Source organism: Rhizobium sp. CFBP 8752 (assembly GCF_014842035.1).
Lineage (GTDB): Bacteria > Pseudomonadota > Alphaproteobacteria > Rhizobiales > Rhizobiaceae > Neorhizobium > Neorhizobium soli.
The window spans coordinates 341217-397422 of the sequence record NZ_JACYUZ010000004.1; the positions used below are offsets into that span (position 1 = coordinate 341217).

Genomic DNA, 56206 nt, shown 5'->3' on the forward strand with positions numbered 1-56206 from the left:
GGATGTCTGGCACTGGACGAGCCTTGTCGTGCTCCTCTGCTATGCCGGTCTCGTGTCGATCCCGGATGCCTACTATCAGGCCGCGAAAATCGATGGCGCGTCGCGCTGGTCGGTGTTCCGATTTATCCAGCTTCCGAAGATGAAGCGGGTGCTGCTGATCGCCGTGCTCCTGCGCTTCATGGATAGTTTCATGATTTATACCGAACCCTTCGTCGTCACCGGCGGCGGGCCCGGCAACTCGACAACCTTCCTGTCGATCGATCTCGTCAAGATGGCGGTCGGGCAGTTCGACCTCGGGCCGGCCGCGGCGATGTCGATCATCTACTTCCTCATCATCCTGCTGATGTCGTGGATCTTCTACACGGTCATGACCAGCAGCGACAAAGACGCGTGAGGAGGACCGTTACGATGGCTCAAGTCAACACATTCAAGCCGGCGCGCAGCTACTCCTGGCTCGTCTCGACAATCTACATCATCTTCCTGCTGCTGCCGATCTACTGGCTGGTCAATATGAGCTTCAAGGAGAATGCCGAGATCACCGGTACCTTCTCCCTCTTCCCGCATAACCCAACGCTTCGGAATTACACGGTGATCTTCACCGATCCGTCCTGGTACAACGGCTATATCAACTCGATTATCTATGTGGGTCTGAACACGCTGATCTCGGTGGCGGCGGCACTTCCCGCGGCCTACGCCTTCTCGCGCTACCGGTTTCTCGGCGACAAGCACCTGTTCTTCTGGCTGCTGACCAACCGGATGGCGCCACCGGCGGTCTTTGCGCTGCCATTCTTCCAGCTCTATTCCGCCTTCGGACTGATCGACACGCATATCGCCGTGGCACTCGCCCACTGCCTGTTCAACGTCCCGCTGGCCGTCTGGATTCTCGAAGGCTTCATGTCCGGCGTGCCGAAGGAAATCGACGAAACCGCTTATATCGACGGCTATTCCTTCCCGCGCTTCTTCGTGAAGATCTTCATGCCGTTGATCGCGTCCGGCATCGGCGTTGCAGCCTTCTTCTGCTTCATGTTCTCGTGGGTCGAACTGCTGCTTGCCCGCACGCTGACGACGACTGCCGCCAAGCCGATCTCGGCCATCATGACCCGCACCGTTTCGGCGTCCGGCATGGACTGGGGCGTTCTGGCAGCCGCCGGCGTGCTGACGATCGTGCCGGGCGCGCTCGTGATCTACTTTGTCCGCAACTACATCGCCAAGGGCTTTGCCCTGGGTCGGGTCTAGAGGGAGAACGCACATGAGTTTTTCATGGATGGCCTGGACGCTGCCGACGACGCTTTTCTTCGTGACCATCTTCGCCTTGATTGCAGCGATGGGCATCTGGGAGTATTTTTCTCCGGGGGGAGCGCCACGGGTTGGGATCCTGCGCTTCGAGACAACGCGGGGGGACCGGCTCTTCATTTCGCTGCTTGGTGCAGCATTCATCAATCTCGCATGGTTGGGGCTGATCGGCCCCAATCTGTGGTGGGCTCTTGCCCTCGCTGTGGTCTACGCCGTCGGCGTTTTCCGCTTCGTCTGAAGGCAAGTTTGATACGGCGCGCGGGAGGACTGGCGCCGAAACGAAATCGCAATCGCAACTCTGGGAGGACATTATGCGACGGCATCTTTTGACAACGACAGCAGGCGTATTGCTGGCACTGGCAGGCACGGCTCACGCCGGCATGAACGAGGCGAAGCAGTTCCTTGACAAGGAAATCAAGGACCTTTCTTCCCTCTCGCGCGCCGAGCAGGAAAAGGAGCTGCAATGGTTCATCGATGCGGCGAAGCCCTTCTCCGGTCTCGACATCAAGGTCGTCTCGGAAACGCTGACCACGCATGAATACGAGTCGAAAGTGCTGGCGCCAGCCTTCACGGCGATCACCGGCATCAAGATCACCCACGACCTGATCGGCGAAGGCGATGTCGTCGAAAAGCTGCAGACGCAGATGCAGTCGGGCGAGAACATCTATGACGCCTATGTCAACGATAGCGACCTGATCGGCACGCATTGGCGTTACCAGCAGGCCCGTTCTCTGACGGACTTCATGGCGAAGGAAGGTAAGGACGTTACCAATCCCGGCCTCGATCTCGACGACTTCATCGGCCTGAAGTTCACCACCGCGCCCGACAAGAAGCTCTACCAGCTTCCGGACCAGCAGTTCGCCAACCTTTACTGGTTCAGGTACGACTGGTTCAACGACGCCAAGAACAAGGCTGATTTCAAGGCGAAATACGGCTACGACCTCGGTGTTCCCGTCAACTGGTCCGCTTACGAAGACATCGCGGAATTCTTCACCGGCCGTGATATCGGCGGAAAGAAGGTCTTCGGTCACATGGACTACGGCAAGAAGGACCCGTCGCTCGGCTGGCGCTTCACCGATGCGTGGCTTTCGATGGCTGGCAACGGCGACAAGGGTCTACCGAACGGTCTGCCGGTCGACGAATGGGGTATCAAGGTCAACGAAAAGTCACAGCCGGTCGGCTCCTGCGTCGCGCGCGGCGGTGACACCAATGGTCCTGCCTCCGTCTATTCGATCCAGAAATATCTCGACTGGATGAAGGCCTATGCACCGCCAGCTGCCCAGGGCATGAACTTTTCGGAATCCGGTCCTGTCCCCGCGGGCGGCGAAATCGCTCAGCAGATGTTCATGTACACGGCCTTCACCGCCGATATGGTGAAGCCAGGCCTGCCTGTCATGAACGAGGACGGCACGCCGAAATGGCGTTTCGCGCCAAGCCCCCACGGCGTTTACTGGAAAGACGGCATGAAGCTTGGCTATCAGGACGTCGGTTCCTGGACGCTGATGAAGTCCACGCCCGATGACCGCGCAAAGGCGGCCTGGCTCTACGCCCAGTTCGTCACGTCCAAGACCGTCGACCTGAAGAAGAGCCATGTGGGCCTGACGCTGATCCGCGAAAGCTCGATCCGCCATCAGAGCTTTACCGATCGCGCACCGAAACTCGGCGGCCTGATCGAGTTCTACCGCTCGCCGGCGCGTGTTCAGTGGTCGCCGACCGGCACCAACGTTCCTGATTATCCGAAGCTCGCACAGCTTTGGTGGCAGGCGATCGGGGATGCTGCATCGGGTGCCAAGACGCCACAGTTGGCAATGGACTCGCTTTGCGCCGAGCAGGAAAAGGTGCTCCAGCGTCTGGAACGCGCTGGCGTCCAGAAGGACATGGGTCCCAAGCTCGCAGAAGAGCATGACCTGGCCTACTGGAACAAGGATGCGGTGGCCAAGGGCAATCTGGCTCCGCAGCTGAAGATCGAGAACGAAAAGGAAAAGCCGATCACCGTCAACTACGACGACCTGGTGAAGAGCTGGGCTGACGCAAAGAAGTGATCTGACCGATCAAGGCTCCCGAAGGGGAAGCGGCGGCAAGAGACGACCGCGCCGAACATCATCGGCGCGGTCGTTTCGCGTTCGTCACTGTTGCGGACACACGGCAGAGCCTCCCAACCTGCCTTGATCCGGTCCTATGCCTTGTTCAGCTTGGCATCGACACTGATCGGTCCGGCTCCGGACGTGACGAAATAGAGGAACACGAAGCAGAGCACGGCAGCGGCCATTCCGCCGTTTTCGGGCGGGAAAATGCTTTTGGGAAAGTGGCTGATGAAGTAAGCCGCGGCCATTAGTCCGGACAGGAGGAATGCCGCTATCCGTGTCTGGAAACCGACCAGGAAGAGGAAGCCGCAGACAAGCTCAAAGAGACCCGCGATCCAGGGCAACGAGCCCGTGGGCGGCATGAAGGTACCGGCGTGGAAATGAAAGATTTTTGCCATGCCGAAGGAGAAGATGACGAGGCCGACGGCAATACGCAGGATGCTGAGAAGAACAGGCTGGTAAGCCTGGATTTTGTTGACCATTGGGAAGCTCCGTTAAATGTCGATGCTCTTCTGACATCGACCAAACGAAGGTCAACTGCACGTCTTCGTGAAACAGTTATGGAATGCGCGAGACCTCTAGAGCGCCGAAGCGTCTTCTCAAATGGTGACCGCGTTGACGATCATCAAAACGGGGACACAGCCCAAGGCAATTGCCCCAATCCAGGCCATCAGTATCTTTATGAAATACCGCTGCTGCATAAAGATCTCGTTGTATTCGTGAAGCATTAAGCACCCCTACGCCGTTGAAGGGAATGAACCACCTCTTCAGAAGCGAGTCGAGTGCAGCCTTGCAACAGACTGAATCAGACGTATACGCGGACCACGTCCTCCAACGATAAAGTCAATTCACTGCAGGTTGAGAGGCAGTTGAATCCCCTTGGGAACATGCGGCTTGCGAAGGTTGGCGATTTCGATCCGTCCATAGATCTCCTTGCGTTCCTTGTCATGACGTTCCCTGAGCGCCTTCGACTGAGCCACGAGGGCAAGAGCACGGGCGACGACCTCTTCAGTTCTCTGCATGGCGTTCTCCTCAATGTTCTTCCTTTGTTCTCATTTTCGCCGAAGGTTGTCAACAGTATTTTCTTCCCGTGCCTAGGCTGGCGGTTTCGGCGCATCTGCTGTGCATGTCTGCAGGTGTCAATTTCTGAACGAACTGATATGCCTCATCTCAGTCGGGCCTGATGGTTCGGACCCACAACATGGTTTTTCGGAAGGGAAACGGAATGCAGATCGGAATGATAGGCCTCGGCCGTATGGGCGCCAATATGGTGCGACGGCTCCTGCGTGATGGCCATGAATGTGTGGTATTCGATGTCAGTCAGGCCAATGTCGAGGCTCTGGAGCGGGAAGGGGCCGTGGGCGCCACCTCGCTGGAAGATATGGTTGCCAAGCTCGCGAAACCGGCCACCGTTTGGCTGATGCTGCCTGCAGCGATCACCGACCAGACGATCGAGAAGCTCTCGGGTGTCATGGCGGCGGGCGACGTGCTGATCGACGGCGGAAACTCCAACTACCAGGACGATATCGATCGCGCAGGGCGTCTTTCGGGCATCGGCCTCGACTATATCGATGTCGGCACGAGCGGTGGCGTCTGGGGTCTGGAACGCGGCTATTGCCTGATGATCGGCGGACCGGATGAAGCGGTGAAGCGCCTCGATCCGATCTTCCTGTCGCTGTCCCCGGGAGCCGGCAAGGAGGCACAGCGGACCTCGGAACTTGGCTATATCCATTGCGGCCCGGCAGGATCAGGTCACTTCGTGAAGATGGTCCACAACGGCATCGAATACGGCATGATGGCGGCCTATGCCGAAGGCCTCAACCTGATGAAGTCTGCCAATATCGGCAAGGTGGCACGTAGCGCCGATGCGGAAACCAGCCCGCTCGCCAATCCGCACTACTATCACTACGATCTGGACGTGGCCGAAATCACCGAAGTCTGGCGTCACGGCAGCGTCGTTTCGTCGTGGCTGCTCGATCTTCTCGCCGGCTCTCTGCACAACGATCCGACGCTTGACGCCTTCAGTGGTCGAGTTTCGGATTCCGGCGAGGGACGGTGGATGATGAAGGCCGGTATCGATACCGGCGTGCCGCTTCCGGTCCTGTCGTCCGCTCTCTTCCAGCGCTTTTCGTCGCAGGGTCACGAGCAGTATTCGAACCAGGTTCTGTCGGCGCTTCGGGCAGCCTTCGGCGGCCACTCCGAAAAGAAATAGGCTGTGTTATATCCCATACGAAATCCGGCACCCCTGGGGTGCCGGACTCTTTTGAAAAGCTCGATAGACCGGGCTTATTCCTATTCTACCGTCTTTGTCTCGTAGAACGCTTTCGCATCGCTCAGGAATGCCGCCCTCGACGACGGGTTGGTATAGAACATGTGGCCGCCGCTATAGGTCTTCAGTTCTGCCCGGCCGGCTGCCAACTGTGTCGGCAGATGATCAATCACGTAGCGGCTCACACCATAGGGTGTCAGCGCATCGCTGTGACCATGCGCGACCAGCAGGCGGAAGGATGGGATGACCGACAGCAGGTCGCGGATATCCGTCGACGCGCTGGCGAGCGCGCGAGCATCGCCGCCCCGGCTGCCATTCCATTCCCACCGGCGGTTCACATCCTCGTTCAAAAGCGAGTAGGTCATGTCGCTCGAAAACTTCAGCTCGCCTTTCGCATAGGAGGCAAAGGCTGCACTGTAGGCGCGGGTGTATCCTTCCAGAATGGGATCGTCATTGCGCCCATACGCGTCCTCGGGATAGGCGTCCGGCACGGCGTAGGATGCATCATAGGGGCTGACGACCCGACCCGGTCCGCCCATCTGCTTCCCGTAGACATCGCCGACGAGGCCTCGCGTTCTGGAAACCACATCTTTCGAGATACCCGTGAGACCAGCAAGCTTTCCATAGAAAGCCTCGGCTTCTTCGCCCGTCGGAGCAGCACCCGCCACTGTCGGAAGATAATCGCGCAACGCGAAACGTTCGGCTTCCGCGAGCTTCTCAGGCGTGAAGCTTTTGGTCCGCTCCATCTCGGCGGCCGCAAGCGAGGGCAGTTGCAGCGCAGCGCTCAGCGGATCGTCGGAATTTGCGAGGAACCGCCCTTCGATAAACGGCGAGAGCATGATGATGCCGGAGGGGATGATGCCCTGGCTATTCTTCATCGCGATCGCGACTTTCGCCGCGCGGAACCCGCCATAGCTTTCGCCGACCAGATATTTTGGTGCATTCAGCCGGTCGTTCTTCTGGACGTAGAGCGAGATCACCTTGGCAAGGCTGTCGGCATCCTGATTTACGCCGTAGAAATTCTTGGCAACATCGTCGCTGGCGGCGCGGCTCCATCCGGTGCCGACGGGATCGATCATGACAAGATCGGTAAATGCCAGCCAGCTTTGCGGATTGTCGCTTAGCTGCGGTGCCGTGCCGTCGTTGCCGTTCTTGCCGAATTCGATGATCCGGGGGCCCAGCAGCCCGAGATGCAGATAGGCCGACGCTGCGCCCGGGCCGCCGTTGAAGGCGAAGGTGAGCGGACGACCCGGCGTCCGATCCTTGGTGACATAGGCCGTGTAGAAGATCTTGGCCGTTCGATTGCCGTCCTGGCCGAACAGGTCAAGCGTCCCGGCGGTCGCTGTATAGGGCAGATCTGCGCTGCCCTCGGTTTTTAGAACATGCTCGGTCGTGCTGTCACTGGGGATGAGCGAGAAAATGCCGGGGGGCTGTTGCGCCCCGGCTGGGGCGGAAAGCGCAAGAAGCACCAGGATGGATGCAAGGATCCGGTAAAGACGCAAAGCTGTTTTCTCCGTGACGGCTATGTCAGTCATGTAGGGCGGCAAGACCCATCCGGGAAACTCAATTCCGCTTGAGGCTCAAGTCAGCCCGCCAGTCGTCCGCCCTGCAGAGGCCTTGGCGCACCTGTCGTCGTCGGAAAGCTGATCGGCAGACCGCGTAGCACGCGTACGGCGAGGAATGCGAACAGTTCCGCCTCGACGGCATCGCCCCGCCAGCCGAACTCGTCGGCGGACACGGCCTCGACGCCGGCGCGCTGTTCGAGCATCGCCATGATCGTCGGGTTGCGACGTCCGCCACCGGCAACGATCAGCCGTTTCGGCCGTCTCGGCAAAAGGTCGAGCGCCTTGCCGACCGTCGATGCGGTGAAGGCCGAAAGTGTAGCCGCGCCGTCTTCGGGCGAAAGCCCGTCGGCCATTGCCGCGGTAAACGAATAGCGGTCGAGCGATTTCGGGTAGGGCGCCGTCATGTACGGATGCTGAAGCAGGCGGGCCAGGCGCTCCTCATCGACCTTGCCCGAAGCACCAAGCGCTCCGTCCCGGTCCATCTCGCCAAGACCGAGCGACTTGATGAAATCGTTGAGCGGGGCGTTGGCCGGGCCGGTATCAAAGGCGATCACCAGATCCTCGCCATCCCACCAGCTGATATTGCCGACACCGCCGAGATTGAGAACGGCGCTATCGCCCGATCGATCGACGCCACGCAGAAGCGCCGCGTGAAAGACCGCGGCAAGCGGTGCGCCCTGGCCACCGGCGCGAACATCCGCGGTTCTGAAATCATAGGCGACCCTGCAGCCCAGGATCGAGGCCATCAACTCGCCATCGCCGAGCTGCCGCGTGTCGCCGAGACGTCCAGAGGTCGGTGCACGGTGGAGAACGGTCTGGCCGTGGAAGCCGACAATGCCGATATCGGCCATCGTCAGGCCGGCACTCTCGACAAGATCCTGCACTGCGCGCGATTGCGCCCGCGTCAATGCCTCCTCGGCCACGGCGAAGATCGCGGGCTCCGGTCCTTCGAATTCCCAGACGCGCGCTTGGGCGAGCGTTTCCTCGAGAAGAGACCGGATCTCGGGCGGATAGGGCGCCAACGTATAGGCGCCTGCTGTCTCCACCGTTTCGCCGTCGGTCTTCAAGAGCGCAACGTCGATATTGCCGTCGAGGACGGTCCCGGTCATCAGGCCGACGGCCCAGATTGGCTCCATTGGAGATCCCCTCAAGTTCAAGCGATGCAATCACCCGGGAGTAACAGAGACCGCCGGCGCCCTCAACGTCCGAAGCGGAATTCCTCCAGCGTCCCGGCCTTCATCTCGATCGAGAAGCCCGGCATTTTTGGCGGCATATAGGCGGCGTTTTCGATGACGCAGGGTTCGAGGAAATGTTCGTGCAGGTGATCGACATATTCGATGACGCGGCCTTCCATCGTGCCGGACACCGCAACGTAGTCGATCATCGAGAGATGCTGGACATATTCGCAAAGGCCGACGCCGCCGGCATGCGGCCAGACCGGGAGGCCATACTTGGCGGCGATCAGCAGGACGGAGAGAACCTCGTTCAGCCCGCCCATGCGGCAGCTGTCGATCTGCACGATATCGATCGCACCCTCGGCGATGAACTGCTTGAACATGATACGGTTCTGGCACATCTCGCCGGTCGCAACCTTCACCGACCCGATCGCCTGGCGGATCTTGCGGTGACCGGCAATGTCATCCGGGCTGGTCGGCTCCTCGATGAAGAAGGGCTTGGAGAACGCGAGCTTGTTGACCCAGTCGATCGCCTGGTCGACCTCCCACACTTGATTGGCATCGATCATCAGGTAACGGTCAGGGCCGATCACTTCGCGTGCGATGGTCAGGCGGCGAATGTCGTCTTCCAGGTCGCGTCCGACCTTCATCTTGATATGATCGAAACCGGCGTCGATCGCTTCCTGGCAAAGCCTGCGCAGCTTCTCGTCATCATAGCCGAGCCAGCCGGCGGAGGTCGTGTAGCAGGGATAACCCTTGCTTTCCAGGATGGCGATCCGCTCCGGCTTCCCGGCCTCGGCTTTTCTGAGAATGGCAAGAGCCTCTTCGCGTGTGAGGACGTCGGTCAGATAGCGATAGTCGATGATATCGGCGATCTCTTCCGGCGACATGTCCGCCACCAGCCGCCACACCGGCTTGCCTTCTTCCTTCGCAAGCAGATCCCAGAAAGCGTTGACGACGGCGCCGGTCGCAAGATGCATGGCGCCCTTGTCGGGGCCGATCCATCGCAACTGGCTGTCGCCGGTTAGGTGCCGCCAGAATTTACCCGGATTGGCCTTCATCATCTGCGTGTCGGCGCCGACGACAAGGTGGCGCATCGCCTCGATCGCCATGCAGCAGATGTCGTTGCCGCGGCCGATCGTGAAGGTCAGGCCATGACCCTTAAGCGCTGGATCGTCGGTTTCGAGGATCACATAGGCGGCCGAATAATCCGGATCCGGGTTCATGGCATCGGACCCGTCGAGACTCTGCGAGGTCGGAAAGCGCAGGTCGACAACCCGCATATCGATAACTTTGGCCATAACTATTCCTTCCGCTGGTCGGCGGTTCAAGATGATCGGGTTGTGCGCCGTAAACGACGGCAGAGGATTGAAAGGCTCAGATGGTCCAGCCGCCGTCGATGGCGAAGGCCTGTCCGCTCGTATAGGTGGCCGTGGCAAGGTAGACGGCGAGATCGGCGATTTCTTCCGGCGATCCAAGACGGCCCATCGGCTGGCGGGCGATGAAGGCGGCACGGGCGGCATCATAATCGCCCTGGGCGCGCATGCGGTCCTGAAGCGACGGGCTTTCCACTGTGCCCGGGCAGATCGCATTGCAGCGGATGCCTTGCGTCACGTAGTCGGCCGCGACCGATTTGGTCAGTCCGATCACAGCCGCCTTGGTCACGCCATAGGCGAAGCGGTTCGGCACGCCCTTCACGCTGGACGCGACCGATGCCATGTTGATGATCGCGCCATCCTTGCGCTCCAGCATGCCCGGCAGCACGGCACGGATCGTGCGGATCATGGCGCGCACGTTGAGATCGAATGCGAAATCGAGATCGCTATCCGGCATCTCTAGCACCGAACCGCTATGCACAACGCCAGCGCAGTTGAAGAGCACGTCGATTTGACCGATGCCCGAGACGCAGGCCTTGACCGCGTCCTCGTTCAGCACGTCGAGCTTTGCCGTCGTCAGATTGTCGTGCTTCGGCAACTCGGAAAGAGCCGTCTCGTTGATATCGGTGGCATGAACCTTCGCACCTGCGGCGAGGAAGGCAAGCGCACTGGCGCGGCCGATCCCCTGACCCGCCGCGGTGATCAGAACTGTCTTGCCATTCAGACTTGCCATCGATTTCAACTCTCCCGTTTGCGCATCAATCATGATGGAAAACCTCTTCCATCATCGCCCACCATTCGCCCTCGGCCCTCGTTTCCAAAGGCTTCTGGCAGGGAATGGTGAAGGCCCACCATTCCTGGTTCTTCTCGTCGGCCGCCATCCGCGCCATGTCTGCCGCGAAATCGGTGCCGTGATATTCCCATGTGCCGAACAGGAGGTTTTCCGGTTCGCGCAGGAAGATCGTATAGTTCCTGATGTTGCAGCGGGAAATCAAGTCGAGGATTTCCGGCCATACCGCCGCGTGCAGTTCCCGATACTTTGCGAGCATCTCCGGCTTCACGCCGATCATCATTCCCATGCGCTGCATGACTTACTCCTCAGGCGACTTCAATGAGCGCCTTGACCACCGCCTGCGCGGGGTCTGTCAGTTTGGAAAACCGGCCCGGCACATCTGAGAGGTGCATGCGGTGCGTAATCAAGGCATCCGGTACCTGGCCGGCGCGCAACGCGTCCATCACCCGCTCGAAGTCCGTGATCGTCGCGTTGCGACTGCCGAGAAGCGTCGTTTCGCGCTTGTGAAACTCGGGATCCGAAAAGCCGATCGTGCTGGAGACGATCGACACCAGGACATAGGTGCCGCCATGCCCGACAAAGGAGAAGCCGCGCTCCATCGCCTTCGGGTTCCCGGTCGCGTCGAACACCGCGTCGAAGAAATCGCCGTTGGTGATGGCGGAAAGCTGGTCGGCGTCGTCAGCGGAAAGCGTGACCGTGGACGCAATGCCCAACTGGCTCTTGGCAAAATCCAGCCTGTCCGCGCGACCGTCGATGACAGTTACTTCGGCACCTTCGAGCTGGGCGAAAATCGCGACCGACAGCCCGATCGGGCCGGCGCCGACGACGAGAACCTTCTGACCCTTTTCGACCCGTGCCCGGGCGACCGCGTGTGCGCCGATCGCGAGAAACTCCACCATGGCCGCCTGATCAAGTGTCAGTCCGTCTGCCTTCACGGCAAACTGCTCGGGAATGCTGAGATATTCCGTCATGCCGCCATCGCGATGGACGCCGAGCACGCCAATATTGCGGCAGCAGTTGGTCTTGCCCTTCAGGCAAGCGTTGCAGTGGCCGCAGGAAATGTAGGGGATTATCGAGACGATATCGCCCACCTGAAGCGAGCTTCCCTCGGGCACTTCCTCGACGGTTGCCGCGAGCTCGTGACCCATCACGCGCGGATAGGAAAGATAGGGCTGGTTGCCGGTGAAAATGTGCAGGTCGGTGCCGCAGACGCCGATACGGCGGACCTTCAGAAGCACCTCGCCTTCGCCTCGTGCGGGCTTGTCTCGCTCAATCGCCGAAAGTTTGCCCGGTTCATCGCATATGATTGTCAGCATCCTAGATCTCTCTCAATCGATAGAAGCGTTTGGCATTTCCGCCGAAGACGGCCGAATGGATCTCTTCCGGGACGATGTCCAGGCATTGCCGAAGCCAGGCGCCGTATTCCCCGGCAAGCCGCAACACCGGCCAGTCGCTGCCCCAGATGACGCGTTCCGGTCCGAACAGGTCGAAGATCGTTTCCGCGTAGGGGCGCACGGATTGCGGCTTCTGGTCTCCCGCTTCGGTCAGAAGGCCCGATAGCTTGCAATGGACGTTCGGCAGGGCTGCCAGCGCCTTCATGCGGGCGTACCAGTCGATAAACCGTCCCTCCGCGATCGGCGGCTTGGCGCCGTGATCGATGACGATCTGAAGTTCCTGATGGCGCCGAGAAAAGTTGCAAAGCGGTGCCAGATGCCTTGGAAGCACAAGCGCATCGAAGACGAGGTCGTGTTCGATCATCGTCGCGATACCGGCGTCCAGCGCGGGATCATCGATCCACCGGTCGTCGGCCAAGTCCTGCAGCATCGGGCGGAAACCCTTCAGCTTACTGTGGCTTGCCAGCTGTCCAATATTCTCCTGCACATCCGATGCTTTCAAATCCGTCCAGCCGACCACACCCAGGATGAAAGGGTGGTTGTCGGCGAGATCCAGAATGAACTTCGTATCGGCCTGCGTCTCCATCGTCTGCACCAGCACGGTGCCATCGACGCCGGCGTCTTCCACCAACGGCCGCAGGTCGTCCGGCAGGAAATCACGGTGGATGGCAGCGAGCTCGGGCCCCGGCCATTGGCCTGCCCGGTCGGCGATCCGCCAGAAATGCTGGTGGGCATCGATCCGCATCGATCAGGCTCCGATGCCGGGTAGAGGGGTACCTTCGGTCAGAAGCCCGCTTTCCCTCAGGCGCGACCAGAAGGATGCAGGGATTTCCTCGGCAAACCAGTCGACATTCGAGGTGATCTGTTCGGCATTGCGGGCGCCGGAGACGATCGTCGCGACCGCCGGATGCGCCAGCGGGAACTGGAGTGCCGCAGCCTGAAGGGTCACGCCTTCTTCCTCGCAGACCGCGCGCAACTGATCGACGCGGGCGAGGATTTCGGCGGGCGCTTCGGTATAGTTGAACTTCTTGTTTCCGGCGAGAAGCCCTGAATTGAACGGTCCCGCTGCAACGATCGCAACGCCTTGCCTTGCGCATTCATCCATGAAGGCAAGACTGTCCTGTTCAAGCAGCGTGTAGCGACCGGCCAGCATCGTGCAATCGATGTCGAAAACCTTCATCGCGTCGGCGACGACTTCCCATTCGTTGACGCCGAGGCCGACAGCCTTGGTCGACCCTTCATCCCGCAATTTGCCCAGCGCCTTGAAACCGCCGCCATCGGTCAGTTGCTGCCAGTAGTGATCGTGGCGGTCGCCGTGCGTCATGCGACCGATATCGTGAATGTAGAGGATGTCGGGCTTCAGGATTCCAAGGCGCTGCTGGCTCGCCTCGAAGGACTGCAGAATGCCGTCATAGCTGTAGTCGTAGACAGGACGGAAGGGCAGGGGTTCGGCGTAGCCGTCCTCTTCCGGACCAACCGTCTCATCCGGCGTCATGACGCGCCCGACCTTGGTGCTCAGAACATAGTCTTCGCGGGGAAGATCGGTCAGCATCGTGCCAAGGCGGCGTTCGGAGCGGGTGAAGCCGTAGAAGGGTGCGGTATCAAAATAGCGGATACCGGCATCCCACGCGGCACTGAAAGCGCCGGCGGATTCCGCATAGGGCGTGACGCGATAAAGGTTGCCCATCTGGGCGCAGCCGAGGCCGATCAGCGTCACATCCAAATCGACACGCGGGAATTTGCGGGTATCACTGGCGTTCATCGGGCAACCTTCATTTTATCACTGCAGAGAAAGACGATACGCGCCATTCGCGACGCGTATCGAGGCGGGGAGGCTTAGTAGAGAACGTTCTTGGCTTCCGGCTTGTCGATGTTGTCCTTGGTGACGACGACGACACCCGTATCGACAAACTTCTCGACCTTTTCCTTTTTCAGGAGCTTGGAGATCGTCTTGACGCCGAGATCGCCCATCTGGAACGAGCCCTGGACTGCGATCGCCTGAAGCGTGCCGTCCTTGACGAATTCCTGCAGGTCCTGGTTACCGTCGAAACCGATCGCGACAAGCTTGCCCGACTTGCCGGACTGCTTGATGGCGCGGCCCATGCCGATCGCCGTCGGCTCATTGGCGCCGAAGATGGCCTTGAGGTCGGAATTGGCGGCCAGAACGTCCGTGGTCTGGTTCAGCGCCGTCGCCATCTGCGACTGCGAGTAGAACGGGCCGACGATCTGAAGCTTCGAGTTTGCCTTGATATAATCGGTGAAACCACCGACACGGCCGATTTCGGAACCGGCGCCTGCCACATAGGACATGACGGCGATCTTGCCTTCCTTGCCGACCTTCTCGATCAACGCCTTGGCAGCCAGTTCGCCGGCGGTCTTGTTGTCGGTCGCAAGGAACGACTGGTAATACTGTTCCGAGCCTTTGCTCAGCATCGAGTCGACGATTACGACCGGAATACGGGCTTCCCAGGCCTTCTTGACGGCGGGGATCAGCGCGTCCGGATCGGACGGCGCAAGTACGATGCCGGCGACGCCGCGGTTGACGGCGTTTTCGACCATGTTGACCTGGTCGGCAATGGCCGATTCCGATGCCGGACCCTGGAAGGTCATCGTGTTCCCGGCGCCGACTTCCTTCATGGCGGCATCAGCGCCCTTCTGGACGTTCTGCCAGAAGGTCGAGTTGACGGTCTTGACGATGACAGCGATCTCGGCTGCCTGTGCGGAGGCCGCACCCAAGATCATCGCCGAGGCAAGCAACGCGGTTGCTAGTTTCTTCATGTTCAATCCTCCTCAAATGGACGGCTTTGGCCGCCCCGGGGAACTCCCACCCCCATTATCGCGGAAAGGGTCCGCACCCTTCTTCACCGGCGGTTGCGCAGTTGATCGATCCAGACGGTGATCAGGATGACGAGGCCGATGATGATCTGTTGTGTGAAGGCGGAAACGCCGTTCATGTTGAGCCCGTTGCGCAGGATGCCGATGACGAAGGCGCCGATTGCCGTTCCGGAAATCGTGCCGACACCGCCAATCAGCGAGGTGCCGCCGATGACGGCGCTGGCGATGGCATCGAGTTCGTACATCACGCCTTCGTTCGGCTGCGCCGTCACGAGGCGGGACATCAGCACGCAACCGGTCAAACCAGCCAGCGTGCCTGACAAAATGTAGGTGAAATTGGTGACGCGGGCGACATTGACGCCGGAGAGCCTTGCAGCGTCCGCATTCGAACCGACCGCATAGATATGCCGGCCGAGCACGGAGCGGTTCAGCATGAAGGACACGGCAATCGCGATCACGATCATCAGGATGACCGGATAGGGAATGCCAGGGAAAACTACTGTCGGGAAGCCGTCGTCGCCGATGGTGACGACGCGGAACAACGAGCCGTTGCCGAGCACGCCGAAGGATTCGCCGAGGCCGGAAACGGCGCGCGCGCCGGTGATCTGAAGTGCCACGCCGCGGGCGATCAGCATCATGCCGAGCGTCGCGATAAAGGGCGGCAGTTTCATCTGGGTCACCAGAATGCCGTTAATCAGGCCACAAAGGCTGCCGACCAGAATGCCGACGAACATGCCGAGCGGAACCGGCAGGCCGAGCTCTTTCACGCAGAGAGCCGCGACGACGCCCGCGAGCGCAAGCACCGAGCCGACGGACAAATCGATGCCGCCGGTAATGATGACGCAGGTGGCGCCGATACCGAGAAGAGCAATTGAGGTGACCTGCAAGGCGATTGTCATCGCATTGTTGACGGTGAAGAAGGCGTTGCTGCTGAAGGAGAACACCAGCACGAGAACGAACAGGCTGCCGAGTGCGGCAAACTTCTGGATGATGTCCTTTTGCCGGTCGCTCAGCGAAACACTGCGCGACTTCGAGGGTTCGGTAATATCAGCCATGCTTGCTCCTTGCGCCAGCGTCCGCACCTGATGTCCGGCTGTATCCGGAGGCGTAGCGCATAATTTCTTCCTGGTTGGTCTTTGCCGTTTCCAGCACGCCGGTGATCCGGCCATGATGAAAGACCGCAACCCGGTCCGTCATGCCCATGATTTCGGGCAGTTCCGAACTGATCAGCACAACGCCGATGCCGTTTGCGGCCAGTTCGTCCATGATCTTGTAGATCGCGAGCTTTGCGCCCACGTCGATGCCGCGGGTCGGCTCGTCGAAGAACAGGACCTTCGACTTGCGGAAAAGCCATTTGCCGATGATGATCTTCTGCTGGTTGCCGCCCGAAAGAAGCCGCACCTGCTGCCGGATCGACGGCGTGCGGATGTTGAGGAGGTCGACATACTCGTTGGCGACCTTGTCTTGCGCCTTGAAATCGATCAGTCCGAAGCGATCCGACAGCGCTTCCATGTTGGCAAGCGTCATGTTTGCATCAACAGGCATCTTGATCGCCAGTCCCTGCGCCTTGCGGTCTTCCGAGAGGTAGGCAATGCCCGCATCGATCGCGTCCCGCGGGGAGGAGATCGACAGCGTCTGACCATGCAGGGTTATTGTCCCGGCATCGATCGCATCGGCGCCGAAGATTGCGCGTGCGACTTCCGTGCGCCCGGCACCCATCAGGCCTGCAAAGCCCAGAATTTCGCCGCGTCGAAGCGTGAACGAGATGTCGCTGAAGACACCGGTGCGATTGAGACCTTGCACGCCGAGAATGACGTCGTCACTCGGCGTCGAGGTCCTGTCAGGAAACTTTTCTTCCAGCGAGCGGCCGACCATTTTGGCGACGATGTCATCGACGGTCGTCGCGGCAAAATCGTCTGTGGCGATGTAACGACCATCGCGCAGCACCGTCACGCGATCGACGATCTCGGCCATCTCGTCAAGCCGGTGGGAAATGTAGACGACCCCGACGCCGGATGCCTTGAGATCACGGATGACCTTGAACAGAAGCCGCGTTTCCTGCTCGGTCAAGGACGAGGTCGGCTCGTCCATGATAAGCACCTCGGCATCCAGCGACAATGCCTTGGCGATCTCCACCATCTGGCACTGCGCGACGGAAAGCCCACGGACGGAGACATCGGGGCTGATATCGACGCCGAGCCGGTCGAGGCAGCGTTTGGCATCCGCCCGAAGCTTCTTGCGATCGACCAGAAAGCCGCGGCGGGGCTCGCGGGCCAGATAGATGTTTTCGGCGACGGTCAGATGCGGAACGAGATTGAGTTCCTGGTGGATGATGGCGATGCCAGCGGATTCGGACTGCCGCGTCGACGAGAAATTCCGCTCTTCGCCCTTGTAGGTGATGGTTCCGGATGTGGGCTGATAAACGCCGCTGATGATCTTCATCAGCGTTGATTTGCCCGCGCCGTTTTCGCCGCACACGGCATGCACTTCGCCGCGACGAAGGTCGAAGCTGACGTCGGCCAGAGCTTTGACGCCCGGAAATTCCTTTGAGATGTTGTCGAGCCGCAGAAGTGCGTCAGCTGCTGGCACGCCAACGGCCGGGCGCAAACGCGCCTCGAGTACCGAATGATCGGTCTGCATCCTCCACATCCTCCTCTTGTCGCAAGCTTGCGACTGCCGGTCAGCTCCACCCATCCGGTCTGGCCAATATTGCTAGGCGGCCTTACCAAAATGGTCAAGCCAGTTTCGTGGCGAAGGGCGAAATTTGTGTTTTCGCAGCGTTACGGGACATGTAGCTGTCGTCATTGGCCTTGCCAGTTCAACGGTCACGCAATATGGTAAGGCCAGTTTTGGAGCGCTTATGAACGGAATTCGGATCCCGGAACGCCGGCTTTATCAACAGATCGCAGACCAGATCCGCGGCTTGGTGCAGAATGGGCAGTTTCGTTTCGGCCAGCGCCTGCCGGCGGAACGGGAGCTTGCGCAGCAGCTTGGTGTGTCGCGCCCCTCGCTACGCGAGGCGTTGATCGCACTTGAACTGGACGGCACTGTCGAGATCCGCATGGGGTCTGGCGTCTATGTCGTTCCGGCCGCCGAGCGGCGCGCTGCATGGTCGGGGTCCATGGGAGAGAGCCCGGCCGAGCTGATGCAGGCGCGTGCGACAATCGAGGGTGCCGCCATCGTTCTTGCCTGCGCGCGCATCACGCCGGAGGCGCTTGCTACGCTTCGTCAAACGCTCGACGCGATGGCGATCGAGATAGAGGAAGGCCGCAAACCGGTCGACCAGGATCGCCAGTTCCACCTGACGATCGCCACCCAGTCGGGAAACAGTGTCATTGGCCGCATCATCGGCGATCTGTTTGACGATCGGCACAGCCCTCTTTCCGCCCAGCTTCGGGAGCATTTCGAAACACCGGAAACATGGAGTTGCGCCCTCGCGGAGCATGAGGAAATCCTGACCGCGCTGGAGGCGCGTGACGGGCTGCTAGCCCAAGCAATGATGCGTATGCATCTGGAGGAATCGAAACGCCGCTGGCTTGACCACTAGCAGCGGCAAACTAAAACCAACCCCGATTTTGATACCTCCAGGGAGGAGGTCCATTATGAATGACATGACATCCCCGGTCATCGTGCTCAATACCGCCGATGACGTTGCCGTTGCCCGCCGGTCGATCCAGCAGGGTTCGCCGGTTGGAATCGAAGCTCTGCTGGCGCGCGATCTGATCGGGCGAGGCCACAAGGTTGCGCTCAGGGCGATTGCGGCAGGGCAGGAAGTCAAGAAATACGGTCAGGTGATCGGTCTTGCGACGCAGGATATCGCTCCCGGCAATCACGTGCACCTGCACAATCTGGCGATGCTTCCATCGACGCACGAGCACCAGTTTTGCGTCGATGGTGGCGAGCGCGCCCTTTTGCCGCTCGAGCAGCGCCGGACATTCATGGGTTTCGATCGCGGCCTCGGCGGCGCCGGAACGCGCAACTACATCGGCATCATCTCCTCTGTGAACTGTTCCGCCACCGTCTCCCGTTACATTGCCGATTACTTCAACCGCATGGGCGGGTTGGACGGGTTCGGCAATATCGATGGCGTCGTGGCGCTGACGCATAGCAGCGGCTGTGCAATCAACAACAAGTCGGAAGGCTATCGCCTGCTGATCCGCACCATCCAGGGCTACGCCCGGCATCCCAATTTCGGTGGGATCCTGATGATCGGCCTCGGCTGCGAAACCAACCAGATCGCACCGATCCTCGAACACTACAGGATGGAAGAGGGTGAGCGGCTGCGGACGATGACGATCCAGCAGCATGGCGGTACCAAGAAGACGATCGACGCCGCGATCGCCATCATCAAGGAAATGCTGCCCATGGTGAACTCCGCCGTGCGTACCGAGCAGCCGCTGTCCAAACTGAAGCTTGCGCTCGAATGCGGCGGCTCGGATGGCTATTCGGGCATTTCCGCAAACCCGGCACTTGGCCATGCTTCGGATCTGATCGTCCGCAATGGTGGCACGACTGTTCTTGCCGAAACACCTGAGATCTACGGTGCCGAACATCTCCTGACGCGTCGCGCGTCGACACCTGAGGTCGCGCAGAAACTTCTGTCGCGCATCGACTGGTGGCGCGACTATACGGCGCGCAACGGCGACGAGCTGAACAACAATCCCTCCTACGGCAACAAGCTCGGCGGTCTCACGACCATTCTCGAAAAGTCGCTCGGTGCCGTCGCCAAGGGTGGCTCCATGCCGCTGAAGGCAGTTTATGAGTTTGCCGAGACGGTGACGGAGCAGGGCTTCGTCTTCATGGACACGCCCGGCTATGATCCGGTCGCCGTGACCGGCCAGGTCGCCGGCGGCTGCAACGTCATCTGCTTCACGACAGGACGCGGCTCGGTGTCCGGCTTCAAGCCGGCCCCTTGCGTCAAGATTGCCACCAATTCCGAAATGTACGAGCACATGAAGGAAGACATGGACATCAACTGCGGTGGGATCGTCACCGGCGACGAGACGATCGAGCAGTCCGGCGAGCGTATTTTCGAGCATGTGATCGCCGTCGCGTCAGGCGAAAAGACCGTGAGCGAGATCTACGACTATGGCGACAACGAATTCGTGCCATGGCAGGTCGGAGCCGTGACCTGACGGAAAACGGATATTGCCCGTGCTGAAAACCGTGCTTACACCTGAGGGATAAGCCAAGCATGGGGAATCGCAGCGCATGACGACCAGCCGTTACTACTCGAATATGGGTGGCCTGCCGCCCCAGACGGACCTTCTCAGCAGCAAGGCGGTGTTCACCACCGCCTATGCGGTCATCCCGCGTACTGTCATGAGCGACATCGTCACCAGCATGCTGCCGCATTGGGAGAATGCGCGGGCCTGGATCATTTCCCGGCCGCTCTCCGGTTTCGCCGAAACCTTTGCGCAATACATCATGGAAGTCGCTCCGCAGGGAGGTAGCGCTCGTCCCGAGCCCGACCCGCGCGCCTCGGCCGCCATCTTCGTCGTGGATGGGGAAATGACGATCGAGATGGACGGCCAGCAAAACCAGTTGCGGACCGGATCGTTTGCCTATCTGCCGGCAGGCTCGGAATGGCAGATCTGGAACCGCAGTGACGCTCCGGTGCGGTTCCACTGGGTTCGCAAGGCGTTCCAGGTGGTCGATGGTCTGGACATGCCGCCGGCGATCTTTACCCATGAAGACGACTGCGTGCTCGACCCTATGCCCGATACGGACGGCAAATGGGCGACGACCCGCTTCATCGATCCCTCAGACATCCGCTATGACATGCACCTCAACATCGTCACCTTCGAGCCGGGTGCGGTGATCCCGTTCATGGAAACCCACATCATGGAACACGGGCTCTATGTTCTCGAAGGCAAGGCCGTCTACCGCCTGAACCAGGATTGGGTCGAGGTGGAAGCCGGCGACTATATGTGGCTGCGCTCCTACTGCCCGCAGGCCTGCTATGCCGGTGGTCCCGGTCGCTTCCGCTACCTGCTCTACAAGGACGTCAACCGGCATCCCGCACTGTAACGGGACCTGCCGAAGCCGTTGCTGCACACGGCTTCGGCAGATCTCCCACCGAAAAATTTATCAAATGGTCAAAAATTTATCAGCCGATAAAATATCTTTGAGGCTCCGTCTGGCAAGTCATTGAAACTTATGAGAGGCTACAACTGGCACGTAGCTTGCGTCCGTTCTGTTTATCGCATTGTCTGGAAATCCAGCATGGAAGGATCGGAATATGGAAGTCGGAGTCTTCATCCCAATCGGCAACAACGGTTGGCTGCTTTCGGAAAACGCACCGCAGTACAAGCCGTCGTTCGAGCTGAACAAGGAAATCACGCTCAAGGCCGAAAAATACGGGTTTGATTTCGCGCTGTCGATGATCAAGCTGCGCGGCTTCGGCGGCAAGACGGAATTCTGGGACTACAATCTGGAATCCTTCACGCTGATGGCAGGCCTTGCCGCCGTCACGTCCAAGATCAAACTGTTCGGCACGGCCGCAACCCTGATCATGCCACCGGCAATCGTTGCGCGCATGGCAACGACGATCGACAGCATTTCCGGCGGACGCTTCGGCATCAATCTGATCACCGGCTGGCAGCGCCCCGAATACAGCCAGATGGGGCTCTGGCCCGGCGACGACTATTTCGCCGATCGCTATGCCTATCTCGGCGAATATACGACCGTTCTGAAGGAACTCCTGACCACCGGCCAGTCGGATCTCAAGGGCAAGTATTTCCAGATGGACGACTGCCGCATGAAGCCGATCCCGGAAGGGGATGTGAAGGTGATCTGCGCGGGCTCATCCAATGCCGGCATGGCCTTCTCGGCGGAATATGCCGATTACAGCTTTTGCTTCGGCGTCGGCGTCAACACACCGAAGGCCTTTGCGCCGACCAACGAACGCCTGCTGGCAGCGACCGAAAAGACCGGCCGCGACGTGCGCTCGTTCGTGCTGACCATGGTTCTTGCCGAGGAAAAATCCGAAGACGCCTGGGCCAAGTGGGAGCACTACAAGGCCGGTGCCGATCAGGACGCGATCAAGTGGCTCGGTCTGCAGAGCGCTGTCGATACCAAGTCCGGCTCCGATACCAATGTTCGCCACATGGCAAACCCGGTTTCTGCGGTCAATATCAACATGGGCACGCTCATCGGCTCCTATGCCGAAGTCGCAGCGATGCTGGACGAGATGGCGGAAGTGCCGGGCACCGGTGGCGTGATGCTGACCTTCGACGATTTTCTCGAAGGCATCGAAAAATTCGGACAGTTCGTGCAGCCGCTGATGAAGAGCCGCCAGCACATCAAGATGGAACTGGAGGCTGCGGAATGACGGTTGTCGCAGGATATCAGGCACCGGCAAGCCGTCTGGAAAGCGTGACGCTTCCCGCACGACCGGAACCGATCTCGATGAAGCCATCGGAAACCGCCGTCGTCGTCGTCGACATGCAGAACGCCTATTCGACAGAAGGCGGCTATGTCGATCTTGCCGGCTTCGACATCGCCGGCGCCAAGGGCACGATCGCCAATATCAAGAAGACGCTGGATGCCGCCCGTGAGAACGGCGTGCAGGTGATCTATTTCCAGAATGGCTGGGACAAGGACTATGTGGAAGCCGGCGGTCCCGGGTCCCCCAACTGGCACAAGTCGAATGCGCTGAAGACCATGCGGGCGCGGCCGGAACTGCAGGGCCAGCTTCTTGCCAAGGGCACCTGGGATTACGCGATCGTTGACGAGTTGCAGCCGAAGCCTGGCGACATCCTCGTGCCGAAGACCCGCTACTCGGGCTTCTTCAACACCAATATGGACAGCGTGCTGCGCGCACACGGCATCCGCAATCTCGTCTTTGTCGGCATTGCCACCAATGTCTGCGTCGAAAGCTCGCTGAGAGACGCGTTTCACCTCGAATATTTCGGCGTGATGCTGGAGGATGCCACGCATCACCTGGGGCCGGACTTCATTCAGCAGGCGACCGTCTACAACGTGGAGAAATTCTTCGGCTGGGTCGCGACCGTCAATGATTTCTGCGGTGCCATCAGTCAGGCCGCTCCCACCGGATATGTGAATTTGAAAAACAAAGAGGAGAACGGAATGCCAAAGTCGATCATCGTTCCGGAAGGAACCCAGAAGCCGATCGCGCCCTATTCGCCGGGAACGCTGGCAGACGGCATTGTCTACGTCTCGGGGACCTTGCCCTTCGACAAGAACAACGACGTCGTCCATGTGGGTGATGCCGGAGCACAGACCCGTCACGTCCTGGAGGTCATCAAATCCGTCATCGAGACCGCCGGCGGCACGATGGAGGACGTCACGATGAACCATATCTTCATCACCGACTGGGCGAATTATCAGGCCGTGAACAAGGTCTACGCGGAGTATTTCCCGGGCGACAAGCCGGCCAGGTATTGCGTTCAGTGCGGCCTGGTGAAGCCGGACGCTCTCGTTGAGATCGCCACAGTCGCCCACATCGGCAAGTAACGGCATGGTTCATTACGATATTTTTGGCGCGTCGGGAGAGGACGCGTTGACCATCATTCTGTCCTCCGGCCTCGGCGGCAGCGGCACCTACTGGACGCCGCAGATCGAGGCGCTTTCCGAGCATTTCCGGGTGATCACCTACGATCACTTGGGAACTGGCCGTTCCCCTGGCGAGGTGCCCGAGCAAGGCGGCATCGCGGCCATGGCGGATGACGTCATGAAGCTCGCGGAAGAGCTCGGCCTCAAGACATTCAGCTTCATGGGCCATGCGCTTGGTGGTCTAATCGGGCTCGAAATCGCCGCACGACAGCCGGAGATGATCGACAGGCTTGTGCTCATCAATGCATGGGACAAGGCCGATCCGCATTCCGGCCGCTGTTTCGACGTGCGGATTGCGCTTCTCAAAAACTCCGGCGTCCCGGCCTTCGTGAAGGCGCAACCGCTGTTTCTCTATCCGGCCGTCTGGATGTCTGAAAACGCCGAACGCATGAATGCCGAGGAGGCGCATGCAGCGGCCCATTTTCAGGGCGAGCAGAATATCATGAGGCGCATTGCAGCTCTGAGAAGCTTCGACATCGGCGACCGGCTTGCCGAAATCACTCATCAGACCTTGCTGGTCGCCACGAAGGATGATCTCCTTGTGCCCTACACCCGCTCGGTACGGCTTTCGAACATGATGCCCCATGCCGAACTCGCTTTGCTGGATTTCGGCGCACATGCGGTGAATATCGTTGATGCACCGAAATTCAACAAACTCGTGGTAGATTTTCTAAGCCGGGTTTGATTTCATCTGTACGCTCGAGCTGAAAGTTTTGAGATAGCCATGTCCGTGAATGCATCTGCCCCTGCGCTCGACGTTAATCCAGAAGTCGTTGACGCACGGATGAACTTTCGAAACGCGATGTCGCGCCTCGGCGCCGCCGTTCATATCGTCACCACGGATGGACCGGGTGGCCGTGCCGGATTTGCCGCCACCGCAGTCTGCAGCGTTTCCGACAGTCCCCCGACGCTTCTCGTTTGCCTCAACCGAACCTCGAGCGCCTATTTGCCGCTTAAGGAAAACGGCGTCCTCTGCGTCAACGTCCTCTCGGCCGACCATGCAGACCTCAGCCAGCTTTTCGGGGGCAAGACGCCCGTCGATGAACGGTTTGCCGGAGCAACCTGGGCGCCGCTAACAACGGGCAGCCCGGCCCTCGAGGACGCTCTCGTCTGCTTCGATTGCCGCGTTGTGTCCGTTGCCGACGGTCACACGCATGACATCCTGATCTGCGAAGTGCTCACCACGGTGCAGCCAAAGGCTGGTCAGTCGCTTATCTATCTCGATCGAAAGTATCACGCGCTTTAGTGGGGAGTGACATTGGGGTTTGTTCAGACGAGCAATGCTCGGATGATCGCCCAAGGTCAAAGCGCATGGTCTGAACGTAAGGGCAGGAGTTCATGGGAAGCACAATGTGGTGCCTGGCAGCTGTCGCGGAAATCGCGATTGTCGTCGCGGCGGTCGTCTATACCGCGCGTGATCGTCGGAAGCAGCAGCGGAAAAGCCGCCGGAACGCGTACAGAAATGGCAACCGTTAAGACGTTTCTTCTGCTGTAGAAAATCGATGTTCACCGGCAGACTTTAAACCGATCCCGTCATCAAGATCGTCTGCGACCGACCGGGTTACCGAGAATGCCGCGCGAATATGTCTCGGGGTCCCGTACGGTCAGCGTTCAAGCACTCTGATTCTCATGGATCGACGCTTTGCAGGTGAACGGCAAGGCTGTCCCGAATTGGAACGCACACCCTCGTGCATGGTCCTTTTTGGTAAGCATCTGAGTGAATATCAACCACCTCATTCGCGTTGTTTTTCAACGAGTTCTGACATTGTTTCAGAATTAACTATCGCACTACATATCAATTGAGTGATGGACGGCGAGGGCTATATCTCATCGAAGAAAGGTCCCCGCAAGCCGTGGTCTGACCTTCCAAACGAGGCAGATATGGGTAAGCCATCACTACATCCTGGCGACGTTTACGCACAGGAAAGCACGATGGGCCAGTGGCCCACGACGCTGCTTGGCGGTCTTCCCGTTGTCCGCTGCAGCATGGATGAGGCGGCGCAGGGTTTCATCGATGAAGCGCTCCTTCACCGGGGCAGCAGTGCCAAGCCGTTCTATTCTACCTCGGCAAACGGACAGGTGATCGCGATGTGCGCGAAGAAGGCCGACTTCCAGGAGTTGATGCTGGAAGCCGACCAGATCCACGCCGATGGCATGCCCATGATCATGTATTCCAGAATGTTTTCGTCGCATCCTGTATCCGAACGGATCGCGACGACCGATCTCGTGCATTCGGTGGCACTCAAGGCAGAGCGGGCAGGTGTCAGTTTCTATTTTCTCGGCGGAACCGAAGAGGTCAACGCCAAGGCAGTCGCCGCAATGCGGACGAGGTATCCAAACCTCACATTCGCTGGGCGCAGAAACGGCTACTTCAAGCGTGGCGAAGAGGATGCGGTGATCGCCGACATCCAGGCAAGCAAGCCCGATATTCTATGGATCGGGTTGGGCTTTCCGCTTGAGCAGGCCTTTGTCAGCCGGAACATCGACCGGTTGCGATCTGTCGGTGTGATCAAGACATCAGGCGGTCTATTCGACTTCGTCTCGGGGAAAAACGCCCGCGCGCCGTTGTGGATGCAGCGGTACGGGTTGGAGTGGGCTTACCGGATGTATAATGAGCCACGCCGCCTGACGATGCGGTATCTGCTGTCGAACCCGGCTGCCATTCGAGCGCTGTTTACCCACTCGAATTGATCGGGTGCTGACTTCCGATGAAGGCAGGTCATTGATGCGCTCATCACGAGCCGCGCGTCACGCGCCAGGTTTGTAGAAGCTGTCGACGATGCCGGCCGCGAACGACCATTTCGGGCGGATAATGCTTCCGTCGATCGCTTCCATGTAACCATTGCCATTCAGCGTATGCAGCTTTCGGCCGGGCCAGTGCTTGCCGGGGCTCAAGTGCTTTACGATCACCTGATCGAACCGTTCGTCATCCAGGCGCGTCACTTCGGCAAGGCTCAAAGCTGCCCCATAGCCGTTGCGGCAATCCTGCACGGGACGCAGCAGTTTGCCGTCGCGCCATATCATGTTGCCCGCGGGTCTCGCGGATCGGTCGTTGATGACAAGCGGGTTCGCGGCGTGCGGTCGCCAGGGGCCGAGAAGCGTTTCCGCCGACCATAAGCAGAGCGTATCGGAATAGCCGCCGATACCATCCCTTGTCACAGCGAACATCCAGAACTTTCCCGCGTGCTGGATGATCGTCGCATCGGCGGCCTCGATGCCGGAAACAAGTGTCGCGTGTTTTTCCCAGCCGAACGGAAAGCGCGTTGCCCTGTAGATGGAAATCTCGCCGCTGAGAGACGCCTCCGGAACCATCCAGATCTCACCATCCGCTTCGATGAGGAACGGATAAGACAGATGCCAGGACTCTTCCAGAACAGGGATGGCTGGGCCCGGCCGTCCTTGTTCGTCAAACTCGACGACGCTGATGATGCCCTTCTGGGTCTTCTGATCAAGATCCTCGAAGAAGAGATAGTCCTTGCCCTGCCAACGAAACGGAAACGGGTCTGCGTAAAAATGGTCGATTGGGTCCGCGAGAACCTCCCAGGGTGTCCCGCCGAGGTCGCGTCGTTGCCAAACGTCATTGTCAGAGGCGACCCGACGCCAGCCGATCCGCCAGTGGGGAGCGTGGCAGCATAGCCGATAGGCAGCGCGGGCCGCGGCAGATGCCAGCATCTTGGCGCTACGAACAGTCACCGCTTTGCGGGTGATAGCGCGTGCGTGTGGCTGGGCCGTGTTGTCTGCAATACGCGGCGCGCGCGGTTCTTCCGGCAAAGCCTTGATGAGAAGGATGGCTGTCCGTGACCAAACGGCTTCCATCGCGCCACCGATACCAGCCGCAGCTTCGAGGGACGCAAAGCCATCGGCAACAATCCAGCGCTCGCCGGAAGGCAGGGTGCACTCAATCTCGATATGCGGTGTTCCCTCGAAAAACAGCGCCGAAGCGAGACTGAATTCACCGGCGTGGCCGTTGAACAACGGCCGATAGATCCGTGTCGATCGGGGGGATGCGCTCCGGTTCGATGTGAGGTCGATGACAATATCCGGAGCTGCGTTGTCCGACCGGGTTCGCCAGTCCGCCAACGCATCCGGCTCAATACGGTCGCAGAGGCACGGCTGGTGGCGTCGAAGCACCATCTTCTCAAGCTGCAAAAGGCTTTCGAGGGCAGGCTGCGCTGCCTGATCAGCCCCCTGGACCAATTGAAGGCGCACCGTGGTACCGGCGGCGCGCTGCTCAAGCCGACGGCAGAGCCACTGTATCCACGCCGATGTGGAGGAGCGCTCCGCCACAATCTTGATGTTCATCGGAGCGACGGAGTTTGAAACGCTGTCCATCGTCATTTATTTCTGAAGCTGTCCGGACGCCTGCAACCTGTCTTCCGATGTTTTCGGCTGTCGCCGGATCAGGCGACGGTAGCCGTCGACCATTGCATCGAGCGAGTGTTGTTCGCGCAGCCGCTGCCCGCACTCCGATAGCCTTTGCCGCAGAAGGGGATCGGAAAGTACAGCGCGAACTGCTTTTGCAAATGACGCCGTATCGGTCGTATCGACGAAAAGGGCACAGGGCTCTCCCCTGACCTGCAAGACTTCTCGCATGACGGACAGGTCGGAACTCACAACCGGAATGCCGGCCTGAGCGGCTTCCACCGGCGCGAGGCCGAACGTCTCTCCAGACGTCGGGAAAACGAAGACGTCGAGGCTTTTCAGGAAGGCGCCGATTTCGCTGGACGGCATCTCGCCTGCGAAATGAAGCCGATCCGAAACGCCGAGTTCTGCGCCGAGAGCTCGCAGTCGTGGCGCTTCCGGTCCCTGACCTGCCAGTGCCAGATGGACATCTGGCATGACCGGCAACAATCTGATGGCGAGATCAATTCGTTTGATGGCGTTGAGACGGGCGACGCTTCCGATGATCGGGACGTCGGCTGGAAGGCCGAATTTTGCCCGCGCTTCCTGCCGCGTCATCGAAACGGTTCTGTCGGCAAAGCCGTGCGGAACATAGGTCAGTCGACGCTTGTAGGATGCCGGGTGTCCTTGGTAGTCCCGCCAGGTGGCCTTCGAATTTACAGTGATTTCGTCGTAGCAGCCGGCAATGCCAAGCACCTTATCGACAAGGGCGACCGGCCGGGAAATCGTCGCCTGCGGTGAGACGTGGTTGGCAATGATCAGGGGTACGCCGAGCAAGCGACCGACCGGAGCTGCGACAACATTGCCGAAATGCTGAAAGGTCAGCATCACGTCGGGCTTTATCGTGCGCACGAGCTGCGACAGACGACGAAGCATGGCAAGGTTCTGCGAAATCCCCTGCGGTCTCGGATCGGCCGCAAAATGCGCATTTTCGAAGTGGTCGCAGCCGCTGGTCTTGCGATAGAGGAACAGGTGATGCGCCTCGAATTCGGGCTGTCCGGAAATCGCTGGTTTCGACAGCTGTTCGGCGAGAAGGCGCGTGATCTCCTGAGCGCCCGCTGCTTCAGCTTGCGTCTGGATAAAGAGAAGACGTGTCGGACGTCGCTGCGCGCTCTCGGCCATAGGTTTTCCGGTTCACTCGTATAGTGACGATAAAGACAGGGAAAGCTCAAGAGAGGCTAAACACGATACTTAGCTTTCGAACGATACTGCGTATTACTGGGATTTTCTTGGAAGTCGTGCGGTGCGGACGTTTTGCGCGGCGCATGACCTCAACTCGACGTCTTGAACGCAGAAGAGCGGCTGGGAGCCCCTTTTTCAGCGTTGCTCTTGATGATGATCTTCGTGTACTCGCTGACCATCAGATTGAGAGAGTAACGTTCGGCGAGTTCGCGTCCCGATGCAGAGAGCCGGTCATACAGCGCCTTGTCTGCAAGCAGCAACTCGATGCAGCTGACGAATTTATCAGTGTTTTCGGCATCGACGAAGAGGGCACAGGCGGATCGCTCCACCTGCAGGACTTCGCGCAGCACCGGCAGATCGTTCGCGATGACAGGCACGCCTGCCTGCGCGGCCTCAACGGCTGCAAGCCCGAATGTCTCTGCGGCCGTCGGAAACGCGAAGACGTCGAGACACGCAAGGAAAGTCCCGATCTGCTCCGGGTTGACCTCTCCTGCGAAATGGACACGGTCTGAAACGCCAAGCGTATGGGCGAGAGCCTCGAGGCATTCTCTGTGTGGGCCTTGGCCGGCAATGGCCAGGTGCAGATTTGGCAAATGCGGCAGCGTTGAGATTGCCAGATCAATGCGCTTCAGAGGATGCAACCGGGCGACCGTTCCCATGATCGTCACATCCTTGGGCAGATCGAAACAGTCCCTTGCCTCCTCTTTCGATAACGACGTGGTTTTCTGCGCAAAGCCATGCGGAATATGGACCAGCCGTTTGCGGTAGCTTCGTGCATAGGACTGGAAGTGATTCCAGGTCGCATGGGAGTTGACGGTTATCACGTCATAGAAACCAAGTGTGCCGAGGATGCGATCGGCCAGGCCAACAAAGCGGTTCACGGTTGCGGGCGAGGACACCTGATTTGCGACGATATAGGGAATGCCCATTACCCGCCCGACAAGTGCACCGAGCACATTGCCGTAGTGCTGAAAGGTCAACATCGTATCCGGCTTGATCTTGCGCACGATGGAGAAAAAATTCCGCGCGAAGGTGAGACATTCGCCGAGGCTTTGAGGCCTGCGGGGTGCTGCAAAATGGACATTGGGGAAGTGATCGCAGCCATCGGTCTTCCGGTACAGGAAAAGATGGTGCGTTTCGTATTCCGGCACACCCGTCAGTTGCCCACGCGAAAGCTCCTGGCCGAGAAGCCGCGAGATCTCCTGCGCGCCCGCCAATTCCGCCTGAGTTTGCAGAAAAAGCACACGCCTCGGCTGCCTGGCTCGGTTGGACAATTTCAACTCCTAATTGGTGGGGCAATAGTAGATTGTTCGTCTAAACAATAGGCTAACAGCATCGTTTCCAACAGTAACGATGATTTGTGCGGGTATCGTAAACGTACTATTTCACTTCTCACGTTGATGCCGGCAAACGACCGCGATGAACTCGGACGCCGCCATGCAGATAGGCTGCGTCTGCTTTTTGAAGTCCTGGATAGTGCTGGTACACTTGTCGCCTGATCGAGAAGACAAGGATGAGAAAGATGAAGATCAGGAGAGACGTCGACCGACCGATTTCGTTCTCGACGAGGTTGTTGACGGTGTACATGTTGACGTAGGCAAACGACAGGCCGATGAACTTGTCTCTGACATTTCCGACCGATACGACGAGCAGAAGATAGGTCGCTGACAGTGCTGCGAGAAACAGCAGGAAGCCGGCGATGCCGCCTTCGATGATGAGCGTGATATAGCCGTTGTGGAAGTTGTCGAGCACCCAGCCATAGACGCTTTTGAAGCTCGTCAGGCGTTCCGGAGTCCAGAAGCTGTCAAGGCCGAAGCCGAAGATCTCGCGTCCCTGCAATTCACGAAAGCCGTAGCTCCAGATCTTCATGCGGCTGTTGGTATCGACAGTGATGCCTGCAACGCCGATCTTGTCGGCATCGACCACGAACGTCGTCGAGACGAGATTGATGATCGGTATCGCGAACAGGAGACCGGTGAGCAGTGCTAGTCTCTGGAGGAGCTTTGGCAGTCTGGAAATCACAATCGATGCGACGCCCAGAACTGATATAAGCTGGCCGCCGCGCGATCCTGCCATATAGACCGCGAGCAAGGCGATCCCGACCATTGCGATACGACCGACAAGCGCGCCCCATTGCGCGAGCGGCGTGACGCGTTGGCGCAGGGGAAGACCAACGCCCGCGATCAGCGCGTAGGCCGCATATGCTGCGAGCCCGTTCTTTTGCCCGGCAATGCCGCGCCACTTTCCCGCATGCTCCCAGCTGCTGTCGACACCGATCGAAGGGACCAGCAGCGCGACCAGAACGCAGACGACAACGAAGGTGGAGAGGGCCGCGAACATGACCCGCAGCGACTGTTCGAGCGTCAGCGTGTTGGCGATCGCAAGCGACGTCACCAGCGCGTTGAAGATCAGGATTGCCTTGATGTAGCTGTCGGCACTTTGCACGCCCCACACCGCGGAAAAACTGACATAGAGCAGGAACGCTGCAAGCAGGGTGCATTCTATGCCGGAGGGGATCCTGAGCCCCACCTTGATAAACGCCACCACGACGATCCAGCCGGAGAGCATCAGGAAGACGAGATAACGGGCCTGCTCCGTCCAGGAGGGCAGCTTCAGCTCTTCGGCCGGCACCCACATGGAAAGAAGCAGAAGCAGGAACATGGCCGGTGCGATATAGCGATGCGCCATTTCAAAATCCGCCTCGTATCCGTTAATCCAAATGCCTCAAAGTCCCTATTCCTGAAACCCTTAAACCGGCATTAAGCGGCGGGTCGTCGGCAAGGTTATCCGTTCGATCGGTCAGGCTTGGCTTAAAACAATCTTAAGCACAGGCTGTGATAAATGCGGTGGAATGAGAGAGCCGGTGCTCTGCCATTAGCCGTGAGACGTGAACCGAATGCAGCCTCCATATCCAGCTCGGTCGAACAGCTCCGCACCTGAAGGGCTGACAAACTACCTTCAGATCGATCTGGGGCGGCTGGCCTATTGGCTGCGCCAAAAATTCCGCTGGATCGTCGCAGCTGCCCTCATCGGATTGGTACTTGCAGTTTCCTACACGGTCATTTCCAAGCCGCGTTATACGGTGACGAGCGAACTCGTCATCGATCCCGCCGGTCTGCAGATCGTGGGCGAAGAGACGGGTTCGCGCAACGACATGCGCGAAACGCTGCTCCTCAACGCCGACAGCAAGCTTCAAACCCTGCTGTCGCGCAACGTGCTTCTCCGGGTGCTCGAAAAGCTCGATCTTACCAACGACATCGAATTCGTTCCAGCTGGCGGTTTTAGTCTGTTCAGCTTCGGTGGACCCGCGACGCCGGTCGATCCGAGAATCATCGCGCTGGAATCTCTCAACAAGAGACTTGCAGCCCAGCGGGATGAGAAATCCTTCGTGCTGTTCATGTCGGTCTGGACATGGGATGCCGAGAAATCCATTCGGATTTCGCAAGCGCTGATCGAGGAATTCAAGGCCGAACTCAATGCCGGCGATGTCGACGGCGCGAAGAGAACGACAGACTCGCTTCTTGCACGGCTCACCGAGCTGAAGAAGGGTGTCATCGAGGCCGAAGAGGCCGTCGAAACATTTCGGCGCGAAAGCGGCCTTCGCTCTTCGCAAGGCGAGCTTTCTAGCAGCCGTTCCATGGTCCAGGTCGACACCCAGTTGCGCGAGGCTCGCGAACGTCTGATCGCCGCTGACTCGCGCTACAAGCAGATGCTTGCTGGTGGCAACGATTCCTTGGCGATGCAGTCCGCAACGCTTGCCGCGCTGCGGGCCCAGTATTCGACCCTCAAGCAGGAAGCCGACGAGCAGTTGCTGACGTTCGGTACAAGGCATCCGAGGAGGGCCGCGGTTCAGTCGCGGCTGCAGTCGCTCGACCAGGAAATCGCCCGGGAAATGTCCCGGCTGACGCTTGCTGCCCGCAACGAATACGATCAGGCAAAGGCCGTTGTCGAAAAGCTCGAAGGTGAATCGAAGACCGTTTCTACCAGTGTGTTCTCGGATAACGATGCGCAGGTGCGTCTGAGGGAATTGTCGAGAGAGGCATCTGCGAGAGCCGCAGTCTACGAAGCCTTTCTCGGACGGGCGCGAATGGCAGCCGAACGGCAACAGCTCGATACGACCAATCTCCGTGTAATCTCTGCTCCCATCGCTCCAAGAGAGCGGAGCTGGCCGCCGAGCATCGCGCAGGCGGCCGTTTTCGGCGCCGCAGTCGGACTTACATTGGGTGCACTCGGCGTGCTCGCTTTCGGCATCGCGATGGATGTCAATCATCCGCAACGGGGGCCGGAACACGCCCGCACCGAGACGCTGGACGAAGACTATCCGAAAGAGATCGAGCGCAAGCCTGCACCACGCACCGGTTCGTTGTTGTCAATGCTCCCGGACGAGCCATCGCCTGCGCCGCGCTCGTATCGGTGGAACCCGGACGCCTGATGGGTCGCAGTTCTGCCCGAGAGAATAGGGCGGATTTTAATGGTCGGCCTCACTCCATGTTAACCGATTTGGAAAGAACAAAGCCCGTGTTTACTCATCGCTGGCCGGAGTGCTGTATCTGAGAACCAGGTCAGACCTTCGCTTTATCTGTTCCAGCGAAGATATCCTGAAAGTATCAAGACCGATTGTCGACCCTTGGTGACGAACGGATGTTAGGGAGTGGATTTCAATGAATTCTATGCTCATGAACAAGGACATCATTGCCAACTGGGAAGACCGCCACGCGCGTTTGTTCGGCAATGAGATCGTCAAGCTCAATCATCGCCTCCTTGAAACCGGTCTGTTCTCGAGGGAGGCTGTCGGCAAGTTGATCGAACGCTGCCCGGATAGCGAGTTCGGGCTGGAATCCATGTCCGACGACATCACCAACCCATCGCGACTTTATGGCGTCCGCAACGGCATTTCGGGCGCTGAGGCACTCGCTGCAGTCGAAAAGGGCCGCATGTGGATGAACATTCGCCGCGTGATGGACTGGGCGCCGGAATATGGCCGTTTGCTCGACACGATCTTTTCCGAATTCGCCGGCCGCATGCCCGGGTTCGAGACCTTCAAACGCAATCTCGGAGTGCTCGTCTCGTCTCCCAACGCCAACGTCTTCTACCACGCCGATATCCAGGGCCAGTCGCTTTGGCAGATCGAGGGCAGCAAGCGCGTCTATCTTTATCCGCGCTCGGAAGTGTTTCTGCGCCCGATGCAGGTGGAGAAGATCCTGCTGCGCGAGACCGATGAAAAAATGCCCTACGAGACGTGGTTCGACGAATACGCAACGGCTGTCGATCTGCATCCGGGAGAAATGGTGACATGGCCGCTTTATGCACCGCATCGCGTACAGAACCATGATTGCATGAACATCTCCGTGACGATGGAGCATTGGACGAAGCAGATCTGGAATTCCTACGCGGTCCATTATGGCAACGGCGTGTTTCGCCGCACGCTCGGCGTGAAGGGACTGTCGACCGAAAATTCGGGCCTGCATGTCTATCCGAAGGCGGCGGCGGCCTTTGCCTGGAAGAAGGCTGGGAAGCAGAAAAAGGGTGATGTCGTCATCAAGCGCGATTTCAAGCTTGATGCATCGGCCGAAGGCGGTCGGGTCGCACTGAGCTGAGAACAGGACAAACTGCCGAAGACAATTCCCCGCCAGAGTACGATCGAGAAAAGCCCTGAAGCCATGAAAGTCACCGTAGAAGAGACGTTCGATTTTTCAGGGCCGGAATATCGCCGCCTCTATTCGGAAGGGAAGGGAACTGCCTTTCAGGCGCCGATGTGGCTCGACATGCTGCACCGGCGCCTCGGTCCTTCCCTGGGCGCGAAGCAGCGGACGGTGACGTTCCGCAACGAAGCCGACGACAGTCTCCTTGCCGTGCTTCCCCTCGTGATGCAGCGCTCATCCGGGGTGATGATAATCCAGCCTGCGGATTTCGGTATCAGCGACTACAACACGATCGTCTGCGACGCGGAGCGTTTAGAGCAGATCGCCGCATCACCGGCCGTTCTAAAGGCGTTGCGCGAAACGCTTCGCGGTGGCGACCTGCTGATGTTCCGCAAGGTTCGTGCCGATGGCTTCGACATCCAGCGTCTGTTCAAGGGGGCTCGCGAAAGCCGGGGAGAGAACTCTGCCTACGCGTTCGATATCGGCGACGATTTCGACCATTGGCGCCTGAAGGTGATGAACCGCAACTTCACCAAGAACCTTGGCAGGTTGCACCGACAGACGGAAGCAGCCTACGGCCCCTACCTGCACAAAGCCATTACGGACGAGCAGGAAATCCGCGCGGTCTTCGACTTCCTTCGGGATGCGCGACAGGACCGTTATTCGGAGAACCTGCTGGATCGCCATGAATATTTCGATCTCTATCGTGATTATGCCGTCGCAGCGGCGGCTTCAGGAGAAGCTGTGCTTTACGTCAGCTATCTCGCTGGAGAACCTGTCGCTGCCCTGTTCGGGCTGGCAGGCGACGGCGAGTTTCACGCAACGCTGCTTGCATCCGACATCAAGAAGCATCAGAAAATCTCGGCCGGAATGCAGATCCTTTACCGCGTCGCACAGCTGCGCCACCAGGACGGCCACAGAGTAATGGATCTCTGCCTCGGCGATCCCGGGTACAAAACGCATTTTCGCCCGACGGAAACGACGATGCGCAATATCACCGTAGCCCTGTCACTCAAGGGTGCTGCGGTCGCCGCCATTTATCACCATGCGAAGCCGCTCAAGAACTTCCTGAGAAAAGGGGTCGCCAATGTCCGGTGATGCATCCGACCACGTGGCGCCCGCTGCCCACCGCACCTTTGCCGGTCGGATCGGCGCGCTTATCCGCCGGCCGGATATCGGCGGGATGGCTGTCGTCGTCGGCGTCAAGATCGGCATGGTGTTGCTCAACTTCACGCTGATCACGCTTGCTGCTCGGCTTCTCGATCCCGAAGCGTTCGGACATTACTCGATCCTCTACTCCGCAGCGGGGCTGCTCTGCATCGTGGCAGCCGCCGGACAGGAGCCGTTCGTGCTGCGGATGTGGAACGAGATGACGGCGGCGGGCAATGCCGCAAAGCTGAAAGGCGCGCTCTACTTCACGCTGCTTCTGTCGCTCAGCGGCACCGTTATCGTCGCGATCGGTCTGTATTTCTGGGCTTCCGCATTGGTCGATGGCCAGACAGCGATAACCTGCGTCATCTATATGATGATCGTCTCCGTGCTACAGATCTGCATGCATCTTGTGCGAACCGAGATCGGCGTTGCCTCGGGAGACGGCGCGGGCAACGCCATTGTCGGGAGCGTGCCCGTCCTCTATCTGCTCGCCTGTTTCTTCAGCGGGACACGACCGGATACGGCCCATCTTTTCCTGGCCTTGGCAGTTGGAGCAGGTCTTGCTCTCCTTCTGCAACTCTATCTCATCCGCGGACGAATCCTGCATCGTTTTCCGGACTTTAACCGTATCCGTGCGGTTGCGGACTACCGGCTATGGCTTCCGCGATCGGTCCGCTTCTGGCTTGCGACATCCCTCGAGGCAACCAATCAGTATATCGATGTAATCATCATCGGCTATCTGATGGACCCGGTAATCGCAGGGGCCTATTTCGTGACCGTTCGCCTCGCCAATCTGTTTGCGGCTGCCGCAGATTCCGTCAATCTTTTCGGAACGCGCCATCTCCCGGGGCTCTACTATCGCGGAGAACAGCGGGCGCTCAACAAGATGCTCGACAGCCTTGCCTGGATAACCCTTGCCTTCAGCGCGATCGGCCTGATCGGCATTCTGGTCGGCGGCTATTTCGCCCTTCTGCTGATCAACGAACCCTATGCTGCGTATTTCCCGGAACTGCTGGTCCTCTGCCTCGGCACCGCGGCGCTCGGAACGACAAGGCCGTCTGTGATCATGCTGCTTCTGGCAGGCCACGAAGGACGCTATCTCCAGATCATGGCCGTGTGCGTCGTGGTGCGGATTGCCGGCTTCTTCCTGTTCGTCCCGCATTTCGGGGTGATGGGCGCCGTTGCGACGACCGCTGCCGCTTTCGCGCTTCAGTCGATCGTCCTGCGCATTGCGGACAAAGCCCTGACCGGGTTCGACTCGTCGATGTTCCGGCTTCTCCTGAGGCGGGCATGATAAAAGGGCTGCAGCGAATTCTTTCCGCTGTGTCTCGCGGGTGTATTTCGGAGCCGGAGATCCTATCTAGAAGTCTTCCGCATCATGTTCCCCAGGACTTTTCCACAGATGACGAACTCTCCCGTTCCGGTTTTCGACGGTCATAACGACGTGCTCTTGCGTTTGCGCCTGAGCGACGCGAAGGATCCTGTCGGTGACTTTCTGGACGGGCGGAAGGATGGTCATATCGATCTGCCGCGCGCCCGCGAGGGTGGATTGGCCGGCGGTCTCTGCGCCATCTATGTGCCGTCGCCGTCCATGGCAAAGGACCAGAACGGCGATTTTCCGACCCCGGCTCAACCCGAGGCGCTGAACCAGACGATCGCCATGGCCCGGATCCTGTTGGATATCGAGCGCCGTTCCAACGGCGGGGTCACGGTCTGCCGGACTGCGGACGATCTCCGCCGCTCGATTGCAACGGGCAGCTTTGCCGCTGTGTTGCATATCGAGGGCGCCGAAGCAATTGCCGGGGATCTCGACGCGCTTTACGTGCTTCACCAAGCGGGCTTGCGAACTCTTGGTCCCGTCTGGAGCCGTCCGAACGTCTTTGCCTATGGCGTTCCGTTCAAGTTCCCGTCAACGCCGGATATCGGCCCGGGCTTGAGTGACGCCGGACGAGACCTGATTCGTGCGTGCAACGACCTCAGGATTATGGTCGATCTGTCGCATTTGAACGAGGCCGGTTTCTGGGACGTCGCAAAAATCTCGAAGGCGCCGCTTGTCGCATCCCATTCCAATGCGCACGCGCTCTCTGCGCACAGCCGAAACCTCACGGACCGCCAGCTTGACGCGATCCGTGATACAGGCGGGCTCGTCGGCATCAATTTCGGTGTCCTGTTCTTGCGCGACGACGGGCGCAGAGACGAAAGCACGAGCCTCGATGTGCTTGTGCGGCACATTGCCTATATCGCAGAGCGGATCGGAATCAATCACGTCGCGCTAGGCTCGGATTTCGACGGTACGACCGTGCCTTCGGAATTGAAAGATGCAAGCGGCCTTCCGCGCCTGATCGAAGCCCTGCGTAAACACGGCTTCTCTAGCGAAGACATTGCGAAGATCGCATTCGAAAACTGGATCGACGTGCTGGGCCGAAGCTGGGCTGCATGAGCGGCACAAGGCCGCCAGCCAGATGTGCGAAACGTTGAAAGCGACCTGACCCGGCGTCAGACGCCAGCGCGAGTTTCTCAAACGCCTGAGAGATGCATTAGCGTGCCATCGCGTATTTGTAGGGTTGGCCGCGTTCCAGGGTGCTGCCCGACGGCAGGACGTAGGAAGCCGCGACGGCTAGGCTCACGACTGCGACCGATGCGGAAAGCAGAGCAATTTTCATGTGATAATCCCTCCCTCACATGTAGGGAGAAAGCTCTTGGCGCGAATTTGGTTCCCGGGGTCAGAAATGGTTTGCGGTGCCGATCGGCAGCCTCAGCATTCTTGCTTCTGTTCGCCGGGACAGATCCCAATTCCATTCTCGGTCACGACGAATGCAAGGCCCGCGCCTTCGAACGCCTGGCGCAGCTGAGCCTCGGTTGATCTGTGAATATCGTGTCGCTGGCCCTCGTAGTCGCGTACGGTGCTGCGCGACACGCCTGAGCGATCGGCAAGGTCCGACTGGGTCCAGTCGAGGAACCCTCGGGCCGCCCGGCAAAGCGCTGGAGACAATATACAAGTTTGCGCGGCTTGACCCATCGCTCTATTCTGCCCATATTGGTCAATACAAATCATATAGGTCAATTTTCGATAGATTGCTAGTGGCGCGTATTGTGCGCTCTCAGGCCATCGAAACGCACGAGGAACAGACACATTGGGATAACGCTGGGCCCATATTTCCTGCTTGTTCTTCTGGTTCTGCCGTTTGTCGGCAGTCTTGCTTCGGCATTTTTTCTGAAGACATCGTCGCGTGTGCTGCCATCCTGGACCGCCGGTGGGGTTTCGCTTGCGTGCCTTCTGATCGTCATTGCCTCCTACCCTTCGATTACGGAGGGCCAGGTTGTCCGTCTGACGTTCGAGTGGATCCCGCAGCTTGGGCTCGAGTTCAAGTTGCGACTTGATGGGTTCGCGTGGATGTTCGCGCTACTGATCGCCGGCATCGGTTTGCTGGTCGTCATCTACGCGCGATACTACATGTCCGAAGAGGACTCGGTTCCGCGCTTCTTCTCGTTCCTACTGGCGTTCATGGGTGCCATGCTCGGGATCGTGCTGTCAGGCAACGTCATTCTCCTCTCGATCTTCTGGGAGCTGACGAGCATCTTCTCGTTCCTGCTGATCAGTTACTGGCACAACAACTCCGCTGCGCGCGATGGCGCGCGTATGGCCCTGACGATCACCGGCATAGGTGGGTTCTGCCTTCTCGTTGGCCTTCTGCTTCTCGGCAATATCGTCGGCAGCTACGACCTTGATAAAATTCTCGAAGCCGGCGACGTCATTCGCGCACATTCCCTCTATGTCCCGGCACTCGTCTTCGTCCTGCTCGGGGCTCTGACAAAAAGCGCGCAGTTTCCGTTCCATTTCTGGCTGCCGAACGCGATGGCAGCGCCGACGCCGGTATCGGCCTATCTCCATTCTGCGACCATGGTAAAGGCCGGGGTCTTTCTCCTGGCGCGCATGTCTCCGGCGCTGTCCGGCAGTTACGAATGGTTCATTCTCGTCGGTGCAGCCGGCATGATCACGCTTCTGCTGGGCGCGTACTTCGCGATGTTCCAGCAGGATCTGAAGGGTCTGCTCGCCTATTCGACGATCAGCCATCTCGGCCTGATCACCACGCTGCTCAGCCTCGGGAGCCCGCTGGCAACGGTCGCTGCGATCTTTCACATGCTGAACCATGCGACGTTCAAGGCGTCGCTGTTCATGGCAGCCGGTATCATCGACCACGAGACCGGTACGCGTGATATGCGAAAATTGAGCGGACTGTTCCGGTTCATGCCGATTACCGGCACACTTGCCATGGTCGCCAGTGCGGCGATGGCGGGCGTCCCGCTTTTGAACGGCTTCCTGTCGAAGGAGATGTTCTTCGCAGAAGCGGTAGAGACCCACGCGGACTCGTTCCTGGACCGCATCCTTCCTTACGTCGCCACTCTCGCCGGTGCGTTCAGCGTCGCCTATTCGCTTCGGTTCATCCACACGGTCTTTTTCGGGCCGAAGCCAGTTGGTCTTCCCAAGGAAAAGCCGCACGAGCCGCCGCACTGGATGCTGTTCCCGATCGAACTTCTGGTCGTCGCGTGTCTGGTCGTCGGCGTCATTCCGGCGATCGCCGTTGGACCGATCCTGCAGGCGGCCGCGATGGGCGTACTCGGGCCGGATACGCCTGAATACAGCCTTTCGATCTGGCACGGCTTCAACCTTCCGCTCGTTATGAGCATCGTTGCTCTTGTCGCCGGCGCGCTGATCTACATCCTCCTTCGAAATTATCTTGCGCAGTGCAAAGACGGTGCGCCCGTGTTCAGACGCTTCCGCGGACAGCGCATCTTCGAGCGTATCCTCGTCGAAGTCTCATGGCGCTGGGCAAGGCTCGCGGAGCGGCGGATCGGTACCCGCAAGCTGCAGCCGCAGTTGCGCTGGGTCGTGTTCACCGGCTTTGTCGCAGGTCTCCTGCCGCTCTGGCTCTCCGGGTTCGAGCCGCGGCCGTTCGTGTTCTCCGGGGTCGACAAGGCCTTCGCGGCCATCTGGCTGATTGGTATTTGTCTGGCGCTCGGCACCGCGTTTCTTGCGAAATATCACCGTTTGGCGGCGCTCGTCATGCTTGGCGGCGTCGGGCTGATCGTCTGCGTCACGTTCGTTTGGTTGTCGGCGCCTGATCTCGCGATCACGCAGCTTCTGGTCGAGATCATCACGACGGTACTGATCCTTCTCGGCCTACGCTGGTTGCCGAAGCGGAACGAAATCAATGATGCACCGATTACCGTCCGCGCCCGGCTGAGACGCTTCCGGGATCTTGCGCTCGCCGTTTTCTGCGGTGTCGGCATGACCTTCATATCCTATGCGGTGATGACGATGCCGGTGCCGGACGCTATCGCTACTTACTTCCTGGAAAACGCTTATTCGCAGGGCGGAGGCCGCAACGTCGTCAACGTGATCCTGGTGGACTTCCGCGGCTTCGATACGTTTGGCGAAATCGCAGTTCTCGGCGTGGTGGCGCTCACCGTCTATGCGCTGCTTCGCCGTTTCCGGCCGGCCGACGATACGATGGCGATGCCCGAACAGCAGCGGGCACAGAACCGCTTCGACGAAGAGCGGCCGGATCGGTCTGCGGGCGATACGGCTCGGGACTACATGCTGATCCCGTCGGTCATCATGCAGTGGCTCTTCCCTGTCATCATCATGTTCGCTGTCTATCTGTTCCTGCGTGGTCACGACATGCCGGGCGGCGGGTTCTCGGCAGGCCTGACGCTGTCGCTCGCCTTCCTGCTGCAGTATCTGGCCGGCGGAACACGCTGGGCAGAAGATCGGATCCGAATTCTGCCGCTGCGCTGGATGGGTGCTGGCCTTCTGACTGCGGCCTTAACCGGTATCGGAGCCTGGGCTTTCGGCTACCCGTTCCTCACCTCGCACTTCCAGTATGTCGAGCTTCCGCTTGTCGGGAAAATGCCGGCGGCAACGGCATTGCTGTTTGATCTCGGCGTCTTCTCGCTCGTCGTTGGCTCGACGGTTCTGATCATGGTGGCGTTGGCGCACCAGTCGATCCGCATCAATCGCCTGCGGGCAATCGATGCAGCAAAGACGAAGGAAACCTGATGGAAATCATTCTCTCCATCGCCATCGGCGTCATGACCTTTTGCGGCGTGTGGCTCATCCTGCGCCCACGGACCTATCAGGTCATCGTCGGGCTTTCCCTTCTGGCCTATGCCGTCAACCTGTTCATCTTCAGCGTCGGAGGGGTGAAGACCAATGTGCCGCCGGTTCTCGTGGACGGCACGGCCACCGCAAGCCTTGCGGATCCGGTGCCCCAGGCACTGGTGCTGACGGCAATTGTCATCGGATTTGCCACGACGGCACTGTTTCTGGTCGTGCTTCTCGCCTCCCGCGGCCTGACCGGCTCCGACCATGTTGACGGCAGGAGCGACCCGTCATGAACGGCTGGGCGCATCACCTCATCATAGCACCGATCCTGGTCCCGCTGCTTGCGGCGGCAGTGCTGTTGTTCATCGACGAACGACAGCGCGTTGCCAAGGCGATGGTCAGCCTGACGTCGGTGGTGATCCTCGTCTGCGTTTCGTTCGTGCTGTTTCGTATCGAGAGCGGTCCGAGCGATTTCGAAGGCGTCTATCTGCTGGGCAACTGGGCCGCTCCATTTGGGATCGTGCTGGTGCTCGACGGGCTGTCGGCGATGATGCTGCTTTTGACGGCGCTGGTGGCGCTTGCGTCGCTTGTCTATTCGATGGCCCGCTGGCACATTGTCGGAGCCCATTTCCATACCATGTTCCAGCTGCTGCTGATGGGGGTGGACGGCGCATTCCTCACCGGCGATCTTTTTAACCTCTTTGTTTTCTTCGAAGTGATGCTTGCTGCATCCTACGGTCTGCTTCTGCACGGCTCTGGTCCGCTGCGGGTAAAGGCCGGCCTCCATTACATTGCCGTCAACCTTGCCGCAGCACTTCTCTTCCTGATCGGCGTCAGCCTGATTTACGGCACGGCCGGTACGCTGAACATGGCCGACCTTGCCGCGCGCATTCCGCAGATCGAGCCGGACCGACGCATGCTGATGGAAGCCGGCGCCGGCGTGCTCGGGATCGCATTTCTCATCAAGGCCGGCATGTGGCCGCTCTGCTTCTGGCTTCCGACCGCCTATAGCGCCGCTTCGGCACCCGTCGCGGGCGTTTTCGCGATCCTCAGCAAGCTCGGCATCTATGTCATCTTGCGGCTGATCATGCTGCTGTTTGAAACCGGGCCATCGGCCGGGTTCGGATCGACATTCCTGCTCATCGGCGGTATCGCGACAGTGGTGTTTGGAACGATCGGCGTGCTCGCGTCGCAGGCCTTGGGCCGGTTGGCCGGATATTCGGTTCTGGTGTCGTCCGGCACGCTTCTGATGGTGCTCGGCATCAACGATGGTGCGGTCTCGTCCGGCGCACTCCTCTATCTCGTGAGCTCGACCCTGACGATCAGCGCCTTCTTCATGCTGATCGAACTTGTCGAGCGTGGTCAGGATGCGGGCGCTAGCGTCCTCACCGTGACGATGGAAGCTTACGGCGACGCCGACGACGATGAGCCGCAAGAGGGCGACGGGGTCACGATGCCCGGGACGATGGCGATCCTCGGCATATGCTTTGCAGCCTGTGCGATCCTTCTGTCCGGTCTGCCGCCACTGTCTGGCTTTATCGCCAAATTCGCGATGTTGTCCGCGATGATGGGCACCGGCGCCATTGGCGTGCCGCCGACTGCTGCGGTCTGGACGCTCATCGTTCTCGTCATCCTGTCAGGCGTCGCAGCGCTTATCGCGATGACGCGTGTTGGCATCAGGACGTTCTGGAGCTCGATCGAGGGCACCGTGCCGCGGGTGCTGGTCATCGAGATCGTACCAGTCATGTTCCTTCTGAGCCTTACCCTTGTGCTGACGGTTCAGGCTGGACCCGCGATGCAGTACATGGACACGACGATACGGACCCTCGCCAGCCCGGAAAATTACATCAACGCCGTCAGAAACGCGACAGTCCTGAAGGGCGTCGCCGACAGCAACGGACAGGGAGGCGATTGATGTTTCCCTTCCCGATCCTTGCCGTCTTCCTGGTCCTCATGTGGCTGCTGCTGAACGGGTTCACGCTCGGCCACCTGATTATCGGCACAATGGTCGCAGTCTTCGCCTGCTGGGCTATGGCTTCCCTGAGACCGGAAAAGCCGAGACTCGGCAAATGGTACCTTCTCCCGAAGCTATTGGGGATGGTGCTCTACGACGTTGCAAAGTCGAACGCGCAGGTTGCCGCAGTCATCCTGAGGAGCGGTTCGCGGCGGCATAATCCGGCCTTCCTGACGATCCAGCTGCAGACGCACAACCATTTCTCGCTGGCGGTGCTCGCGATCGTTCTGACGAGCACGCCCGGCTCAGCCTGGCTGGAATACGATTCCAACGACAATACCGTGCTGTTGCATGTCCTCGATCTCGACGACGAGGCGAAGTGGCGCGATATGGTCAAGAACCGCTATGAAAAGCTCTTGATGGAGATCTTCGTATGAGTGCCATCATCGTCTTCACAGCTGTGGCTGTCGCACAATTGATGCTGGCTGCGGCCATGGCTATCGCCTCTGTGCGCATGTTCGGCGGCCCGCGGGCGCAGGACAGGATCATTGCACTGGACACGCTCTACATCAACGCGATGCTGATGCTTGTCACGTTCGGGATCGGCACGGGTCGGGTCATCTATTTCGAAGCGGCGCTGGTGATCGGCATGCTGGGTTTCGTGGCAACCGTTGCGCTCGCCAAATTTCTGATGCGGGGTGAGGTGATCGAATGAGTGAAGCCACTGATCTGCCGCTCTGGGCCGCCATCGCGGTCGCGGTCTTCCTGCTTGTCGGTGCGTCGCTGGCGCTGATCGGCGCGATCGGCTTTCTCCGGCTGCCGACGTTTTACGAGCGCATCCATGCGCCAACCCTCGGCACCAGCTGGGGTGTGGGCGGCGTCATGGTCGCGTCGATGATCTTTTTCTCCGTGACATCAGGTCGACCAATGATGCACGAGATCCTCATCGGGATCTTCGTCACGGTTACGACGCCGGCCACCTTCCTTCTCCTCGCACGCGCCGCGCTGCATCGAGACAGAGTTGAGAAGACGAAAGGCGTGCCGGAGAAACACCGCGCCGATATCGTAAACAACGATTGAGACGGATCTGTCCTGCGGTCCGTTCCGGTTGCGGGACTAGTCCGGCAGAAGGCCGATATGGTCGAGTTTCGCGCTGCGTGCGGCTCGTCCACCGGGAAGTCGTAGCGGCTCTTCCTCAATACCGTACCGAACCGCCATCATCAGGACATGGGTCCCAAGCATGTCCAGTCCTTCGGTGATCCGATTGCTTTCCAGAAGCTCGACGATGGCGATATGTTCAGCACTCGCGTTTTTGCGCGTGGGCAGCGTGGAACGGTGCGATCGAAGTGCCGCGACCTTGCTCGACACGAGCTGGTAGGCGTTGAACAGATACGGATTGCCGCAATTCTCCAGCGATGCATCGTGGAAATGATCATCAGCGCGGGCGGATCGATGGTTGTCGCCCGCCTCGCACGCCGCCATCATGTCTTCGGCAGCTGCCCGCATCGCCTTTAACGTTTCATCGCGACGACGCGACATGGCGAGGCGAACTGCCTCGATCTCGATCGTCTTGCGGAATTCGCACAGGTTTTCCGTGTCTTCGCGGGTCGGCAGGAAGACGAAGCTTCCCCTTTGCGGACGCACATCGATGAGGCCCTGCTGTTCGAGCGTTGCGAAGGCTTCTTTCACCGGGCTCCGACTGACGCCAAGCGTGGTCGCCAGCTTGTCTTCCGAAAGTGCGTCACCCAACTCGAGCTCGCCATCGATGATGGCTCGTCTCAGCCTCTCGGTCACCCTTGCGCCCAACGAGGATCGTGGTTTTGCATCCATTCCTACGGTCCCTTCCTTCCCGGAGCGGATCATACGCTCCGACGCGGCATAACCGAATTCTGTACGCGCCCTCAGGGAGTGAGGCAACATTCCCTGAGGGTGCTTGTCAGGTGGAGATCTCGTCGAGGAAGCGCCGCGTGGCAGCCATTCCCCCTTCGGCCCGCTGCATGAAGCTGAGCGCCGCGTCTGCTTTATGCGGGGTCTCGACGCTGATTACGACATCTGCGGGCAGGGCGGCCATCAGATCCTTCAACCACAGGCCGCCGTCGCCTGGAAACATCCGGGCAGTGCGTGCCTCGGCAATGCAACCGGCGTTGTCTGCCGGTTGCTCGGCCGGCGCATCGCAAAGCTGGAGATACAGCGCCTGGCCCTTCGGCAGGCTTGCGACATCGGCGGGGCTGCCGCCGGAGCGTGACAGGTGCAGCGCGTCGATCAGAAGGCCGACATTGTTCCGGCCCGTCGCACTCGCCAGGCGGCTTGCATCATGGATGTTGGCAGTGGAACGCCAACGCATGAACTCGATCGACATTTTGATGCCGTATTGCGCCGCCGCGTCGGCAATGCGGCCGAGATTGTCTGCTGCTCGGGAAAGATCCGGGTCCTCGCAGGTGATCTGCATGATCGGCATTGCGAATTCACCGGCAGTCTCGATCACCGGAAGCCAGGTTTTGATGTCCGTCTCCGGCAGGAGGGTGAACACCTCGCCGTCGTAGAACGTCATGCCCGTGTCCGACGCCGCGGCGTTGATTTCTCGGATCAGCTTCTGGTTCCCAACGATTGGATGGGCAAGCTCCAGCCCGTGTGGAGCAATCAGCCGCAGGCTGACGAGATCGTAACCGCAGGCGGCTGCGATCCTGACGTTCTCGACCGGAGGACAACCGAACACGGTCAGATAGGCGAGCGAAAGGGGATGTTGCTTATACATTGTGCGACCTCAATACGTCGCGCGGCCGCCGGAGACGTCGAACACGGCGCCGGTCGAGAACGAGCATTCCTCAGACGCCAGCCAGTTGACGAGCGATGCGACTTCCTCCGCTTCGCCGAGGCGACCGACAGGGATCTTCGCTGTTACATAGGCTTTGAATTCCGGTGTCAGCTGGTTCATCATTTCCGTTTCGATCGCAGCCGGCGTCACGCAGTTGACGCGGATCTGCGTCGTTGCCAGTTCCTTGCCGATCGATTTCGTCAGGCCGATAACGCCCGCCTTCGAAGCGGAGTAGGCGACCGCGTTGGGATTGCCTTCCTTGCCGGCGATCGAGGCGATATTGACGATGCGGCCATAGCCGGTCTTCAGCATTTGCCGAACCGCCGATTGGCAGCAGTAGAATACTGCATCGAGATTGAGCGACATGACGAAGCGCCAGCCGTCATGCGGGTAATCGACGAATTTTTCGAGCGGGCCATTGTGACCGGCGCAGGTCACGAGAATGCCGAGCGGCCCGAGATCCGCGACCGCTTGCTCCGTGGCTGCCTCGACCGCGGCGGGGTCCATGACGTTGACCACATAACCCTTGGCGCCCGGAAGCTTGGCAGCAGCCTCTTCGACCCGTTCCTTGTTGATGTCCCATAGCGCGACCTTGTGGCCCTTGGCCGCAAGTCTTGCTGCGATCGGAAATCCGAGCCCGCCGGCCCCCCCTGTGACGATCGCAACGCGAGGTGTTTCCTGGTTCGCCATGTGTATCTCCTCCCTGGCATTACGACCCGTTTCCCAAGAGCCGCTTTCTTTTCGTTCGTTGTCATCACGCATCCGTTTGGTTGGAACCTTACGCTTGACATTTGTAGCATACTAACATTCTAGTGGCCTACATGGGTCGCAAATGACCGGCTTGTCAAGCGCTGAGGATGCAGGGCGAGTGAATGGGAGGAGTAGACGATGGGAATGAATGGCAACGCCTTTCTGGCGATCTGGCACGACATCGAAGAGGGCGGGCATGCCGAATATATCGAATGGCATACCCGCGAGCATATGCCCGAGCGCCTTTCGATCCCGGGCTTCAGAACCGGCAAGCGGCTGCATGCTCCTTCTGCCTCCCGCTATGTTTTTGGCACCGTCTATTCCGGCGAGACACTGGAGACATTCCGTTCCCCCGACTACCTCGAGCGTTTGAACAACCCGACACCCTGGACGACGGCTGTTGCGCCGAGTTTCCGTAATTTTCTGCGCGTCGCCTGCGAACGCGTTGCTGAAGCCGGCCATGGTGACGGTGGCAGCATGGCGACGATCCGCTTCGATCTTTCGGGCGACGATGGCGAGACCCGGCTGCGGGCAAATGCTCAGGCACTCGCGGACACGATGCTCGCGGTGCGTGGTGTCTCCTGCGTCCACGTCGGTGTTTCCCGCAACGAGGTTTCGAGCGTCCGCACCAAGGAAACCGAGCTGCGGGCTGTAATGAACGAGACTGTCTTCGACGTCGTCGTTCTGGTCGAGGGGTCGTCGAGCGCAGGACTGCGGGCGGCCTTGCCCGAGGTGGAGCGGCTGGCAGTTGAAAGCGGCATCCTTCAAGCGCCGGTCACTGATATCTATGAGACCGCCTTCTCGATTACCTCGGAAGATATGCGGGGCGCGCCATGACCCGGATTCTGATGACCGGCGGCGCCGGCTTTCTGGGCGGCTGGATCCTCAAGGCGTTGAAAGCCGAAGGCCATGACGTGCGGATTTTCGATCGCTCGCCCGACCGCCGCATATTGCGGGACATCGCTGGCGACGAAGCGGATCACGTCGAGTGGTTTGAGGGCGATATTACCGATGGCGCCGCGGTCAAATCCGCCGCCAAAGATTGCGCATCCATTATTCATCTCGCCGCTTTGTTGACGCCCGCCTGCAAGAACGATCCGGTCCTAGGTGCTACGGTGAACCTGATCGGCACGCTGAACGTGTTCGAAGCAGCCAAGGCTAACGACATTGCGCGGATCGCCTATGCCAGCAGCGCTGCCGTTTTTGGCCCCGATGACGGAACGACGCCGCATCCGGTCACGCATTACGGCGCCTTCAAGCTTGCCTGCGAAGGAAGCGCCCGCGCGTACTGGGTCGATGCGAGCATTGCCAGCATTGGCCTCCGACCGACGGTGGTCTACGGGCCAGGGCGCGAAAGCGGACTGACGGCGGGCCCAACGCTTGCCTGCCGAGAAGCGGTTCTCGGCAATGCCTACACGATCGGCTATTCCGGCCCGCAGGATCTCGTTTTCGTCGCCGACGTGGCAGCAGCCTTCGCGGCGGCGGCAACACGGCCGTTTGAGGGAGCGCACGCGTTTTCGGTCGGCGGTGCCTGCGAAGACGTGCCTGACGTGATCGCAGCCATCCGGACTGAGATCCCTGGTGCAAACATTGATTTTGGCGGCCCAGCCGTGCCGATGGCGCCAGACATCGCCGCCACCGACAACGAAGCTCTGCTAGGCGCAATACCCTTCACGCCGCTGCGGCAGGGCATATCGCAGACCATCGCCCACTACCGATCGCTCGCGGGGAGGGGCTGATGACCGTCCGCAGCAAGGTATCGCAGGATCATGTCGATCATGGTTTCCAGGCGGGCCTCGATGGCGTCCGCAGCCATGAGGTCTCGTCCGAACAGGATCTTCAGCGTGTGGCGATTGGAAACATAGGTAAAGCCGAGGGCGGAAATCGAGATGTAGAGATCCAGAGGGTCCACGCTACGGAAAAGGCCCTTAGCGACACCGATATCGAGGATCGTCGAGACCTTGGTCACGACCGAGCTGTTGAGCCCCTTCATGTCGCCGGCGGATTGCAGATGCGCCGCGCTGTGCAGATTTTCCGTGTTGATCATTCGGACGAAGGCGGGGTTGTCCAGATAATAGCGGAAGGTGAAGGCGATCAGCGCCTTCATCGCACCGACGGGATCTTCCGGATCGAGCACGAGCGCGTCTTCGGCACTGCGGATGCCGGTGTAAAGATGCTCCATCGCGGCAAGGTAGAGATCCTCCTTGCTGCCGAAGTAGTGGTAGACCATCGCCTTGTTGGAATTCGCGCGCTGAGCGATGCGATCGACCCGTGCGCCACCGATTCCGTAGGTCGAAAATTCTGTGATTGCCGATTCCAGCAAAAAGCGTCTGCGCCTTTCCGGCGACCTTTGGCCCGGGTCAAGACTCGTATCAGTGAACATGTTTTCGGTGGTCGTCATCTCAATTCCTCGGCCTCGCGGCCCCGTTACCACAGCAGGCAACAGGGATCAGCGGCTTAAGTGTAAGCAATCAATCCGCGAGCAGGAATAGCACGTCGATTGACATCAACCAACTGGTTGGTTAATTGAAATACGGGTATTTCCGTCTGGGTTGCGAAGAGGAGTCGCGGCCCTGACAACAAAAGGCATCAACCCTGAGGAGGACAATTCATGCCAGGCAAATTTTCATTCCGCACACTCGCATTGACGCTCGTTGCAGGCGTCAGCATGGCGCTCGGTGCATCCGCTGCCCATGCGCAGGCTCTTGAGAAGATCAAGAGCGCAGGCGTCATCCGGGTCGGCGTCATGGGCGAACAGGCACCATGGGGCTCGATCGACGCCAGCGGCCAGAACATCGGCTATGACGTCGACGTCGCCAAGCTGATCGGCGAGGAAATGGGCGTCAAGGTCGAGTTCGTACCGAACGCAGTTTCGGCCCGCATCCCGAACCTTCTGACCGGCAAGGTCGATCTGCAGATGGCCGTCATGGGCATGTACCCGGATCGCGCCAAGGCCGTGCAATTCAGCAAGCCTTATGCAGGCCTGAAGATCATTCTTCTGTCGAGCGCCAAGAACAAGATCATCGCGATCGAGGACGCCAAGAGCCTGCGCATCGGCGTGCCGCGCGGCGCAGCACAGGACAAGGCGATCACCACCCTTTTGGGTGACGTTCCCAACATCCGCCGCTTCGACGACGACAGCTCCAACATCCAGGCGCTCGTCTCCGGCCAGGTCGATGCGATCGGTGGCAACACGACCTATAAGATCAATCTCGACCGCGCATCGCCAGGCAACGACTACGAACAGAAGCTGGTCTTCAACGAACAGTGGATGGGCGTCACCACCAAGCTTGGCGACAAGGAAATCAACGACTGGCTGAACAAGTTCATCGACAAGATCAAGGCCGACGGCCGTCTCGAAGCGATCAACAAGAAGTGGCTGGCAGCAGACGCGCTTCCGAATTTCCCGGAAAAGCTCGAAGGCATCCCCTTCACCGTACAGTAAATAGTTAGCGTCAATTCCACGAACGCATGACGAAACGGGGCGCGCAGCCGCGATTGGAAAAGCGCGCCCCGATCTGCAGCAAAAGGCATGGACATGCGCACGATCTTTATCCTGAACGGACCCAATCTTAATCTTCTCGGTCAGCGCGAGCCGGATATCTACGGCCGCACGACGCTCGACGAAATCCGTGGCTGGCTGGAAACGGACGCTGCCGAACTCGGCGTCGCGATCGATTTCCGCCAGTCTAATTTCGAAGGCGAGATCATCGAATCCATTCATGCGGCCCGCCATGATGCCGCCGGCATCATCATCAATCCGGCCGCCTACACGTTCACCTCGATCGCTATTTTGGATGCGCTGAAGACCTTCGACAAGCCGAAGATCGAGCTGCACATTTCCAACGTGCATCAGCGTGAGGAAATTTATCACAAGTCGCTCGTCTCCAAGACCGCGACGGCAGTCATGGCAGGCTTCGGTGCCTACGGCTATCGCCTCGCTCTGCGGGCCATGGCGGAGATGACGCAATGACCCGCATCGGTCTGATGGGTGCCGGTCTGATCGGCCGCGAACATGCCGACCTCCTGGTGTCCAACCGCCGCGCCGAATTAGCCGCGATCTGCGATCCGTCGCCCGCTGCAGCCGAACTCGCCGCGCGCCTCTCCGTCCCGTACTTTGCCGACTACGACACCATGCTCGACGAGGCAAAGCCCGACGGCGCCATCATCGCGCTGCCGAACAATCTCCATACACCGGCCGCTCTCGCCTGCATCGAGCGCGGCGTACCCTGCATGATCGAAAAGCCGATCGCCGAAAGCATCGCCTCGGCTGCCCGCATTGTCGAGGCGTCGGAGCGAGGCGGGGTGCCCGTTCTTGTCGGTCATCAGCGCCGCCACAGCCCCGACATCCGTTCCGCCAAACGCGCCATCGACGCCGGAGAACTCGGACCGCTGGTCGCTGTCAGCGGCATGACCCTGTTCGACAAGCCGGACGACTATTTCAACACCGAATGGCGTCGCAAGCGCGGCGGCGGCGTGTTGTTGATCAACCTCATCCACGATATCGACGTCCTGCGCTATCTGGTCGGCGAGATCGAAAGCATCCGCGCCTTCACATCCTCGGCCCGCCGCGGTTTTGAGGTCGAAGACACCGCAAGCATTTCGATCCGCTTCGTCAACGGCGTGCTCGGCACATTCCTGATCTCGGACGCAGCCGTCAGCCCCTGGGCCTGGGAATATACGTCCGGGCAGGCGCTCTATCATCCGGCACAGCCCGGTCCCTGCCTTTTCCTCGCCGGACGAAAGGCAGCACTGTCTGTTTCCGACATGTACCTTTGGCGGCACGCGGAAGAAAACGATCACTGGCAGCATCCGCTGGTTCGCGAATACCGCCCCGGCGATGGCTCGCTCACCTATGTCAACCAGCTTGACCACTTCGTGGATGTGATCCGTGGCGATGCAACGCCGCTGATCAGCGCGCGCGACGGGATGTCGACGCTTGCCGCGACGCTTGCGGTCGATCTCGCCGGGCGCGAGGATCGCACGGTGACGCTCGCCGAAATGCTTGCACCGACAAAGGTGGCCGCATGAAGAAGACATGGTCCCTCTCTTTTCTTACCGGGCTCGGCGTCGCACCCGAAGAAGCCGTGCGTGCGGGAGCTGAGGCCGGATACGACTATCTCGGCCTGCGTCTGATGCCGGCCTTTCCCGGCGGACTTGCCTATCCGCTGATGGATGACCCGGCGCGCGTGAAATCTCTGATAAGCCTCATGGGCGACAGCGGCATCGCTGTCTTCGATGTCGAGATGATTCGCATTTCGCCGGATTTCGATCCGGAACCGCTGCTGCCGTTTCTCGAATGTGCCGGCCAGCTCGGCGCCCGTGCCATTCTTGTTGCCGGTGACGATGCCGACGAAGGGCGCCTGACGGCTTCCTTTGTCAAACTATGCGAGGCAGCGCGTCCCTTCGGCCTGTCGATGGATCTCGAATTCATGCCGCAATCGGAGCTGCGGGATCTAAGCGCCGCCACCCGCGTCTTGAACGCGGCCGACCAGCCGAACCAGGGCGTCATCATCGATACGCTGCATGTCTCGCGGGCCCGCACGACAATTGAAGAGATCACTGCTGTGCCGCGCAAGTGGCTGAATTACGCGCAGATCTGCGATGCTCCGGCCAAAATCCCGGATACGCGGGAAGAACTGAACTACACAGCCCGCCATGCGCGGCTTCTGCCGGGCGAGGGGGAACTCGACCTTGCTGGCATGTTTGCTGCCATGCCGGCCGATCTGCCGGTTGCCGTGGAAATCCCCAACGACGAGCAGTCCGCTGGCCTTTCCGCCGCCGAATGGGCGAAGCGAACGCTGATCGCGTCGCGCAGAATTCTCGAACCTGAATCCGAAGAGGGCCAATGACCGGCTTGCAAATAAAGACCATCCAGGGCGTGGAGATCCCGAGCCTCGGCTTCGGTACATTCGAACTGAAGGGACCGGAAGGCGAGGCGGCGATCCGTACCGCCATCGAACTCGGTTACCGCCAGATCGATACCGCGATACGCTATGGAAACGAAGTCGAAGTCGGCAACGCAATCCGCGAGAGCGGCGTGGCACGGCGAGAGCTCTTCGTCACCACCAAGATCTGGTTCAACGATCTCGATCCGGAAACGGTCGCGGCCCGCGTTGATGAGAGCCTGGAACGGCTGGGTTTCGACTATGTCGATCTGCTCCTCGTTCACTGGCCAACCAAGGACGTGCCCCTTGGCGAAACGCTCGACGCATTCGCGCAGGCAAAATCCGAGGGTAAGACAAGGCTGATCGGTGTCAGCAATTTCACCGTGGCATTGCTTGACGAGGCGCTCGACGTCCACAAGGCAGAGCTGTTTTGCAATCAGGTCGAGTACCATCCCTTCTTGTCGCAGGAAAAACTGCTCAAGCGCATGCGCCGGGCAGACATGCTGCTGAATGCCTATCAGCCGATTGCGCGCGGCAAGGTGTTCAGCTCCAAGCTGCTGACCGAGCTCGGAGCGAAATACGGCAAATCGGCTGGCCAGATCACGTTGCGCTGGCATGTGCAGCAAGACCATGTCGGTGCCATTCCGCGCTCTGCAAAAGCCGAAAACATCAAGTCCAACATGGACCTTTTCGATTTCGAACTGTCGTCGGAAGACATGGCTGCCATTCATGCGCTGGCGCGTGGCGAGCGCTATTCCCGTTTCGAGTGGGAACCCGATTGGGACTGAGACGCGGCGATGGTGAAGGCAATGAGGGAGGTAGAACATGACACTTGATTTCAGCGTCGTCACCGATGCTTGGCAATCGCTGGTCTACGGCACGTTGGGAACCCTGTTCCTGGCCGTGGCCGGCATGATGATTGCGACTGTCATCGGCGTGCTGGGCGTGGCGATCCTCAGAACGAACATGGCCATCCCGTCCTTTCTCGTCACGGCTTTCGTTGAGGTGATCCGCAACACGCCTTTCCTCGTGCAGATCTACTTCATCTTCTTCGCGCTGCCTCTTGCCGGCGTCCGGCTTAATCCGACCATGACAGCTGTTCTGGCGCTGGGATTGAACGGTGGCGCCTATGCGATCGAGATCATTCGAGGCGGTGTGGAAAGCATTCCCAAGGGACAGACCGAAGCCGGGCTGGCGCTGGGTCTCCACAATCACGAAGTCTTCCGGATGATCGTGCTGAAGCCGGCACTGCGGGCGATCTATCCGTCGCTGTCGAGCCAGTTCATTCTGCTGACGCTGACGACGGCGATCTGCACCTCGATTTCGGCTTATGAGCTGACCTCGGTGGGTCAGCGTATCGAGGCTGAAACCTTCCGCAGTTTCGAGACCTATTTCACCCTGACCGGCATCTACCTCGTCATTTCGATGGTGACCATGTGGACGCTTGCCGCCATCGGCCGGCGTGCCTTCAACTATCCGCAGCGCTGAGGAGGACCAGGATATGGGATACCAGGAACTGACCTACCTGCTGCAAGGCCTCGGCTGGACACTGGTCCTGACCGCCATGGCCTTTGTCGGCGGCATCATCTCGGGCGTCATCGTGGCCCTGATGCGGGTGTCGAGGATCGCCTTGGTCCGCTATATCGCGATCGGCTGGATCGGCCTCTTCCAGGGCACGCCGCTTCTGATGCAGCTCTTCGTCGCCTATTTCGGCCTGCCGCTCCTGGGCTTCGATCTGCCCGGTTGGGCCGCCGTCGGTATCGCGCTGACCGCGCATGCTTCGGCATTTCTCGGCGAAATCTGGCGCGGCGCGATCGAGGCCGTGCCGAAGGGCCAGACCGAAGCTGCCGATGCGCTTGGCCTCCACACCCGAAGCCTGATGTTCGACGTCATCATGCCGCAGGCGTTCAAGCTGTCGCTGCCGGCAACCGTCGGCTTCCTGGTCCAGCTTTTGAAAGGCACGTCGCTTGCTGCCATCGTCGGCTTCATCGAGCTGACGCGTGCCGGTTCGATCGTCTCCAACCAGATCTACCAGCCGCTTCTCGTGTTCGGCGTCGTCGGCGCCATGTATTTCGCAATGTGTTGGCCGCTGTCCCTGTGGGGACGACGCATCGAGCGGCGTATGTCCGCCGGTTTGGCAAGATAGAATAGGGAAAATGACCATGGCAATTGTGACCAACACCAACGCCCAGCCGACCGGCAAAGAGCCGATGATCATGATGCGCGACGTGGAGAAGTGGTACGGCGCATTCTACGCCCTCAAGAAAGTCAACCTGACGGTGGCGAAGGGTGAGAAGATTGTTCTCTGCGGTCCGTCGGGATCGGGCAAGTCGACGCTGATCCGCTGTATCAACCGGCTGGAAGCAAGCCAGGGTGGCAAGATCGTCGTATCGGGCCATACCGTGAAGGATGACCAGAAGGCGATCGATGCGGTGCGCCGCGAAGTCGGGATGGTCTTCCAGCAATTCAACCTGTTTCCGCACAAGACGGTGCTCGAAAACTGCATTCTCGCGCCCATGCGCGTGCGCAAACTGTCGCGTCCCGAGGCGGAAAAGACGGCCCGCAAATATCTGGAACGGGTCCGCATCGGCGATCAGGCCGACAAGTACCCGGCCCAGCTTTCCGGCGGCCAGCAGCAGCGCGTCGCGATTGCCCGGGCTCTCTGCATGGAACCCAAAGCGATGCTGTTTGACGAGCCAACCTCGGCGCTCGACCCTGAAATGGTCAAGGAAGTGCTCGATACGATGGTGTCGCTCGCCCGCGATGGTATGACGATGATCTGCGTGACGCATGAAATGGGTTTCGCTCGCCAGGTCGCGGACCGCGTCATCTTCATGGCCGATGGCGAGATCGTCGAAGAAAACGATCCCGAAAGCTTCTTCAGCGCACCCGCCCATCCCCGGACCCGCGCATTCCTGGGCGAGATCCTGTCGCATCATTGATGGGGTGGAGCCA

General features: G+C 59.7%; 57 protein-coding genes and 1 pseudogene (1 of these 58 running past the window's edge). 35 read left to right on the top strand and 23 right to left on the bottom strand.

All coding sequences use genetic code 11. From position 1 onward, the window contains the following. From IFT59_RS20085 to IFT59_RS20100, 4 genes are all read left to right on the top strand, one after another. Positions 1 to 394 carry the 3' end of a carbohydrate ABC transporter permease gene (locus IFT59_RS20085; RefSeq protein WP_192088009.1) on the top strand. 473 nt of this gene lie to the left of the window's left edge, so 394 of the gene's 867 nt are visible here — the last part of the coding sequence; the start codon falls outside the window, past its left edge; it ends in the stop codon at positions 392 to 394. A 14-nt stretch (positions 395 to 408) separates the two neighbouring features. Beyond that, positions 409 to 1236: a carbohydrate ABC transporter permease gene (locus IFT59_RS20090; RefSeq protein WP_062576484.1), complete on the top strand. Its 828-nt coding sequence runs from the start codon at positions 409 to 411 to the stop codon at positions 1234 to 1236. Positions 1237 to 1249: 13 nt separating this feature from the next. Then, complete coding sequence (locus tag IFT59_RS20095) at positions 1250 to 1531, top strand: DUF2160 domain-containing protein (RefSeq protein ID WP_062458904.1); 282 nt, start codon at positions 1250 to 1252, stop codon at positions 1529 to 1531. A gap of 73 nt (positions 1532 to 1604) precedes the next feature. Beyond that, a complete protein-coding gene (locus IFT59_RS20100; RefSeq protein WP_192088011.1) occupies positions 1605 to 3335 on the top strand; it encodes an ABC transporter substrate-binding protein in 1731 nt (576 codons plus the stop codon). 134 nt (positions 3336 to 3469) lie between these two features. Here IFT59_RS20100 and IFT59_RS20105 read toward each other — a convergent pair whose 3' ends face one another. Then, positions 3470 to 3859, bottom strand: coding sequence for a DoxX family protein (locus tag IFT59_RS20105; protein ID WP_062576480.1), 390 nt, complete (start codon positions 3857 to 3859; stop codon positions 3470 to 3472). 366 nt (positions 3860 to 4225) lie between these two features. Further along, on the bottom strand, positions 4226 to 4399 hold the full coding sequence (locus IFT59_RS20110; RefSeq protein WP_165699857.1) for a hypothetical protein: 174 nt from the start codon (positions 4397 to 4399) through the stop codon (positions 4226 to 4228). Between the two features lie 203 nt (positions 4400 to 4602). Between IFT59_RS20110 and gnd the strand changes: the two genes are divergently transcribed. Further along, positions 4603 to 5589, top strand: coding sequence for a phosphogluconate dehydrogenase (NAD(+)-dependent, decarboxylating) (gene gnd, locus IFT59_RS20115; protein WP_174197496.1), 987 nt, complete (start codon positions 4603 to 4605; stop codon positions 5587 to 5589). Between the two features lie 80 nt (positions 5590 to 5669). Here the strand turns inward: gnd and IFT59_RS20120 are convergent, their stop codons facing one another. The 11 genes from IFT59_RS20120 to IFT59_RS20170 form a co-directional block, all read right to left on the bottom strand. Next, positions 5670 to 7181 carry a S10 family peptidase gene (locus IFT59_RS20120; protein ID WP_192088013.1) on the bottom strand — a complete coding sequence of 504 codons (1512 nt, stop codon included), beginning with the start codon at positions 7179 to 7181 and terminating at the stop codon, positions 5670 to 5672. 50 nt (positions 7182 to 7231) lie between these two features. Next, the gene (locus IFT59_RS20125) at positions 7232 to 8347 is read right to left on the bottom strand and encodes an anhydro-N-acetylmuramic acid kinase (protein WP_192088015.1); all 1116 of its coding nucleotides are present in this window, start codon (positions 8345 to 8347) and stop codon (positions 7232 to 7234) included. A 62-nt stretch (positions 8348 to 8409) separates the two neighbouring features. Continuing rightward, on the bottom strand, positions 8410 to 9687 hold the full coding sequence (locus IFT59_RS20130; RefSeq protein WP_192088016.1) for an L-fuconate dehydratase: 1278 nt from the start codon (positions 9685 to 9687) through the stop codon (positions 8410 to 8412). Between the two features lie 76 nt (positions 9688 to 9763). Further along, positions 9764 to 10495 (bottom strand): SDR family oxidoreductase, encoded by a 732-nt coding sequence (locus IFT59_RS20135; protein WP_192088018.1) that lies wholly within the window; start codon positions 10493 to 10495, stop codon positions 9764 to 9766. Positions 10496 to 10520: 25 nt separating this feature from the next. Beyond that, positions 10521 to 10850: an L-rhamnose mutarotase gene (locus tag IFT59_RS20140; RefSeq protein ID WP_192088019.1), complete on the bottom strand. Its 330-nt coding sequence runs from the start codon at positions 10848 to 10850 to the stop codon at positions 10521 to 10523. 10 nt (positions 10851 to 10860) lie between these two features. Further along, positions 10861 to 11871, bottom strand: coding sequence for a zinc-binding alcohol dehydrogenase family protein (locus IFT59_RS20145; RefSeq protein ID WP_192088021.1), 1011 nt, complete (start codon positions 11869 to 11871; stop codon positions 10861 to 10863). A 1-nt stretch (position 11872) separates the two neighbouring features. After that, on the bottom strand, positions 11873 to 12694 hold the full coding sequence (locus IFT59_RS20150) for an amidohydrolase family protein (RefSeq protein WP_192088023.1): 822 nt from the start codon (positions 12692 to 12694) through the stop codon (positions 11873 to 11875). 3 nt (positions 12695 to 12697) lie between these two features. Beyond that, on the bottom strand, positions 12698 to 13711 hold the full coding sequence (locus IFT59_RS20155; protein WP_192088024.1) for an aldo/keto reductase: 1014 nt from the start codon (positions 13709 to 13711) through the stop codon (positions 12698 to 12700). Positions 13712 to 13785: 74 nt separating this feature from the next. Beyond that, a complete protein-coding gene (locus tag IFT59_RS20160; RefSeq protein ID WP_062576463.1) occupies positions 13786 to 14727 on the bottom strand; it encodes an ABC transporter substrate-binding protein in 942 nt (313 codons plus the stop codon). Between the two features lie 83 nt (positions 14728 to 14810). Beyond that, positions 14811 to 15839, bottom strand: a complete 1029-nt coding sequence (locus tag IFT59_RS20165; protein WP_062458936.1) for an ABC transporter permease — start codon at positions 15837 to 15839, stop codon at positions 14811 to 14813. After that, positions 15832 to 17424: a sugar ABC transporter ATP-binding protein gene (locus tag IFT59_RS20170; protein WP_192088026.1), complete on the bottom strand. Its 1593-nt coding sequence runs from the start codon at positions 17422 to 17424 to the stop codon at positions 15832 to 15834. Before IFT59_RS20170 ends, IFT59_RS20165 begins: the two co-directional genes overlap by 8 nt. Before the next feature lie 220 nt (positions 17425 to 17644). Between IFT59_RS20170 and IFT59_RS20175 the strand changes: the two genes are divergently transcribed. From IFT59_RS20175 to IFT59_RS20210, 9 genes and pseudogenes are all read left to right on the top strand, one after another. Next, a complete protein-coding gene (locus IFT59_RS20175; protein ID WP_062458943.1) occupies positions 17645 to 18331 on the top strand; it encodes a FadR/GntR family transcriptional regulator in 687 nt (228 codons plus the stop codon). A gap of 55 nt (positions 18332 to 18386) precedes the next feature. Beyond that, a complete protein-coding gene (locus IFT59_RS20180) occupies positions 18387 to 19919 on the top strand; it encodes a UxaA family hydrolase (protein ID WP_113110055.1) in 1533 nt (510 codons plus the stop codon). A gap of 76 nt (positions 19920 to 19995) precedes the next feature. Continuing rightward, positions 19996 to 20814 (top strand): bifunctional allantoicase/(S)-ureidoglycine aminohydrolase, encoded by an 819-nt coding sequence (locus tag IFT59_RS20185; RefSeq protein ID WP_113110054.1) that lies wholly within the window; start codon positions 19996 to 19998, stop codon positions 20812 to 20814. A 211-nt stretch (positions 20815 to 21025) separates the two neighbouring features. Continuing rightward, on the top strand, positions 21026 to 22117 hold the full coding sequence (gene rutA / locus IFT59_RS20190; protein WP_192088027.1) for a pyrimidine utilization protein A: 1092 nt from the start codon (positions 21026 to 21028) through the stop codon (positions 22115 to 22117). Continuing rightward, positions 22114 to 22836 (top strand): annotated as a pseudogene (gene rutB, locus IFT59_RS23010) (pyrimidine utilization protein B); the annotation flags it as partial. The gene rutA and the pseudogene rutB, both read left to right, overlap by 4 nt. A 39-nt stretch (positions 22837 to 22875) precedes the next feature. Beyond that, positions 22876 to 23262 (top strand): pyrimidine utilization protein C, encoded by a 387-nt coding sequence (gene rutC, locus IFT59_RS23015; RefSeq protein WP_062458958.1) that lies wholly within the window; start codon positions 22876 to 22878, stop codon positions 23260 to 23262. A gap of 4 nt (positions 23263 to 23266) precedes the next feature. Beyond that, positions 23267 to 24046: a pyrimidine utilization protein D gene (gene rutD, locus IFT59_RS20200; protein ID WP_192088031.1), complete on the top strand. Its 780-nt coding sequence runs from the start codon at positions 23267 to 23269 to the stop codon at positions 24044 to 24046. Positions 24047 to 24085: 39 nt separating this feature from the next. After that, entirely contained in the window at positions 24086 to 24607 is a 522-nt protein-coding gene (locus tag IFT59_RS20205; RefSeq protein WP_092664216.1) for a flavin reductase, read from the top strand. Positions 24608 to 25293: 686 nt separating this feature from the next. After that, positions 25294 to 26052, top strand: coding sequence for a WecB/TagA/CpsF family glycosyltransferase (locus tag IFT59_RS20210; RefSeq protein ID WP_192088032.1), 759 nt, complete (start codon positions 25294 to 25296; stop codon positions 26050 to 26052). A 57-nt stretch (positions 26053 to 26109) separates the two neighbouring features. On the opposite strand, the gene IFT59_RS20215 is transcribed toward IFT59_RS20210, so the two are convergent. The 4 genes from IFT59_RS20215 to IFT59_RS20230 form a co-directional block, all read right to left on the bottom strand. After that, the gene (locus IFT59_RS20215) at positions 26110 to 27693 is read right to left on the bottom strand and encodes a glucosamine inositolphosphorylceramide transferase family protein (RefSeq protein ID WP_192088034.1); all 1584 of its coding nucleotides are present in this window, start codon (positions 27691 to 27693) and stop codon (positions 26110 to 26112) included. A gap of 6 nt (positions 27694 to 27699) precedes the next feature. Further along, complete coding sequence (locus IFT59_RS20220; RefSeq protein ID WP_192088036.1) at positions 27700 to 28884, bottom strand: glycosyltransferase family 4 protein; 1185 nt, start codon at positions 28882 to 28884, stop codon at positions 27700 to 27702. Between the two features lie 149 nt (positions 28885 to 29033). After that, positions 29034 to 30218 carry a glycosyltransferase family 4 protein gene (locus IFT59_RS20225; RefSeq protein WP_249407665.1) on the bottom strand — a complete coding sequence of 395 codons (1185 nt, stop codon included), beginning with the start codon at positions 30216 to 30218 and terminating at the stop codon, positions 29034 to 29036. Positions 30219 to 30336: 118 nt separating this feature from the next. Beyond that, positions 30337 to 31632 (bottom strand): O-antigen ligase family protein, encoded by a 1296-nt coding sequence (locus IFT59_RS20230; RefSeq protein ID WP_092664206.1) that lies wholly within the window; start codon positions 31630 to 31632, stop codon positions 30337 to 30339. 208 nt (positions 31633 to 31840) lie between these two features. Here IFT59_RS20230 and IFT59_RS20235 point away from each other — a divergent pair, with 208 nt between their 5' ends. The 5 genes from IFT59_RS20235 to IFT59_RS20255 all read left to right on the top strand — a co-directional run bounded on the left by IFT59_RS20235 (position 31841) and on the right by IFT59_RS20255 (position 38178). Continuing rightward, the gene (locus IFT59_RS20235) at positions 31841 to 33376 is read left to right on the top strand and encodes a GumC family protein (protein WP_192088038.1); all 1536 of its coding nucleotides are present in this window, start codon (positions 31841 to 31843) and stop codon (positions 33374 to 33376) included. 229 nt (positions 33377 to 33605) lie between these two features. Continuing rightward, the gene (locus IFT59_RS20240) at positions 33606 to 34541 is read left to right on the top strand and encodes a hypothetical protein (RefSeq protein ID WP_113165123.1); all 936 of its coding nucleotides are present in this window, start codon (positions 33606 to 33608) and stop codon (positions 34539 to 34541) included. A 63-nt stretch (positions 34542 to 34604) separates the two neighbouring features. Beyond that, positions 34605 to 35684 carry a GNAT family N-acetyltransferase gene (locus IFT59_RS20245; RefSeq protein ID WP_192088040.1) on the top strand — a complete coding sequence of 360 codons (1080 nt, stop codon included), beginning with the start codon at positions 34605 to 34607 and terminating at the stop codon, positions 35682 to 35684. Then, positions 35674 to 37032, top strand: a complete 1359-nt coding sequence (locus IFT59_RS20250) for a lipopolysaccharide biosynthesis protein (RefSeq protein WP_192088042.1) — start codon at positions 35674 to 35676, stop codon at positions 37030 to 37032. The genes IFT59_RS20245 and IFT59_RS20250 overlap by 11 nt, the downstream gene beginning before the upstream one ends. Positions 37033 to 37140: 108 nt before the next feature. Then, positions 37141 to 38178: a dipeptidase gene (locus tag IFT59_RS20255; protein WP_192088043.1), complete on the top strand. Its 1038-nt coding sequence runs from the start codon at positions 37141 to 37143 to the stop codon at positions 38176 to 38178. 97 nt (positions 38179 to 38275) lie between these two features. Here the strand turns inward: IFT59_RS20255 and IFT59_RS23330 are convergent, their stop codons facing one another. Together IFT59_RS23330 and IFT59_RS20260 are read right to left on the bottom strand one after the other, a co-directional pair. Beyond that, positions 38276 to 38401 (bottom strand): hypothetical protein, encoded by a 126-nt coding sequence (locus IFT59_RS23330; protein ID WP_274598297.1) that lies wholly within the window; start codon positions 38399 to 38401, stop codon positions 38276 to 38278. 92 nt (positions 38402 to 38493) lie between these two features. After that, on the bottom strand, positions 38494 to 38802 hold the full coding sequence (locus IFT59_RS20260; protein ID WP_062458994.1) for a helix-turn-helix domain-containing protein: 309 nt from the start codon (positions 38800 to 38802) through the stop codon (positions 38494 to 38496). Positions 38803 to 38877: 75 nt separating this feature from the next. Here IFT59_RS20260 and IFT59_RS20265 point away from each other — a divergent pair, with 75 nt between their 5' ends. Genes IFT59_RS20265 through mnhG form a run of 6 tightly spaced genes read left to right on the top strand, consistent with a single transcriptional unit; the run spans position 38878 to position 44878 of the window. After that, positions 38878 to 41799, top strand: a complete 2922-nt coding sequence (locus IFT59_RS20265; RefSeq protein WP_192088112.1) for a monovalent cation/H+ antiporter subunit A — start codon at positions 38878 to 38880, stop codon at positions 41797 to 41799. Continuing rightward, complete coding sequence (locus tag IFT59_RS20270) at positions 41799 to 42137, top strand: Na+/H+ antiporter subunit C (protein ID WP_062458996.1); 339 nt, start codon at positions 41799 to 41801, stop codon at positions 42135 to 42137. The genes IFT59_RS20265 and IFT59_RS20270 overlap by 1 nt, the downstream gene beginning before the upstream one ends. After that, complete coding sequence (locus IFT59_RS20275; protein ID WP_192078608.1) at positions 42134 to 43759, top strand: monovalent cation/H+ antiporter subunit D; 1626 nt, start codon at positions 42134 to 42136, stop codon at positions 43757 to 43759. Before IFT59_RS20270 ends, IFT59_RS20275 begins: the two co-directional genes overlap by 4 nt. Then, entirely contained in the window at positions 43759 to 44235 is a 477-nt protein-coding gene (locus tag IFT59_RS20280) for a Na+/H+ antiporter subunit E (RefSeq protein ID WP_062459002.1), read from the top strand. Before IFT59_RS20275 ends, IFT59_RS20280 begins: the two co-directional genes overlap by 1 nt. Then, positions 44232 to 44513 (top strand): K+/H+ antiporter subunit F, encoded by a 282-nt coding sequence (locus IFT59_RS20285; protein ID WP_062459005.1) that lies wholly within the window; start codon positions 44232 to 44234, stop codon positions 44511 to 44513. Before IFT59_RS20280 ends, IFT59_RS20285 begins: the two co-directional genes overlap by 4 nt. Further along, positions 44510 to 44878 (top strand): monovalent cation/H(+) antiporter subunit G, encoded by a 369-nt coding sequence (gene mnhG, locus IFT59_RS20290; protein ID WP_192088045.1) that lies wholly within the window; start codon positions 44510 to 44512, stop codon positions 44876 to 44878. The genes IFT59_RS20285 and mnhG overlap by 4 nt, the downstream gene beginning before the upstream one ends. 36 nt (positions 44879 to 44914) lie before the next feature. On the opposite strand, the gene IFT59_RS20295 is transcribed toward mnhG, so the two are convergent. From IFT59_RS20295 to IFT59_RS20305, 3 genes are all read right to left on the bottom strand, one after another. Beyond that, complete coding sequence (locus tag IFT59_RS20295; protein WP_062576427.1) at positions 44915 to 45628, bottom strand: GntR family transcriptional regulator; 714 nt, start codon at positions 45626 to 45628, stop codon at positions 44915 to 44917. A gap of 106 nt (positions 45629 to 45734) precedes the next feature. Beyond that, entirely contained in the window at positions 45735 to 46553 is an 819-nt protein-coding gene (locus IFT59_RS20300) for a sugar phosphate isomerase/epimerase family protein (protein ID WP_192088047.1), read from the bottom strand. A 9-nt stretch (positions 46554 to 46562) separates the two neighbouring features. Beyond that, positions 46563 to 47303 carry an SDR family NAD(P)-dependent oxidoreductase gene (locus IFT59_RS20305; protein WP_174197515.1) on the bottom strand — a complete coding sequence of 247 codons (741 nt, stop codon included), beginning with the start codon at positions 47301 to 47303 and terminating at the stop codon, positions 46563 to 46565. Between the two features lie 198 nt (positions 47304 to 47501). Between IFT59_RS20305 and IFT59_RS20310 the strand changes: the two genes are divergently transcribed. Together IFT59_RS20310 and IFT59_RS20315 are read left to right on the top strand one after the other, a co-directional pair. Next, positions 47502 to 48200, top strand: a complete 699-nt coding sequence (locus IFT59_RS20310) for a hypothetical protein (protein ID WP_192088048.1) — start codon at positions 47502 to 47504, stop codon at positions 48198 to 48200. Further along, the gene (locus IFT59_RS20315; RefSeq protein ID WP_192088049.1) at positions 48197 to 49102 is read left to right on the top strand and encodes an NAD-dependent epimerase/dehydratase family protein; all 906 of its coding nucleotides are present in this window, start codon (positions 48197 to 48199) and stop codon (positions 49100 to 49102) included. Before IFT59_RS20310 ends, IFT59_RS20315 begins: the two co-directional genes overlap by 4 nt. On the opposite strand, the gene IFT59_RS20320 is transcribed toward IFT59_RS20315, so the two are convergent. Then, entirely contained in the window at positions 49075 to 49764 is a 690-nt protein-coding gene (locus IFT59_RS20320) for a TetR family transcriptional regulator (RefSeq protein WP_192088051.1), read from the bottom strand. The genes IFT59_RS20315 and IFT59_RS20320 overlap by 28 nt on opposite strands. Before the next feature lie 210 nt (positions 49765 to 49974). Here IFT59_RS20320 and IFT59_RS20325 point away from each other — a divergent pair, with 210 nt between their 5' ends. From IFT59_RS20325 to IFT59_RS20360, 8 genes are all read left to right on the top strand, one after another. Continuing rightward, complete coding sequence (locus IFT59_RS20325; RefSeq protein WP_192088053.1) at positions 49975 to 50808, top strand: transporter substrate-binding domain-containing protein; 834 nt, start codon at positions 49975 to 49977, stop codon at positions 50806 to 50808. An 87-nt stretch (positions 50809 to 50895) separates the two neighbouring features. After that, positions 50896 to 51336: a type II 3-dehydroquinate dehydratase gene (aroQ, locus tag IFT59_RS20330; RefSeq protein ID WP_244508889.1), complete on the top strand. Its 441-nt coding sequence runs from the start codon at positions 50896 to 50898 to the stop codon at positions 51334 to 51336. Then, positions 51333 to 52394 carry a Gfo/Idh/MocA family protein gene (locus IFT59_RS20335; protein WP_192088054.1) on the top strand — a complete coding sequence of 354 codons (1062 nt, stop codon included), beginning with the start codon at positions 51333 to 51335 and terminating at the stop codon, positions 52392 to 52394. Before aroQ ends, IFT59_RS20335 begins: the two co-directional genes overlap by 4 nt. Continuing rightward, the gene (locus IFT59_RS20340; protein ID WP_192088055.1) at positions 52391 to 53215 is read left to right on the top strand and encodes a sugar phosphate isomerase/epimerase family protein; all 825 of its coding nucleotides are present in this window, start codon (positions 52391 to 52393) and stop codon (positions 53213 to 53215) included. Before IFT59_RS20335 ends, IFT59_RS20340 begins: the two co-directional genes overlap by 4 nt. After that, positions 53212 to 54039, top strand: a complete 828-nt coding sequence (locus IFT59_RS20345; protein ID WP_192088056.1) for an aldo/keto reductase — start codon at positions 53212 to 53214, stop codon at positions 54037 to 54039. The genes IFT59_RS20340 and IFT59_RS20345 overlap by 4 nt, the downstream gene beginning before the upstream one ends. A gap of 37 nt (positions 54040 to 54076) precedes the next feature. Beyond that, entirely contained in the window at positions 54077 to 54739 is a 663-nt protein-coding gene (locus IFT59_RS20350) for an amino acid ABC transporter permease (RefSeq protein ID WP_113110032.1), read from the top strand. A gap of 13 nt (positions 54740 to 54752) precedes the next feature. Next, positions 54753 to 55397 (top strand): amino acid ABC transporter permease, encoded by a 645-nt coding sequence (locus IFT59_RS20355; RefSeq protein ID WP_062459043.1) that lies wholly within the window; start codon positions 54753 to 54755, stop codon positions 55395 to 55397. A 73-nt stretch (positions 55398 to 55470) separates the two neighbouring features. Continuing rightward, the gene (locus IFT59_RS20360; protein WP_430250009.1) at positions 55471 to 56193 is read left to right on the top strand and encodes an amino acid ABC transporter ATP-binding protein; all 723 of its coding nucleotides are present in this window, start codon (positions 55471 to 55473) and stop codon (positions 56191 to 56193) included. Positions 56194 to 56206 lie beyond the last annotated feature (13 nt).

Bases quoted from the DNA above. Each gene is read 5' to 3' on its own strand.
- IFT59_RS20345 (WP_192088056.1), top strand. From the start codon at position 53,212: ATGACCGGCTTGCAAATAAAGACCATCCAGGGCGTGGAGATCCCGAGC.
- IFT59_RS20215 (WP_192088034.1), bottom strand. From the start codon at position 27,693: ATGGACAGCGTTTCAAACTCCGTCGCTCCGATGAACATCAAGATTGTG.
- mnhG (WP_192088045.1), top strand. From the start codon at position 44,510: ATGAGTGAAGCCACTGATCTGCCGCTCTGGGCCGCCATCGCGGTCGCG.
- IFT59_RS20275 (WP_192078608.1), top strand. From the start codon at position 42,134: ATGAACGGCTGGGCGCATCACCTCATCATAGCACCGATCCTGGTCCCG.
- IFT59_RS20295 (WP_062576427.1), bottom strand. From the start codon at position 45,628: ATGGATGCAAAACCACGATCCTCGTTGGGCGCAAGGGTGACCGAGAGG.
- IFT59_RS20170 (WP_192088026.1), bottom strand. From the start codon at position 17,424: ATGCAGACCGATCATTCGGTACTCGAGGCGCGTTTGCGCCCGGCCGTT.
- IFT59_RS20145 (WP_192088021.1), bottom strand. From the start codon at position 11,871: ATGCTGACAATCATATGCGATGAACCGGGCAAACTTTCGGCGATTGAG.
- IFT59_RS20175 (WP_062458943.1), top strand. From the start codon at position 17,645: ATGAACGGAATTCGGATCCCGGAACGCCGGCTTTATCAACAGATCGCA.
- IFT59_RS20130 (WP_192088016.1), bottom strand. From the start codon at position 9,687: ATGGCCAAAGTTATCGATATGCGGGTTGTCGACCTGCGCTTTCCGACC.
- IFT59_RS20280 (WP_062459002.1), top strand. From the start codon at position 43,759: ATGTTTCCCTTCCCGATCCTTGCCGTCTTCCTGGTCCTCATGTGGCTG.
- IFT59_RS20125 (WP_192088015.1), bottom strand. From the start codon at position 8,347: ATGGAGCCAATCTGGGCCGTCGGCCTGATGACCGGGACCGTCCTCGAC.
- IFT59_RS20320 (WP_192088051.1), bottom strand. From the start codon at position 49,764: ATGACGACCACCGAAAACATGTTCACTGATACGAGTCTTGACCCGGGC.
- IFT59_RS20090 (WP_062576484.1), top strand. From the start codon at position 409: ATGGCTCAAGTCAACACATTCAAGCCGGCGCGCAGCTACTCCTGGCTC.
- IFT59_RS20140 (WP_192088019.1), bottom strand. From the start codon at position 10,850: ATGCAGCGCATGGGAATGATGATCGGCGTGAAGCCGGAGATGCTCGCA.
- IFT59_RS20120 (WP_192088013.1), bottom strand. From the start codon at position 7,181: ATGACTGACATAGCCGTCACGGAGAAAACAGCTTTGCGTCTTTACCGG.
- IFT59_RS20155 (WP_192088024.1), bottom strand. From the start codon at position 13,711: ATGAACGCCAGTGATACCCGCAAATTCCCGCGTGTCGATTTGGATGTG.
- IFT59_RS20220 (WP_192088036.1), bottom strand. From the start codon at position 28,884: ATGGCCGAGAGCGCGCAGCGACGTCCGACACGTCTTCTCTTTATCCAG.
- aroQ (WP_244508889.1), top strand. From the start codon at position 50,896: ATGGACATGCGCACGATCTTTATCCTGAACGGACCCAATCTTAATCTT.
- IFT59_RS20335 (WP_192088054.1), top strand. From the start codon at position 51,333: ATGACCCGCATCGGTCTGATGGGTGCCGGTCTGATCGGCCGCGAACAT.
- IFT59_RS20105 (WP_062576480.1), bottom strand. From the start codon at position 3,859: ATGGTCAACAAAATCCAGGCTTACCAGCCTGTTCTTCTCAGCATCCTG.
- IFT59_RS20150 (WP_192088023.1), bottom strand. From the start codon at position 12,694: ATGCGGATCGATGCCCACCAGCATTTCTGGCGGATCGCCGACCGGGCA.
- rutC (WP_062458958.1), top strand. From the start codon at position 22,876: ATGCCAAAGTCGATCATCGTTCCGGAAGGAACCCAGAAGCCGATCGCG.
- IFT59_RS20135 (WP_192088018.1), bottom strand. From the start codon at position 10,495: ATGGCAAGTCTGAATGGCAAGACAGTTCTGATCACCGCGGCGGGTCAG.
- IFT59_RS20095 (WP_062458904.1), top strand. From the start codon at position 1,250: ATGAGTTTTTCATGGATGGCCTGGACGCTGCCGACGACGCTTTTCTTC.
- IFT59_RS20270 (WP_062458996.1), top strand. From the start codon at position 41,799: ATGGAAATCATTCTCTCCATCGCCATCGGCGTCATGACCTTTTGCGGC.
- IFT59_RS20210 (WP_192088032.1), top strand. From the start codon at position 25,294: ATGGGCCAGTGGCCCACGACGCTGCTTGGCGGTCTTCCCGTTGTCCGC.
- IFT59_RS23330 (WP_274598297.1), bottom strand. From the start codon at position 38,401: ATGAAAATTGCTCTGCTTTCCGCATCGGTCGCAGTCGTGAGCCTAGCC.
- rutA (WP_192088027.1), top strand. From the start codon at position 21,026: ATGGAAGTCGGAGTCTTCATCCCAATCGGCAACAACGGTTGGCTGCTT.
- IFT59_RS20305 (WP_174197515.1), bottom strand. From the start codon at position 47,303: ATGGCGAACCAGGAAACACCTCGCGTTGCGATCGTCACAGGGGGGGCC.
- IFT59_RS20300 (WP_192088047.1), bottom strand. From the start codon at position 46,553: ATGTATAAGCAACATCCCCTTTCGCTCGCCTATCTGACCGTGTTCGGT.
- IFT59_RS20310 (WP_192088048.1), top strand. From the start codon at position 47,502: ATGGGAATGAATGGCAACGCCTTTCTGGCGATCTGGCACGACATCGAA.
- IFT59_RS20250 (WP_192088042.1), top strand. From the start codon at position 35,674: ATGTCCGGTGATGCATCCGACCACGTGGCGCCCGCTGCCCACCGCACC.
- IFT59_RS20165 (WP_062458936.1), bottom strand. From the start codon at position 15,839: ATGGCTGATATTACCGAACCCTCGAAGTCGCGCAGTGTTTCGCTGAGC.
- IFT59_RS20205 (WP_092664216.1), top strand. From the start codon at position 24,086: ATGTCCGTGAATGCATCTGCCCCTGCGCTCGACGTTAATCCAGAAGTC.
- IFT59_RS20355 (WP_062459043.1), top strand. From the start codon at position 54,753: ATGGGATACCAGGAACTGACCTACCTGCTGCAAGGCCTCGGCTGGACA.
- IFT59_RS20110 (WP_165699857.1), bottom strand. From the start codon at position 4,399: ATGCAGAGAACTGAAGAGGTCGTCGCCCGTGCTCTTGCCCTCGTGGCT.
- IFT59_RS20350 (WP_113110032.1), top strand. From the start codon at position 54,077: ATGACACTTGATTTCAGCGTCGTCACCGATGCTTGGCAATCGCTGGTC.
- gnd (WP_174197496.1), top strand. From the start codon at position 4,603: ATGCAGATCGGAATGATAGGCCTCGGCCGTATGGGCGCCAATATGGTG.
- IFT59_RS20230 (WP_092664206.1), bottom strand. From the start codon at position 31,632: ATGGCGCATCGCTATATCGCACCGGCCATGTTCCTGCTTCTGCTTCTT.
- IFT59_RS20285 (WP_062459005.1), top strand. From the start codon at position 44,232: ATGAGTGCCATCATCGTCTTCACAGCTGTGGCTGTCGCACAATTGATG.
- IFT59_RS20235 (WP_192088038.1), top strand. From the start codon at position 31,841: ATGCAGCCTCCATATCCAGCTCGGTCGAACAGCTCCGCACCTGAAGGG.
- IFT59_RS20180 (WP_113110055.1), top strand. From the start codon at position 18,387: ATGAATGACATGACATCCCCGGTCATCGTGCTCAATACCGCCGATGAC.
- IFT59_RS20360 (WP_430250009.1), top strand. From the start codon at position 55,471: ATGCGCGACGTGGAGAAGTGGTACGGCGCATTCTACGCCCTCAAGAAA.
- IFT59_RS20245 (WP_192088040.1), top strand. From the start codon at position 34,605: ATGAAAGTCACCGTAGAAGAGACGTTCGATTTTTCAGGGCCGGAATAT.
- IFT59_RS20100 (WP_192088011.1), top strand. From the start codon at position 1,605: ATGCGACGGCATCTTTTGACAACGACAGCAGGCGTATTGCTGGCACTG.
- IFT59_RS20255 (WP_192088043.1), top strand. From the start codon at position 37,141: ATGACGAACTCTCCCGTTCCGGTTTTCGACGGTCATAACGACGTGCTC.
- IFT59_RS20340 (WP_192088055.1), top strand. From the start codon at position 52,391: ATGAAGAAGACATGGTCCCTCTCTTTTCTTACCGGGCTCGGCGTCGCA.
- IFT59_RS20325 (WP_192088053.1), top strand. From the start codon at position 49,975: ATGCCAGGCAAATTTTCATTCCGCACACTCGCATTGACGCTCGTTGCA.
- IFT59_RS20185 (WP_113110054.1), top strand. From the start codon at position 19,996: ATGACGACCAGCCGTTACTACTCGAATATGGGTGGCCTGCCGCCCCAG.
- IFT59_RS20240 (WP_113165123.1), top strand. From the start codon at position 33,606: ATGAATTCTATGCTCATGAACAAGGACATCATTGCCAACTGGGAAGAC.
- rutD (WP_192088031.1), top strand. From the start codon at position 23,267: ATGGTTCATTACGATATTTTTGGCGCGTCGGGAGAGGACGCGTTGACC.
- IFT59_RS20160 (WP_062576463.1), bottom strand. From the start codon at position 14,727: ATGAAGAAACTAGCAACCGCGTTGCTTGCCTCGGCGATGATCTTGGGT.
- IFT59_RS20315 (WP_192088049.1), top strand. From the start codon at position 48,197: ATGACCCGGATTCTGATGACCGGCGGCGCCGGCTTTCTGGGCGGCTGG.